Here is a 52287-nt window from a genome sequence, read left to right on the forward strand (position 1 = left end):
TAAACGATAAAAACACTGGCTAACGAAATTCAAAAGGGATAGGGTCATTTACACAAACTTGTTGACGCCCCCGTCACGTTCGTCCACGAGCACGGTGTCACCTTGTTTAAACGTGTAATAAAGTCTATCGTTATTCGTCTTCGCTTTGGCGGTTAATTGCGCTGTTTGGTTTGTCGTTGTCACGTCCATATCCTGGAATGTAACGAGTGATTCCGTTGGCTGCTGATCATCTGTATTGCTGCATGCTGCTAATATGACGGCGACAACTAATAAGATGGCCCATTTTTGCATGAGTAATAACTCCTTTTATCGCGCACTGATTGATGGTTCACGTTATTATGTTTAATCCCGCCGGAAAAACCCGAAGATACCCGTTGTCTGCACAATATTGGTGAAAGCGTTGGGATCCACCTCCCCAATAATCCGTTCCAAGTCATACAGCTCGTACCGTGTGACAACGAGATACATCATGTTTTTATCATCCCGCGTATAAGCTCCTTTTGCAGGAAGGATCGTAATGCCGCGCACCATAGTATCATGGATCGCCTGCTGCAACTCTTCCGCCTTATGGGTAATAATCATGGCCGTTACTTTCTCATGACGTGTATGGATGGCATCAATAACACGAGTCGTGACATACAATGTCAGTAACGTATACAACGCGTTTTCCGGTTCATACAAAATACCAGCCAGTGCAATAATGACGGCATTCAAAATTAAAAAATACGTCCCGATAGGTTTATCCTTCATCCGGGACAAAACCATGGCTACAATATCCATTCCACCGGTTGACGCACCGTGCTTGAGCGTGATACCAACACCGGCTCCGCCCAACACACCGCCAAACACGGCATTTAAAATGATATCTTCTGAAAGTTGCACGACAGGAAGGACTTCCAAGAAGAATGTAGCCACGATAACAGATATCACACTATATATCGTGAACCCTTTTCCTACCTTCATCCAGCCGAGCACGACCACCGGAATGTTCAAAATAAATAATATAATACCAGTGGATAGCCCGATACTCAGAAAATCTTGAAAAATACTGGACAGGAGCTGTGCCGCACCTGTAAAACCACTCGCATAAACATTTGCTGAGATCAGGAAAAAATTCAAGGACAGCGCATTCAGAATGGCGCCGAATATAACAATTACAATCCGTTTGGCCTCAACCAGAAACATTGAATGCCTCCTCTCGCATGGTCACAGGGTGAGTCATCGGTTACTTTTCGTTGACTATTACAACCCGCCGCTTTAAACTGAAAACCAATATACCCATTTTAAAATGGGAATGGCAGGTGAAAATATGAATACGATGATACTTGCTGATTCCGCATGTGATTTAACGGAAGAACATTATAATGCCTACCACATTGACATGGTACCATTAACCGTTCAATTGGATGATCAAACGTTCAAAGACAGTCTGGAAATAAAACCAAAGTCCGTTTATGATGCCATGAGAGAAGGAAAGCATCCAAAAACGTCCCAAGTATCCCCACAAACATTCAAAACTATTTTTACATCATACGCTGAAAAAAAGCAACCATTAGTGTATTTGGCTTTTTCCTCGGAACTGTCAGGCACCTATCAAGCAGCGAAAATAGCAGAACAGGATGTGAAAGAATCATGGCCGGATGCCGAGCTCCGGGTGATCGATACAAAATGCGCCTCCATTGGATACGGACTTGTCATTTTACGTGCAGCCAAACTAGCGAAAGACGGTGCTGCTATTGGAGACATCATCGAAACGGCCCGGTACCACGCGAACCATATGGAACACATTTTCACTGTCGATGATCTTGACTATCTGTACCGTGGCGGACGTGTGAGCAAAACAGCTGCATCCATCGGGTCGTTTCTAAAGATCAAACCCATTCTTCACGTGGACGATGGCCGATTGGTCCCTTTGGAAAAAATACGCGGCTCCAAAAAAGTCTTAAACCGTATGCTGGATCTCTTGGAGGAGCGCGGTGCTGATATTTCACGTCAGACGGTTGGCATCAGTCACGGTGATGATGCAGAAACAGCTGAAATGATGCGATCCAGAATTCAGGAAAGATTCAACCCCGCCGACACCATCGTCGAAATGGTTGGATCGACTATTGGCGCACATTCCGGGCCGGGAACACTCGCCCTGTTCTTTTTGAATAGCTCATATAAATAGGAAAAAGCATGGAGCTGATCCGGACATCACCGATCAGCTCTTTCTTTTCTAAAATACGGTTATTTAAAAACCCAACATGATTCTATCGTCTTCAGCATATATTTCCGGTAAATCCATTTAACCGGAACGGAGGCGAATACCGGAATGAGCATTTTTGAGCTAATAACCATTTTTGAACAAGAACGAAACGAACCACCGGAGTCCATTAACGCTCTATTGGATTTTTACCAACGTCAGTATATCACTGGAAATATCGACGTATGTCATTACCGGAAAATTTACCATTACTTGCATCGACAAGGTGCCATTTCAGCCCATGAATATACATAGGTTATAAACGTTGGAAGGCTGTGCACTATGCATTAGCCTTTCCACTTTTTTGTTTCCGTGACAACCAAATAATACCAGCTATAAAAATAACAAAGATTCCAGCAAACGGTACAATGACCAACCAATTCAATCCTGTATCATTCTCGGTAACATAAACTTCAGCTTTTTCTCTCGCCAATCCAATCCGGTATGTGCCTTCTTCATCAGCACGGACAAGATGATCTTCGAGAAGCCCTTTTAGCTGTTTGTCGTCAGGGATGTTATCTAACGTGACGGAGCGTGAATGGGTATCATTGTTAATCGCAATATAGACCGTCTCTCCTTGAAAAGATCGACTGAAGACACTCATCGCACCATCCGAACCAGCAAGCTCATAATCTCCATATTTTAGTGCTGGGAATTTCGAACGGATTGTCGCTATACGACCGGTGAATGTTTGCAAATCGTCATCGGCACTGTTCCATTGCACCATTCGCTGTTTGTCAGGAAAATTCTTCCCTGCCATCGGAATTTCGGACCCTTGTAAAATCATTGGTGCACCAGGGGCTGTATACAGATAGGTTAATGCCAATTTCCATGTTGTCAGGGGATTCCGCCCGTTGTTAACCAATCGTTTCGTGAATCGCTCAGTATGCTTGTTATCCAAATAATTCAGACTTTTGGGTTTGCCATCCGCTTGCCAAGCGTCATATACATCTTTAACCGGCGCACCGGGGTTAGCAATGGTTTTGGACATAGGGTTGTGCAAACCGGGGGCGTCCACTGCACTCATATGCGTTAGCTCGGCAAGGTCCCCATTGTAATCATCAGGATCAAGGATGTCAGCCAACTGCATAAACGATGCATCCTTCTGATTAATATGGTCTGTTAGCTTCTGCAAAAAGGCTTGATTCGCCTTATCAGCTGCATGGAACCGATAACCGTCAATGTCTGTTTCATCCATCCAAAAGTCGACTGTTTGCTTCAAAAACGATTGAACTTCCGGGTTCGTCTGATCCAGCTTCTTCGTCTTTCCAAGCCAGCGCTGCGACACTTCCGGATTCGTGTCCTGCACCCAATCAGCTTTATTCGGTTCATCAAGCATAGGACTTGTTTCAGCCACATAATTAGTAACAAACTCAAGAACCACTTTCATATCCCTGTTATGAGCTTCTTGCACCAATTTTTTCAGATCTTTCATAGTGCCGTAGTGCGGATCAATTTTACGAAAGTTTTCCACCCAATAGCCGTGATAACCACCAGGGGCATTATCCATAATCGGGGAAAGAATAAGGGTTGTATACCCCATTTCCTTCAAATGACCAAGTTTGTCTATCACTCCCTGCAAATCTCCCCCATGAAATGCACCCGGGTCATTCAAATCAATCGGCACATCTTGAGACTGATTCCCGTTATTGAAGCGATCGACCAGGATATTGTAAAAAATCTCATCATTGACCATCTCTGTTTCATTCTCGGCAGCAGCCGGATCAACCGTCCCGGTAGTCAGCATTACGGCGGTAAGCAGTATCGTTATTGCTAAAAACCTCATATATGTACTCCTTCATGGATAAAATAATAACTCTGCTTCTTTGATTAACCATTAATGCCAATAGTCACCCCGTTGTGGGGTGTTGTTGAAAGTGACTTCTTCTGAAAAAAGCTCTCTCGCCGGGAGAGAGCCTGATTCATTATGGCAAAAAGCCCAGACCAAGTCGACCAAATCCTAAAAGCAATGTAAGTATAACAGCGATGATGAGTTGGATCCACCAACTTTTTGTGGTTTCGTTTCTGCCTGATTTCAGACTGATCATCTCCATCGCGAATATGACCCAAATACCGGCCAATGCTTTGAAAATCGCCTCTCCCATTTGCGGACTGTTTAAGTACGCACCAAGCAAGGAGCCACCGGAATACAGAATCAATAAATAGTCCAAACGAAGAATCATTTGAACAATTTTGGCACCTTTCGACTTGTCCGCTTTATTCAATGCAAGAACAACGATAAAAAGGATGAATGCCAATACCCACGCTGTCACGTGCAAATGTGTATTCATTTATTGCCTGTTCCTCCTTCAACCATAGTTTTTCCTTTTACCATATATACTATATTAACATGTGCCTGCATGAAATTCATTTGAAAATTATTTGAATGGATTAAAAGAAGTAAAAAGACACAAAAACTGTTATAATAGGATGGAATGGAGTTTTAATTCGGAGGGATACTATGCAGGAAACAAGCCAGCAGATTATTGACCAAACACAGGAATATGGTGCGAAAAACTATCATCCACTTCCTGTTGTCATATCCGAAGCTGAAGGTGTCTGGGTTAATGATCCGGAAGGCAATCGCTATATGGATATGCTCAGTTCATACTCTGCGCTGAATCTGGGACACCGCCATCCCAAAGTTATCCAGACGTTAAAAAATCAAGCCGATGCTTTGACCCTTACATCCCGTGCCTTTCATAACGATCAACTCGGTCCCTGGTATGAAAAAATTTGCAAGCTGACCAATAAAGAAATGGCATTGCCGGTAAACACCGGAACGGAAGCGGTTGAAACAGCATTTAAAGCAGCTCGACGCTGGGCGTATGATGTCAAAGGCGTTGCCGACAACCAAGCAGAAGTTATTGTCTGTGAAGGAAATTTCCACGGTCGGACGATGACACCCGTATCATTGTCATCCGAAGCTGCTTATCAACGTGGTTTCGGCCCGTTGCTGTCAGGCATCAAAATCATTCCATACGGTGATGCAGACGCATTGAGAGACGCCATCACCGAGCATACAGCTGCTTTTTTGTTCGAACCTATTCAAGGAGAAGCAGGTATCAACATACCACCGGAAGGATTTTTAAAAGAAGCGTATGACATTTGCGCTGAGAACAACGTATTGTACATGGCTGATGAAATTCAAGCAGGTCTCGGCCGTACTGGAAAAATGTTTGCCTGTGACTGGGAAGATGTCACACCGGACGTTCTGATCCTCGGAAAAGCCCTCGGTGGAGGCGTCATGCCTATCTCCTGCGTTCTGGCCAATAAGGAAATTCTCGGTGTCTTCAATCCTGGATCACATGGGTCGACATTCGGTGGAAATCCGCTTGCTTGTGCCGTATCCACTACCGCATTAGAAGTACTCGAGGAAGAAAAACTGGCTGATCGTTCCCTCGAATTGGGTAATCACATGATGAATGAATTGAAGAAAATCAGCAATTCGAAAATCAAAGAAGTACGTGGCAAAGGGCTTTTTATCGGTATTGAATTAACCGAATCAGCTCGTCCATACTGTGAAGCCCTGAAAGAAAAAGGACTTCTGTGCAAAGAAACCCATGACAAAGTTATCCGCTTTGCGCCGCCGCTTGTCATTGAGAAGGACGATCTCGATTGGGCGATTGGACAGATTAAAGATGTATTAAAAGCCTGACATCGTCAAAGGGGCAGCTCCACCAGAAGGAGCTGCCCCTTTCGTTTTTCCATATAGCTTCAAGGTTTCACAAATACACATGCACGCATAAACTATATACATCAAAGGGGGGAAGTGCAATGCCGGCAAAAGTAGGTGCAGTTAAAATTAACAACATCGGAAACTCCAGCATTTTTAATATCGGCGACGTCTATGCCATGTCTCCAGAAAGCACTGCAAAAACCTATGCTGGCGGCGGCTCTTTCAACACTGGTGACGGAACATACATCAGACTCGGACAGTCACGAACGTATGTAATGGATAACGATCAGTCGGATCAAAATATCATTTTTTGAACAGGAGGTGGTATCCCTATGCATTTCACTATCCATCAATCCATCGCCATCCATTTCATTAAAATTGAGGCGATATCCAATTCCTCTGTCTTTCAAATTGGCAGCACTGGTAGCGTCCAGGCACAATCGGATATTCACAATACAGGTGGATACATCGAACCGGCTGAACCAGCGGAACCGATTGGCGAGCCTGCCATCATTCGATTGAAGCAACCTGAGCATTAACACAGATTGCTTACCCACGCATAGAATGTGATAGGTCTTTGCCCAGATTAAAGGAGGACACTCCATGAATAACTGGAATGATTATATCTATTATCTTCATCAGCGGATTGATGAACAGGATCAGCGCATCCGGTCACTTGAAACGAGAATGCAGGTTGCCGAAAACCATAAAGACGACAACAAACAGCAAACCGTTGAAAAAGTGGAGTACAATTTTGATCAGTTAAAAATTGAAAACTTGGAAGGCACACTGCATATCGGTTTATCCCCGGATGACATGAAAGGCATAGAAGACCTATCTGTTCCCGACACAGAAACGTCTCCGATTCATCAACAATTGAATTCCGAACTGAACACGTATCTGAATAGAAACGGGGAACAACTCGTCCGTGAAATAGCATCGCAGCACCAAATCTCTCCGGAAACCATCGATTCGACTGTTCTTATAGAGGATATTGCCAAACAGCTTCCTGACCGGATCGCCTTCTATGAACAAGAGGCTAAACGTCATCAGCGCAACCTTCACGACGATGAAACAAAATCGTATATTGCGGACCAGATTAAACATGAAATCCGCCACTCCTTAAGCAACTATATGGAAGGGAATGATCATAGATGAATATGGAAGTACACAATTGGGGGCTTCATGTCGATCATGTGAACGTTGGTACCGTAAGTGCATCATCCGTATTCCTGGTGGGTGATAATGAAAGCTTCACTCTCTCGTCGTTCTATGACACCCCGCCTGAAGCAGCCGCCATTGGGTCCATTGTTCCTTTATCAGGGTGACAAACCATGCAGCAGCGTACATCTTCCGTTCATAACATTAAATTAAACGGTTTAACATACAGCAGTATTGTTAATATCGGTGATGCAACCTATGCCCGTACAAACGCCAAGGGAATCGCCGTGCAAAAAGAAGGTGCTGTTTTTTCCGGTGATGATGACGTGCAATTTGAAGACTACTCTCTCTTTGACAGGAATGCGAATGTTCCGGCACAAAAATCGCCCGTCCAAAAACGAACACACCAGCACGAAGAAACCATCCATGTTGGGGACATCAACGTTACCGGTGTCAGTCAGGCTTCCATCTTCCAAGTAGGCAGTATCCACGAAGTGACCGGAGAAGCACGAATCAAACATTTCCGCCAGTATTTGCACGGTAGTATACACACGAACCAAGCGGATTCATAAGCTATCATATCATCATATCTCAAATGAAGAAGGTGTTGTTATGCCATCGATGGTCGGACCCATTAAGATAAACAGTGTTGGAGGTGGCGTGGTCAATTTTGGTGACTCCTTCTATCTTTCACCGAAAAGTTCCTCCAAAACAAGCACCGGCTCCGGCGCACAAAATACAGGTGATTTCATTTGCACGAATAATGGCGTCAGTTCAACCAACCCGCTGGATTCCGATGTTAGTGATCAAAATGTTACAGCCAACGCATAAAGTGAGATATCAAGGGATTGAGACATAACTGAACTGTTCAACCCTTAAGACGGATATTTAAAATCCGAACTGATTCAAAAAATATAAACAACCTTTGAATCATCGTTCGGATTTTTGATTCCATATTTTCATCAAGTTGTTTTTCGCAAAGGTTATGTCATCACAGCAGCATCACAATTTGTCCCCATCCATATGTCACATTTTCAATTCCAGTTGACGGGAGAAGAAATAAAGATGCGTTGCGGTTACTGGTTTTTTCCAAATGCGTTCCAAGGCTTCTTTATAAAGGTTCATTTGTACATTATACCGGTTGCGCAAGTCGTCCTTTACGGTTTCGGTTACATTTTCAGTAATGGTATCCGTCTTGTAATCAAGTATCGCCCAGCCACCGTCCATAGGTATGACACAGTCAATTACACCCTGAACAAGAACGTGCTCGTCTGTATAACTACTCCAGTCAGCATAGACGTTGCTTGCAGGCAGCGACAAGTTGAATGGAACTTCGCGATGGACCTTATCGGCGTTCATGATTGTTTGACCAATCGTTGTCATGAAAAATTGTTCTACCGCGCCCATATCGATCACATTCGCTTCCTGCCGAGTAAGAAATTCCTTTTCCACCAATGATTCCACCCATTCGGCAATCTCAGCCGACGAAATTGGTTTTTCCAATGGAATATGCTGCATGACAGTATGCATGGCCGTTCCTCGTTCGGTAGCAGTTAGTTCTTTTTTTTCCTGCATAAATGCTGGCCGTTTAATAATAGGGGGCTGAAACGGGGCGATAAATTGATCACCACTGTATTCATCCTTCTGCTCATGCTGACGTTTCAGCTCAGTAACGGTCTGTTTGGAACGGGATTTAGCAGCTTGCTGGTATGGATATTGATACGACAGACGGTTGGCGACTGCTTTGGTATAGGCATTCTCCTCCAGTTCCAATGGCTCCCAGTTAATCAGTTTTTCCTGGAGATGTATTTCCGCTGATTCAGAAGCCTCTCCAAGATTGGTATAAGTACTGCCATGTACCACCATTGTCTTCCATTCGGAAGGATCCAGACGTATGGCTTCCATAACGCTATCAGGCAAATCGATCGATCGAAGGGAATCATTCATCTTATGACGGATCAGCGCAGGCCCAACCCAATCCAGATAGGATCTTGATTGCACACGATAATGGGCCGGTAACATCCATTCTTTATGGACCATCATCTGCTCCCAATTCTCCTGTTTTTTGGCAAAAGAGGCAACATTGCCAACCATCAGCAATTTCTCTTTTGCGCGGGTCATGGCAACATACAGAACGCGCATTTCTTCAGCCAACATCTCACGGAGTTTTTCCTGTTTTATCGCATGATAATACAGTGTCGGATATATAATCCGCTTGATCGGGTCGATAAATTTGCTCGCCATACCGAGGTCCTTATGCAACAAATAACGGTTATTTAAATCCTGCAAGTTAAACTGTTTATCCATCGCGCCAAGAATGACAGCCGGAAATTCCAACCCTTTGCTTTTATGGATAGTCATAATTCGAACGACATCTTCCTGTTCACTGAGTGCGCGTGCTGCGCCTAAATCGTCTCCGCGCTCCTCCATTCGTTCAATGAATCGCAAAAATCGGAACAAGCCACGAAATGACGTTGTTTCATAGCTGCGTGCCCGATCATACAGAGCTCGTAAATTCGCTTGCCGCTGGCGTCCGCCCGGCATGCCACCGACAAAATCATAATAACCGGTTTCTCTGTAAACTTGCCAAATCAATTCGGACAGCGCACCTTGGCGTGATGCAAGACGATATCGAGCAAGACTATCCAGAAAGCGGCCAGCTTTGACGGCTGTTTCGTTCGTATGTTGACGCCGGAAAGCTCTTAGCGCGTCATAATACGCCCCGTCCCTATCCGCCAGGCGAATCTGACCAAGATCTTCTTCATTCATTCCGACAATCGGTGATTTCAACACTGAAGCAAGCGGAATATCCTGTCTTGGGTTATCGATGATTTTCAAAACGTTTAACATCACCTTTACCTCGATCGCATCAAAATAACCAGTCGACAAATCAGCATAAACAGGGATGCCTTGTTTTTTCAATTCATCCATAATGGTTGGTGCCCATGTCATCGAACGTAATAAAATAACGGTATCCCGGTATTGCAAGTCGCGTTGTGCATCCATTGTTTTATCATACACTTGCAACGGTGTGTTTCCATTTGTTCCGATCCATCTTTTGATCTTTTCCGCATAAGCTCTCGCTTCCAACTGAGCCTTTTCTAAATCCTGGTAGTCTTCCTGTTCCAGCGATACATCCTCCTGTTCGTCCGGTGCTTCCCGATCAATGATGAGCAGCTCCGGCTCGGGATCAGCAAGCGGAAGGGCATCATACCTGTCATTGCCGTACATTAATTCCGAATCCCGATTGTAGTCGATTTCGCCAACATGCTCATCAAGAATTTGCCGGAACACAAAATTTACCCCGTTAAGCACGTCTTCCCGACTTCGGAAGTTGCTGGACAAATCAATACGTCCAGCTAGGCTGGCTGCATCCGCGAAACGTTTATACTTTTTGATAAACAACGACGGTTCCGCATGACGGAAGCGATAGATACTTTGTTTCACATCACCAACCATAAACATGTTGCCGGAGCCCTGTTGATCACTGATAAGCGACAGAATCGTTTCCTGAACAAGATTGGTATCCTGATATTCATCCACAAGCAGCTCGGTAAATTGCTCATGCAAATTCCACGCTACATTTGACGGTTGGACGTATCCGGGCTGTGAAGTTGGATCCATCAAAAGCTGCATACAATAATGTTCTAGATCAGAAAAGTCAACTACCGCCCGTTCCCGCTTCTGTTCGGTGAAACGTGTTCGGAATTGTTTGACAAGTTCAGCCAAATGGCTGATAACCGGTGCCAGTTCCTGCATATCAGAAATATGATTAGACAGGTTGCGGCTGAACCATTTTTCTTTCATGTCATTCCAGCGTTTTTTATAGCGGTCACGCAATTTTTTCACGTTTTCTTTTTTGGATTCGTTACAGTCTACTTTTTTTCCGGATAGTCGGCTGAACGAGCTGGCAACCATAAACGATTGGAGCGAATCCCACGAATGGAGGCATCTACGTGCTTCCTGTAAATTGGAAAAATCGGATTCCACGGCATCAGCGTAGTGATATGGACCATCGCTTTCTCTCGTTACGTTCATCGCCAGCTGCATTTCGTGTTCCATAGCGTCCAGCTCGTTGCGGACCTCATTTTTAATAATATCCAACCAATCCAAATCATCCTCCTGCCAATCATCCGGTACTTTGTACACATCCGCAAGGCAATCAAGCCAGGATTCCGGCCAAGGATTCTGCATGGCAAATGTATATAATTTTAATATAAGTTCCTCCATATCAGCATCACTGCGGTCACTGGAAAAACGGTCGGCAGCAGCAAAAAACATCGCCTGTTCTTCGCCTTCTTTCCCATACCATTCTTCAAACAAGTCATCAATAACGTCCTGCTTGATCAAATCCGCCTCCATATTATCGGCTATCCGGAAAGCAGGATCCAAATCAAGCAAATAGGCATGTCGCCGTACAATATCAAGGCAAAAGGAATGGAACGTTGATATCGACGCACGCTGCAGCATTGACAATTGCTTTTTCAGGTGGTTAGAGGTCGGGTTTTCTGCCAGGTTCGCTTCAAGTGCCTGTCCAACCCGGCTTTTCATTTCTTGTGCTGCCGCGTTCGTAAAGGTGACAACAAGGAGCGAATCGATATCGACGGGATTCTCCTGGCGAATAAGCTTTTGGATAATCCGCTCCACCAATACGGCGGTTTTTCCCGAACCTGCCGCAGCGGCAACAAGGACATCGCTGCCATCTGTATAAATAGCTTCTTCTTGTTTTTTTGTCCAAGTGCTCAACGTTATTCCTCCCTCTGCTTGTGGCGGATTTGTTCAAAAATATCTTCATCATTCATATCCGTCAGCTTTCGGTAATTGTTCTCCTCGAGCGACGGATCGAATTGGCAGACCGATAAAAACGGGCAATACGTGCACGGAATCCGCCCCTTATGCTGATACGGGTTTAAATCAACGCCGCCTGAAGTAATATCTACACCGGCTTGAATCATAAGCTGGTGAACATGTTGCTGCAGCGCGGAGAACGATTCTTGGTCCGTTATTCTGGAATCGCTGTAAAACCCTCCGTTCTTTTTAACGCCGGCCGGAACAATGTGACTTTTTCCGGATTCGACGGATGTATCCATCAGTTTAACAACCTCTTCATCGGACAACAGCAATCCTTGCATTTTATACTTTTTAAATAATTCCCTTTCAATATCAGCATCGGTCATTTGTTTACTGATGGACAACATCGGATTGTGCACGTGAAAATAAAGCACGCCGGCTGGGTTTGCTTTGGTGCCGAGCCATTGCTCCGACTGGGACAGAACCACATCCAGATACGTCAACATTTGCAGGGCCAGCCCGTAATAGACTTCGAGTAAGTTCAAGCTCTGATCACTTGATTTATAATCAATAATTCGTAAAAATAAGCCATGGTCATTTTCTGCTTTATCAACCCGGTCAATACGCCCGCGCAGCATCAGCTCAAAGCCGTTTGGTAATGCGAGAGTAACCGGTTCAAGTGTCTGCCTGTCCCCAAAGCCAAGTTCAAGACCCACTGGAGTAAACTCACTCTGCCGGGCTTGCTCACTCAACATGTACGTTGCCCGGGTAATGACTTCCTGGAGTTTCTCTTGAATGTATTTATATCGGTTGGAACTATGCAAAATTTGATGTTGCAACGCGGGGGCCAGTTTCTCGACAGCCTGATGAGCATAGCCGGCACTGTCCGTTTTCGTGATTTGGGCAAATTCTTTTCCCTCGTTCTGAATCCATTCGGTAATTTTTTTTAGTGCTTCATGGAAAAGTTGGCCAATATCCGGAGCATCCAATTTATACGTTTTTCTCTCCTGCAGATTCAGGCTATAATTTGCAAAGTGTTGATACGAACAGCGGTAATAAGATTCCAGTCTCGATACACTTGCTCGCACCTGTTTTGGATAAAGATGATGCGCTGTATCCCGCGACAAGTGGACAGGCTGGTTTTGATAATGCAAGCTTTGCAATATGTTGTAAGTGGTGCTGTCTTTCGGTTCATGTTGTATATACCAGTTCAGCACATGCCACCATACATCCTTCATGGGGTACCCTTTACGGTTGCGCGCTAGTTGTGCCGTCAGTGCGGCTCGTGTTTTGATTGGTGTCGTAATGAATCGTTCAGCATCAAGCAATTCATCCGGATCCTGCAGCAGCATATGGTCTGCGCATGCCGGAAATAGTTCTTCCAGTCGATTAATCAGTTGGGATGGCATTTTTGATTTGCCTTCTTCATCACTTAACGGATAACTGACCCATAAGTAATCACTGGCGGACGTAAAAGCCGCATACATATAAAACCAATCATCAAGAAGTTGGCGACTCCCGCTTTCAGCCAGCTCAATGCCATGCTCAGAAAGAAGATGACGTTCCTGTTCATTGATCACGCCATCTTCTTCCGGCTTCATCGGCCATGTGCCGTCATTCACCCCAAGCAGCAAGGAGCACTTGACACCACTAATGCGCGAACGGTCAATGGTTCCGACGATAACATGATCGATGCTGGGTGGGACGTGGGCAAACGTGAGTGATTCGAATCCGGCTTCAACAGCCGAGCGAAACGTTTTGAGCGTCATCGTTTCATCGCCGGCCATTTCAACTATTTCATCAAACAGCTGAGTGACCGCATTCCACACTTGTTCTTGTTCCCGTCCCTTTTCCAGATCACCTTCTGAGTCATACATCTCCCGCATCTGTTCCAGTCGTCCAGGTACGTTCACCCGTTCCAAAAACAGATATATAGCCTCACATCGTTCACGTACGGTTTTTGCTTGACGGATCTCCCGGTCAAACTGCTGCAATGCCTGCACAACCTGGCTGCGATAGGCGTTAATTCGCTTTTGCGTCTCTATTTCCGCATCCGTCTGAGTAGAGCGATCAAAACCGCGGAAACGCTGGAAAATCCATTCATCCTCCCCGAGCCAACGCTCACGTGATCGAATGCCATATTCAAGGACGTAATTTTCCAATTCGTCAATCGCATCATCATTCAATGGGTATGTCGAATGAGCAGGCGGAATGAAGCCGGTTTTCAGCACGCGGAACACCGCATCATAACGCCAGTTACCGTCAACGACCTCCAGAACCGAACGAATCAGCTCAATCATTGAGTGATTCAGCATCGTACGTTTTTCATCAATAAATACCGGGATATCGTGATCACTGAAAATTGTTTCAATTAAGTCATGATAGACCTCGGTCTGACGCATAAATACAGCTATATCCCGGAAACGATAATGTTCCTCTCTGACGAGACGAAGAATCTCCTGAGCAACACCTTCCACTTCAGCTCGCGGATGAACCGCTTCGGCAATCTGAACGGGCGCTTCGCCTTCATAAACTGGTGCCGGCCGCACATCAAAATATCGCTCCAAATGAGCGAAATAGGGCCGGGTGTAAAATCTGTCAACTTCGGTCCCCAGTACGTCCGGCTCATAAGTTGAAATTCCGTTCGCCTGTGCGATTGTTTGAAGCACATGGTATGTTTCCTTCGTCTGATAGAATAAGTCAAGCTCAGAGGGACGTTCTACACCCGGAATATCCGTTGTTAATGCCACTGTCACTGACCGGCATTTTTTCAGTAAAGCTTTCACGACGAGTTGTTCTTTCGGTGACAGCTGGTGAAATCCGTCCATGTAGATGGTTGCGCCTTCCAACATCGGGGCATCTTTTATTTGATCGGCAAGCATCTGCAGTTGGTCCTCGCTGTCGACGTATTGACCTTGCAGAGCCATATTCAATTTTTCATACATATACGCCAAATCATTCAATTTACTGGCCAGTGTCATTTCACCTGGCTTCTTATGGACAAATTGTTTCATTTGTTCAACTTGCATATAAAGCATATCAGGGGTGATTCGATACCGTTTGAACTCAGTAATCATGGCTTCCAGTTGCTCAAGAAAACCTTGTTTTTCGAGCGTTTTCTGAAAAATGGTCCATTCGGTTTCCTTTTCTTCAATAATTTTCCTGAGCATCATTTGTGTACCGACCGAGCTGATAAATTGTCTTGTCCCGCCGCCGGTTTCCTGAAGCACGCGATAGGCCAGTCGTGAAAAGCTAACGACATGGGCACGGGTACTTCCCTCTATTTTCTCATCTTGAAACAGAGCATATTCCTGTTGAAACGTCATTTGATCAGGCACCATATAATAGATAGGCGCCCCTTGTGGATCAGCAGTCAACGCTTCTTTGATTTCATCCAAAATCTTTCCACTTTTGCCGGTTCCGGCTCTTCCCAGTAAGAATCGGAGTCCCATCTCTCCCGCTCCCTTAATGAAAAAATCAAACCTGTTCTCATTTTAGCAGAGAACAGGTTTGATGACACTTATCAATATATGTATGCTCTGGGCCCCTTCAGAGTCTGGTCAGCCGAAACCCAACTGAAGATCGGAAAAAGGCCAATACGTAATGTCCACTTTGCCAACAACGGTGTCAATCGGTATAAAACCGATTTTGCGGCTGTCCAGGCTATCTTTGCGATTGTCGCCCATAACAAACAATTTCCCTTCCGGCACCGTTGTCTTTCCGGTTGCTTCTTTCAATGTGAAATCACCGGTATAAGGCCTGATGGCGCTGGCTTTCTTGAACGATTTTAAAAACGGTTCTTTCATATATTCACCATTAATAAACAATTTATCATTCTTGTAAACAATGTCATCACCCGGCAAACCAATGACCCGTTTAACATAATCGTCCGTGTCATTGGCATGGAATACAATAATATCAAATCGATCCACATCCGTAAGATCGTAAACGACTTTGTTGACCATCAACAGATTGCCGTCATAAAGGGTTGGCTCCATCGATTCACCATTTACAATGTAGCTGGCAAACAGCTGTGACCGGAAAACGAAAGCCAGAACAACAGCCAATAAAATGATGGTAAAATATTTACGTATACTTTTTTTCTTCATAGCATGTTCCTCCAGGGTTTCGTTTTGCAGAAAAAGCAAGTGATTCTGCTTTTAACAGCATACCCCGGTCGTTTACTTTTTAACCTGATGTTTTTCCGAAAATTCTTTTTCTGTGGCTCTCCGATTTAACCGACGTTCCATATATTTCCCAAACACCCAGAACAATAGAATACATATTCCAACGACAATGGTTTTTACCGGATTTTTGGCGAATTCCAATATGCTGGATCCTACATACGCAATGGAAAAAATCATAACTGATTTGCCCATCAGGACCGCAAGAATAAATTGATGTGTGCTTATTCTGGATAACCCTGACACCACATTGATAACTGACGACGGTGAAAACGGAAAACACATCAGCAGAAACAAGGGGCCGAAGCCATGCCGTTCCACCCAGTTGGTCACCCGGTGCACTTGTTTGTTTCGACGAATGGCTTTGAACATGCGCTTATCTCCTAGTCGACGAATGACCAGGAATACGAGAATGGATCCAACACACGCTCCCAACCATGATAATATGAACCCTTTCCAAAGACCGTACGCCGCTGCATTGGCAAACACAAACACTACGAGCGGCAAGAAAGGCAAAAATGCTTCTATAAATGGTAAAAGGATTCCCGGCAGTGGACCAAGGCTTTCATATTCATTCAGTAATTCCAGGATATATTCATCCATCTTTCCCTGCTCCAGCCACAGCCTCCAATCCATCAGGCTGACGTTTAGCAAGTACATAACATCATTGTCCCCTCACCCATTCCATGCATCGATTCACAATTAGTATTTCTATCATCATTTTAAAATAAACGTCTACATCTGCCTAGCAGAATATAATTTTTTTGCCTCTTTCTTTTCATTTTAGTGTATTTTTTTGATTGTTTATCATATAATGAAATGGAACAAATGTTCGTTTACGGAGGAGATTCTATGCGCTATCTGACCGATGACGAATTACACCTTGCTTCACGGTTCTTATTTCTTTCCATGGCAATCACTGTCATACAGCAGGATATCCAGCATATTCAGGCCGGGACATTCAAAATAAAGGAGCCTTATCTTAACCTATTGGAAGCCATGAACACTAAAGCCATCAATGAACGCAATGATTTACGGAAAATGATGCGGGACAGAAACGTACAGGTTGTTGCGTTGAACAAGAGCCATTCTTTCTCATCCTACTTATTCGTTTGCAGCGGACGAGAGGAAAAACGAAATTACTTTAATCCGGTTATTCGCAAGCGAGTAAAATCAATTATGCAGGAACTTATGGATAAGGTTCAGCCACCACATCAACATGATCCCGCTGCGCATACTTAATGCGATTATCCAACATGTACCTGTATTGAGCCGTGCGCTGCACCTGATTAAGGATAGAGCCGAAAGATACGTCCAGCAAAATGGTTTTGCCGTTTTTAAAAATGATTTCTGTTTGCCGGTATGGACCTCTATTCACCTGTTCAATATGGGAATGGGCGATCCATGAACACTTGTGGCTGGATGGTGATGCGGTGGGAAAGAAATACATACCGCATGATGGAGCAATGGAGATCGGGGCCTTATGGGTAATGCCGCAAATACTGCGTGTACCTTCTTGACGACCTTTGAGACTCGAACCAAAAAATTTGCACGCATTTTCCATAATCTTGCTTGGGGTGTTTTCCACTATCCATGTTCCCTCCTCTTCCAACACCATGGCTGATGGCTTTGTATGGTTTTCGGGGGCCGCCACAATGGCCATCGTAAGCGGAGTAACTTCATATGTCGATGAATACATATTATTGATCATTTAATTTTCATCCTTTCATTGGCATGAAAAGAAAGAGGCATGACTATAATTTACCAGATTTTTTGCAAAAATGATAGAGGAAATTCGATTTTCATAAAAAAAGGACCAATACCATTCAGCGTCGGCTGGACAGAGTTGATCCAAATAGATGATGCGTTCGGAAATAGATGTCACATGAACGTCTGTTTCCATTCAATAAAGCAAACCAACGAACTCATCTCTCGAAATTTTACCGAGATAGTAGGAAACATCAACGTCGGCAAGTGCTTCGTCAATAGCCTTACGCTCATGACGGACACCGGTAAGCTTGTCCTCCAGTTCGCTGATTTCACCCAGTCCGAAAAAGTCTCCATAGATTTTACAATTTTCGATGATGCCATTCTTTACATCAAGCCGCACATCAACAAGGCCTCCGTCAAACTTATGTGACGCCTGTACGTTGAACTTCGGTGATCGCCCAAAGTTCCATTCCCATCTCTGATAGCGGTTTTCGGAAATGTTGTGGATCTCCTCCCAATCCGCTTCAGTCAATTCATAACGAGGGACATCGTTCACATCGTCCACATCAAAAACATATTTCAAAATCAATTCTTTAAACGATTCGATCGATATTTTTTCATCGAGATACTCGGAAATGTTGGCAACGCGACTGCGAATGGATTTGATACCTTTTGATTCGATTTTTTCTTTATTAACATTCAAAGATTCCACAACATTTTCAATAGCGGAGTCAAACATCAGTGTTCCATGGCTGAACATACGCCCTTTGGTTGAAAACATCGCATTCCCGGAAATTTTCCGTCCTTCAACAGCAAGGTCGTTACGGCCCTTCATGTCGGCAGGCACACCCAATTTATTCAAGACATCAACGACAGGCTGAGTGAATTTGGCAAAGTCCTGAAAGCTTTCCCCATCATCCTGTGTAATAAAACTAAAGTTAAGATTCTGTTCATCATGGTAAACCGCACCGCCACCGGAAAGACGCCGGACAACCTTAATATCATTTTCCTCCACATAGTCCGTATTAATTTCTTCCACACTGTTCTGGTTCCGCCCAACAATAATCGAAGGCCGGTTAATATAGAACAGCAGATATGTATCCTCTTCCCCGAAATGTTGTAAAATGTATTCCTCGATCGCCAAGTTAACCATTGGGTCGGTGATACCCTGATTATCAATAAATTTCATAGCAACGCCCCCTTGACTTAAATATTCCATATCTATCAGTGTAACCGAAATGGTTATACCATTCAAAAGTTATTATTTTTTTCCCAAGTCAGTCCTTCCCGCGCCAAATAAATGTCTCCGGAAAAATACACGCCGGCCTCATCAATTAGATCATGCGTATTACGATAGTGCGGCAGATGGCTAAGCAGCAATTCACCGACATGCGCCCCTTCTGCAATGGAGGCCCCTTCTTCACTTGTCATATGGCCTGCAACCGATCCGTTTTGATCCGCATAAAAATTACAATCCGTTATAAGAAGATCAGCGTCTTTGGCAAAATTCATCCATGTATCCATAAACGCTGTATCTGCTGTATAAACAATCGTCGTGTCGCCATCCGTAATGCGCATCCCGTAACACGGAACCGGATGAATAGTCTTCAGAAAAGTGATCGAAAACGGTCCGATCACCAATTCAGTATCCGGATCATAAGAAACACCTTCCGTAAATTTATGAGATAATTGACGAAAATGGTCGTTATCGTCCGTGTGTCCATATATCGGCAGCACACCCTTCTGTCCTGTCAAATAAGACTGCACGAGCCAAGCATGCTGCAGAACACCAATATCCGCCGCGTGATCGCTGTGATAATGTGAAAGGATAACCGCATCCAAATCCATCACATGTATCTGTTTTTGCAGTTTGGACAACGAACCACTGCCGGCATCCACCAACAGATTAAAACCATCTTTTTCCAATAAATAAGCAGACGTCGCACTATCCTGAGCCGGGTAAGCCCCCCAGAAACCAATAACGGTCAGCTTCACCTGTAATCACCTCGATTTTTAATTTTTGTTGTAACACAGTATTGACTTTTAGCATACTGTTATATTACAATATAAATAACAAATCAAAGGGGGATGCCATATGTATAACATTGTTGAGTTTTTCCGTAACCTGCCGGAGAAGAAGTGCCATCATTGCGGCCATACCATGCATGAGAAAGCCGACTGCTATGGCAACTTATGCGATGAATGTGATCATCCTGCTCTATGATCACCCATCTATTTCCATTGTACGTTAAACCTATATTTTCTTTCCACTGATACAGCTATGCACACAGCTGTATTTTTTTTTGGCGAAACGGTGGGGGAAATCATATTATTTCCATCTTGTATCGTTTATAATTGGATATGAAAACCAATCATATCAGGGGAGGAGTAAGGTAATGACTGCCAATCGGAACGTCCGCTCGGAAGTACCGGAAGAAGAAACATGGGATTTAACCGACCTATTTGCAACGAGAGAAGCATGGGAAAAAGAATTGAACGCCCTTCAGGCCAACGTCAGTGATGTCACCCAATATAAAGGAAGACTGACAACCAGTGCTCAGCAGTTATTAAACGGACTAAAAGCAAAAGACCATTTCGAAAAACGGCTCATCCGCGTTTCCACCTACGCCAGTCTGAAAGCAAGCGCCGATGGATCGGACCCCCAAAACCAAGCCGATTCGGCCAAAACGGCATCGGTCATGGCTGCTGTCGGGGCAAAGCTGGCATTTGTCGAAAACGAACTGCTGGCGCTTTCCCAGGACGCGATTGATTATTTTCTATCAGAAGAACCGGAATTGGAAACGTACCGAAAAAGCCTTAAGGACATACTGGAGAAAAAACCGTTCACCCTGGCACCAGAAATAGAAGAAACAGTCGCAGCACTTGAGGAGATACATAACGCCCCCTATATGATCTATGAACGCAGCAAAGCCTCGGATATGTCGTTTGAACCGATCACGGACAGTAACGGCGACCAATGGCCCATGTCCGAATCCCTGTTTGAGGACCGTTATGAAGGATCACCGGATACAACGATTCGGCGGCAGGCATATGACACGTTTTTTAAAACATTGAATCACTACAAAAACACCTATGCCGCAACGTATGCCACGGAAGTTACCAAACAGGTGACCATGGCACGTCTACGTTACTTTGATTCGGTCACGGACATGCTGCTGCACCCGCAGCAAGTCACGAAACCTATGTATCACCAACAGCTGGATATCATTCAGGACGAGCTGGCACCGCACATGCGCCGGTTTGCCCGTCTAAAACAAGAACAACTCGGACTCAAAGACATGCATTTTGCCGACCTGAAGGCACCTCTTGACCCGGAATTTAATCCGGAAACAACGTATGATGAAGCAACAGACACCATCCTTGAGGCGCTGCAGGTGATGGGACCAGAATATAGCAGCATCATAGAAAAAGGCATTAACAATCGCTGGGTGGACCGGGCAGACAATATCGGTAAACAGTCCGGAGCGTTCTGTGACCCCCCGTATGACGTCCATCCTTATATCATGATGACATGGACCGACACCATGCGGAGCGCTTTTGTATTGGCACACGAGCTTGGGCATGCCGGTCATTTTTATCTGGCAGGCGAAAACCAGTCCCTTGTCAATACAAGTCCATCCACTTATTTCATCGAGGCACCGTCCACCTTGAATGAATTGCTACTGGCCGATCATCTGCTTGCCAGAACTAACGACAAACGAATGCGACGCTGGGTTATCAGCCAGCTTTTAGAAACGTACTATCACAACTTTGTCACCCATCTGCTTGAGGGCGAATTCCAGCGCCGCGTGTACACACTGGCTGAAGAAGGAACAGCATTGACAGCATCTATTTTGACGGAACAGAAGAAAGAAGCCCTGCAAAACTTCTGGGGCGATGCGGTAACCATCGATGACAAAGCAGGACTAACATGGATGCGTCAGCCACACTATTACATGGGGCTGTACCCGTATACGTACTCAGCCGGACTGACCATCTCTACCGCCATGGCCGGACAAATCCGGAATGAAGGCCAGCCTGCCGTGGATCGCTGGCTTTCTGTTCTAAAAGCCGGCGGCACCTTGAAACCGCTTGAACTCGCCAAAAAGGCCGGCATCGATATGTCCAGTCCAGACGCTATCAAAGAAGCCGTCGCTTATGTTGGACAGCTCGTCGATGAACTGGAAGAAAGCTTTTGAATAAAGAAAGGGACTGGGATAAGATTGAACAAATCCTTTCTAAACACGAACAATATAGTTAAGACGTAGTCACCGCTCCGGAAAAACACTACGCTTTCACCTTGCCAGGCACAAGCGCGACATCTGTTCAAGCTTCCTTTGGTCGCTTTCACAGTGTCTTCTTTGCCGCGGGCGCTGATAAGCCTCCTCGTGCTCGTCGCGTTGCAAGGTTATTCGTCGAAGCCTACGCTCCTCGCAGGTCGCAGCCTACTCATGGAAGCTTTGCTTTGTGCTTATCGCACTGCGGGGTCTTATCTAGGCTTTTCATCCCGCAGGAGTCTCCGTGTTTTTCCTACGCTAAATGAAAATCCGAACTGATTCAGATTTTTCGCGAATCATAGTTCGGATTTTTATTTGACTAAACGTCTTTTGTCCCAGCCCGTTTTTTCTAGTTTTTTAAAAAATCAAGAACGTCTGCGACGGCTTGTTCTCCTTGGCCGATACAGTCCGGGATGCCGACGCCTTCATAGGAGCTTCCGGCCAAAAATACACCGGGAAGTTCTTTGTGCATCGATGCACGGACATGCTCAAGCATATCGTTATGACCGACTGTGTACTGCGGCATTGCATTCTTCCAACGGCTGATAACACTGAACTCAGGCTTTTGTGTTATATTCATGGTTTTGTTTAAATCATTCAGCACAATGTCGATCATGTCATCATCCGACAGATTGATCACATCCTGATCATCCGGTTTACCAACATAACAACGGACAAGCGCTTTGCCTTCGGGTGCCGCATTCGGCCATTTTTTATGAGTCCAGGTGCATGCCGTAATGCGATAATCGCTGTTTCGTGATACAACAAAACCGGTTCCGTCAATATCCTGCTTGATAGCAGATTCATCAAAAGCCATGGCCACATTCGCAACCGAATTAGAGGGAATCTCCTGAAAGCTGTCAAACAGATCAAATTGACTGAAAACTTTAGGCACGGTATAATGCGGTGTGGCCATCACAATCGCATCTGCTTTATGAACATCGCCATTGCTCAGAAGCACGTGATAACCGTGCTCTTTTTTCTCAACATGATCAATTCCGGCATTTTTTTCCACAATATCACCCAGAGACGCTTCAAGTTCCTCGATTAATGTTTCCAATCCGTTTTTGAAAGAAAAAAACACACCTTGTTTTTTTCCGTCGTTTTTGGTTTTTGGTTTTGGGTCGGTTTCCTGAAGCCCTTTAATCAGACTGCGGTACGTCTGTTCCAAATCGTAAAAGTTCGGGAATGTCGCCTTGATGCTCATCTCATCGATATTACCAGCATATATACCGGACAAAAGGGGCTCAATCTGATTTTCCACCAGTTGATTGCCAAAACGGCGTCGGAAAAAGCTCCCTAATGACTGATCCCCCTGTTTCCCCCTTGACATAATCAAATCCATTCCTGTTCGTAACTTTCCTGCTGGTGACAATATGCCTGAGAATAAAAAGGGGCGGATTTGCTTTGGAATGCCCATATAGGATCCTTTTGGCATTTTGTGTAGCTTGTCATTGACGAGAATATAAGACTGCCCTGTCCCATTTCGGACAAGTTGATCGTGAAGGCCGAGTTCATACGCCAGTTTCACAGCAGGTTGTTTGCGGGATAAGAATGAATCGGGCCCCTGTTCAATGACGAACCCGTTACGGCGAATTGTTTTTATCTTACCACCGAGCCGGTTGCCCGCTTCAACTAACGTCACGTCATATGGCAAATCCTTTTCCGCGATTTCTTTTTGCAAGTAGTAGGCAGTTGTCAAACCTGTTATGCCACCGCCTGCTATCAGTATTTTTTTATGTGTGCTCATTGGACTTCACGCTTCACTTTCTTCATCACGACATCAGCAAGAGTTGCGATAAACTGCGGGTGGCTATTCGGCATTTCCGGGCGGTGATAGTTAACACCAAGTTCATCACAAACCACCTTGCATTCATAATCGTTATCATACAATACTTCGAGATGATCAGCAATAAACCCGACCGGTGCATAAACAAATGACTCGTAGCCTTCCTGTTCATAAAGTTCGCGAGTCAGATCCTGCACATCCGGGCCGATCCATGGATCAGGGGTGTTTCCCTCGCTTTGCCAACCGATCGCATAGTTATCGATGCCTGTCGCTTCGGAGATAAGCCGTGCTGTTTCCTTGAGCTGCTCCGGATACGGGTCGCCGTCTTTCAGAATCTTTTCCGGAAGACTGTGCGCGGAAACGACCAGCACGGCTTTATCCCGCTCGTCAGCCGGCATACGGCCATAAACAGAGCCGATTTGATCAGCCCAGTACTTAATAAAGCCCGGCTCGTTATACCAGCTTTCAACTGATCCTATGTCAATCCCATAGTTTTCTGCGATATCATTAGCACGTTTGTTATACGATTTGACACTGAATGTGGAATAATGCGGCGCCAGAACAAGCGACACAGCTTCTGTAATACCGTCATCCGCCATCTGTCGGACGGCATCTTCAATAAACGGATGAATATGTTTCAAACCTATGTACGCCTTGAATTCAACCTCATCCTGCATCGAATTCAATTGGTCTTCAAGAGCTTGCGTCTGTTCTTCGGTGATTCTGGCTAGTGGCGAAATACCTCCAATGGCTTTATAGCGGTCTTTCAAATTCTGAAGTTGTTCCTCTGTCGGTTTTCGCCCACCGCGGATATCCGTATAATACGGTTCAATATCTTCTTCCTTATACGGTGTCCCATAAGCCATAACGAGCAGTCCCAATTTCTTTTTTTTCATTTTTACTGCACCTCTGCTTTCATCTTAGCGCTTGGCGTACGTGTGAATCAATGTTGTCAGTTTTTCAAGTGTTTCCGGTTTAACGTCCGGCGTAACACCATGTCCGAGGTTAAATACATGGTTCCCATCCGCGACACTTTCATCAAGAATCGCTTTTGTTTTCGTCTCAATCGTCTCCCAATCACTGATCAGCACAGCCGGATCGAGATTGCCTTGCAGCACTTTGGTAATCCCCATCTTTCGCGCTTCGGTAATGGATGTACGCCAGTCAAGCCCAATGACATCAACCGGAAGGTCATTCCATTCCAGCAGCAAATGCCGCGCGCCAACACCAAATATAATCAGCGGCACCTGTTTTGTCCGCAGTGCGGAACAAATACGATGCATCACCGGTTTGATGTAATAACGGTAATCATCCACACTCAGTGCACCAACCCACGAATCAAAAATTTGCACCGTTCTCGCTCCGGCATCAATCTGTGCTTTCATATAAGCAATGCTCATCTCCGCCAGTTTATCCATTAATGCAAACCAGACGTCCGGCTGGCTGTACATCAATGCTTTTGTTTTACTGTAATTTTTGGACGGACCGCCTTCAATCATGTAACTGGCAAGTGTGAACGGGGCCCCGCTAAAACCAACGAGCGGCACATTTAGCTGTTCTTCTGTAAGCAAACGAATCGTATCGAGTACATAGGACACATCCCGCTCGGGGTCAAGCATGCCCAGTGCCTCCACATCCTGAAAATTCGTGATCGGATTGTCGATTACCGGGCCGATGCCTTTTTTAATTTCCACTTCCATTCCCATTGCCGGAAGCGGGGACATAATATCCTTGTACAAAACAGCCGCATCCACCCCATAGTGCTCGACCGGTAAACGAGTCACATAAGCACAAAGTTCCGGCTGATGTGTAATTTCAAACAGCGAATATTTTTCTTTCAGTTGCCGATACTCCGGCTGCGAGCGACCCGCCTGACGCATAAACCAAGCGGGTGTATAATCTGTTTTTTCCCCATTATAGGCTTTGATAATGGTATCATTAATGTTTGTAGTCACTTATTTTCACCCTTATTAAAACGTATCTCATCTGTATTCACTATAGCGCTTTCCAGCTGTACTGCATAGCAACCAACGACGATTGTCATCATTTTGTCTTATTCAGAGAGAGTTTGACCGTATTGGACTTCTTGCCTTCCTTATCTGTCAACGGGTTGTACGGGACCACGTAGTATCGGGACGAGTCGAAAAATGGGAAAGGCTTAATCGTATACTCGTTATCTCCTTTTACTTTGCCAATTTGTTCATCCGAGCCGTCTTCCTCCCGATAAATACGATAAACGATTCGATCATCAGCAGACTCCGTCCATTCCAATGTTCCTTTCAGAAATGACAGACCGCCAAATGAATGATTCCCGTGTAATGTTATGTTTGTTGGTAAGTCTATTGGTTCCGGTAAATCTGAAACATTGGCGGGCTTATCAAAGGAAGCTGTCAACGGGGTTTGGTTGTTCATTTCAGACAAAATAGCCTTTGTTAAACGTGTCGGCGCTTCACTGCCAGTTGTCAGATAATGGGTCTTATCGGATGTGTCATATCCTATCCACGTAGCCATGGCATACTTGGGCGTAAATCCTGCAAACCATGCATCCTTGACGGCCCCTTCCACATGCGGATGCTGTGTGGATCCGGTTTTACCGGCCAGCGCTTTTGAATAATGTCCCGCGCTGGCTGTTCCATCCGCAACAGCTGATGAGAGCATACGTGTCATATTCCAGGCCACTTGCGGACGAAATACCGATGTCGTTTCTGGATCTGCTTGATGAATTACCTCGTCATCCCGGTTCATCATTTTTTCAATAGCGAATGCGTCGATGGTTTTGCCGCTATTGGCAAATGCCCGATAACTTTGCGCCATTTTTAGTGGCGTCACCCCTTCAGACAGGCCACCTAGTGCAATCGCCAATCCATCATCCTGAATAGGCATACCGAGCTGATTCAGATAATCTTTAGCATACGGGATGCCAATATCATTCAAAAGCCAGACAGCGGCAGCATTTTTTGATTCTATAAGCGCTTGATAAATGGAGACCGAACCGGCATATTGTCCATCATAATTGGTCGGGGTATACCCATCAATCGCTTGTTTCTTATCCTGAATCAATGAATACGGGTCGTAGTTGCCTGTCATCATGGCAGGACCATAGACTGCAAGCGGCTTTATTGCCGATCCGGGCTGTCTTTTTACCGTCACCCGGTTCAAATTCCCGAATTCATAATTCCGTCCGCTCATAGCCGCAGCAACCTCACCGGACTGTTGGTCCAGCATCACAAACGCCCCTTGCACGCCGTCGGTATTCCCCGGGAAATGGCTATCATTCTGAAATTGTCGGTAAGCAATCTTCTGTGCTTCCGGATGGACGGTGACAACAATTCGATAGCCGCCGCGCTGTAATTCGTCCATAGATAAATGGTATCGGTCCGCTGCTTTCTGAACAGCTAAATCAATGAAACCGGCTGCCCATGGTTTAGGTTCGTATGTCTGTATGTTTAGCCCAAGCGTCCGACCCTGTGCCTGCATACGCTTTTGTGTTGCAATGTTTTCGGTATCTTCCATTGCCTCCAAAACCACATTTCTGCGTGTTTCAGCCTTTTTCGGGTGTCTGATGGGGGAATAGCCATTTGGGGCTTTTACAAGACCTGCCAGAAGTGCCCCTTCGGAAAGAGTGAGATCTTGTGCCGATTTGTTAAAATACATCCTGGATGCTGCCTCAATTCCATATACACCGTGCCCGAAATACACCTCATTCAAATACAGTTCCAGGATCTTATTCTTAGAGAAACGGCGTTCCAAATGAATAGCAGCCATAGCTTCTTTCGTTTTGCGCATCCATGTTTTGTCATTTGTTAAAAATAAGTTTTTCGCAAGTTGCTGCGTAATGGTGCTGGCACCTTCCACTTTGTCCATAGCAATAATGTCACGGTAAACAGCGCGGGCAATCGATTGGAAGTCAATCCCTGCATGATCATAAAAACGCCTGTCCTCCGTCGCTATAAACGCTTCCTGCACATGGTCCGGTATGGATTCAAGCGTGACGGGTATCCGATTTTCATGATATAATTTACCAATGACTTCTCCGTTGCGTGTCTCTAACGTTGTTGTGGCATCAAGGATCAAATCGTCCTCATCCACAACAAATCGGCCGCCGAACAGAATAACAGCATAGCCAATGATTCCGATAACCAAAAGAAACAGGAGCGACAGAAGAAGCCATTTTAATCGTTTCATCGTTTTATCCATTCACCTCTTTCTCAGTATACGACAATTTTTACATTAACGAAAGAAAATAATACGTCTTATTAGTTGATAACTGTTATTGACAGCGGCAGTAATGGCAAAAAGGGTACGTAACCTGTCATTCGGGTATGGTATATTAGTGTAAGGACACTGAAAGGAGCATTGCTATGAATGCGTATATGACAAATGGAACACTCGATTTTTTAAAAAAAATTCCCGCCAAGCACACCGATATCACCTTTTATTTTATGCGGGAAGGTACTAGTACGCTTGTGTATTATGAAGGGGAAGGAAAAAACGTTTTCGCTTCCGGAAGGACTTATGATATCGTCATCGAAAATGGCAGTATGCATCAGAATGGCTTCGTCGTTATGAATAACATTCCTGTCGCTGATGACGGCAAGCCTACCTTTGAAGATGCATTCAAGCAACGTCAGCAGAGCGTAGAATCCATGCCGGGATTTCAAGCATTCCGACTACTCCGGCCAAAACAAGGGAACACGTATGTCGTTATGACACAGTGGACCTCAGAAAGCGACTATGACAACTGGAAGAACTCTGATGCATTTAAACAAGCCCATAAACACGGCTCAGATGCCAAACCTCCTGCCTATTTTTTAGATCAGCCTTTCGTGACGAGTTACCATATGATCGAAGCCGATTAACATATCGTATGAACTGCTCTCCACTTCTAAACAAAGAGTGGAGATTCTCGCTCATTCAGCAAAAATCAAGCAAGCCGAGCCTATCTCCTTAGCTTGCTTGATCATTTTCGTCAGAATCATCAACGGCATATTCATTAAAAAAGTCCCGGAACATATCATTCGGTTGTGCACCATTGACGCGGTTCACTTCATTACCATCTTCATAGTACACAAGCGTCGGCGTGCTTTCAATCCCATATGCGCCCCAAGCATTCTTGAACTCCAAAAGATTCACTTTTTTCATATCGACACTCATCTCCTGTGCCAACGGGACTAACCTCGGTGTCAATTTCTTACAATGCGGGCATTCCGGATGATAAAAATAAACGAACATATCCTTGCCATTTTCCAGTTTTTCGTCCAATTCATTCGGTACAATCTGATTTTGATAGTCCGGATTATCCAGCTGATCAATTGTTGCCTGGTCAAGGTTATCTTTTCCATAAGGGTTTTTCTGATCGTCAGTGTCCTGCTGGCTTTTAAAATCTGTAACAAAATACAGAGCGATAAGCAGTACAACAATCGGGCCTAATATCATCAACAGTTTCTGTTTCACATCAATTCCTCCCACTTTTTCAAAATAACTATATATAAATCATAACGTTTAAAGTATACACAAAGCTCGGTTTTTGAATCAATCAATTAACGTTCATGTTTTTTTTACCCAGCCATTCATAAACGTAAATCAATACCATTAAATATACAAATCCAAAAATGAATCCGGCCAGAACATCGGTTAAATAATGGACGTTAATCACATAGCGGCTAATGCCGATCAAAAAAATAAGCAAGGCAAAACCGGACCGAATGGCAATGGCTTTTTTATCCGAACGCAGCTTCCGGGCTAACAGATATGCAAGAAATCCGTAGCAGACCATTGGAATCATGGCATGACCGGATGGAAAACTGTATCCTTCCGCATTGGCTGCCACGAAAATACTCGGTCGCTCCCGTTCAACAAGCTGTTTAATCAGAACATTCCACCCATTTGCCGTCAGTGTGCCCATGGAAAAAAAGATAATCGGCAGCCAGTCCCGGAATTGTCGCCAGAGTACAACGGACATCACCACAACAAATGGTGTCAAAAATGTGCCCGATCCTAACTCCGTCACCCAGCGGAAAAAGATGTATACAGCACTGCCTGCTAATCCATTGACATAAACACGTGTCAATTGATCCAGATAAAGCGGCTGTCCCAGACTGATACGAACGATCCAAAAGCCGCTTGTCATCAAGATGATGCATAGTAACATGATGGTCACACCGTTTAATTTGTTGAACATAACCCTGCCTCCCGCCTCCTATTTCCAGCTTTTCATGGCTGATAAAACAATCGTCATTTTCTTTATATTTTACCGTTCGCAGATGTTTTAAAAAAATAAAATGTGGAATTATAAGTATGTGGTCACATTATTACGAAAGGTTGGGTTAAATAATGGATAGAGAGGTACAAAAGCTCATTGAAGGTTTGAATGACGATTTGGCGCACGAATATGCAGCTGCTATTCAATACACGTATAGCGCAGCAGTCGTTTCGGGGCTTTATCGCTCGGCATTAAAACCTTTTTTCGAAAGCGAAATTAATGATGAAATGGGACACGCACTATATTTATCTGAAAAAATAAAGGCATTGGGCGGAACACCGACAACGAAAGCCGCTGATATTCCGCAACCAACAGAAGTAAAAGAATTGCTGGAAGCTTCCCTGGAATCAGAAAAAGCGACCATTGACCGATATGAAACACGCAAACAGCAAGCTGAAAAAGTCGGCTACACCGACCTTGTTGTCAAGCTGGAAGATATGATTGCCGACGAAACAGGTCACAAAGAAGAAATCGAACGACTACTGAGTGATTCAAGAGTACATGCCTAATAAGAAAACAAGGACTGCTCGTGACGGGCAGTTCTTTTTACTGCATATAGATCCTGAGTTTTTGCAATTTTTCTGCCCTCTCAAGCTGAATTAATGTTACAATAGATGGAAACAGTTAAAGGGGGCTTTTCATTGCTTCAAGCGATACATAGTAAATTGGATGAGTTATATCCGGAAATGGTTGATATACGCCGTTATCTACACCAGTATCCTGAGGTGTCTTTCCAGGAGACCGAAACAGCCCAATACATCGCCAATTATTATAAAACACTCAGTATCCCCTATGAAACGAATGTTGGCGGCAATGGCGTCATCGCTACGCTAACAGGTGGAAAACCGGGTAAAACTGTTGCGCTCAGAGCTGATTTTGACGCTTTGCCGATTCAAGACGAAAAAAATGTTCCGTATAAATCAAAAGTCGATGGCGTTATGCATGCATGTGGCCATGACGGTCATACGGCATCCCTCCTGACACTTGCGAAAACCATGAAAGAGTTTCAGGACGAATTGCCCGGGACCATCCTGTTCCTCCATCAGCATGCGGAAGAATATGCTCCGGGCGGCGCCAAGCCAATCATCGAATCCGGCGCCTTGGATAATGCGGATGCGGTATTCGGAACCCATCTGTGGACTCCAACACCACTCGGTGTCCTGCAGACGTCCAAAGATGTCTTTATGGCTGGTCCGGACCGTTTTGAAATAATCGTTCAGGGGCAAGGCGGACATGGCGGTTATCCACATGACACGAAAGATGCCATCACGATTGGAGCACAAATGGTAACCCAGCTCCAGCAAATTGTTTCCCGGCGGCTCGATCCATTGAAAACCGCTGTCGTCTCTGTTGGTCAATTCGAAGCGGGCAATGCCTTCAATGTCATTGCTGACAAGGCAAGACTTGTTGGTACCGTCCGCTATCTTGACAACGATGTTCAAGAGCAAGTGATTCAAGAAATGGAAAAAATCATTAAAGGCATTTGCTTAAGCCATAACGTATCGTATTCATTTAACTATGAAAAAGGCTATCCCCCGCTTGTGAATAACGAACAGGACGCAGAATTGGTTTTTCAAGCGGCCAATCATGTCAGTGCTATCCACACAAGCGAAGAAGTAAAGCCGGTTATGGCCGGGGAAGACTTCGCTTATTACACGATGGAAAAGCCAGGAGCCTACTTTTTTACCGGTGCACGCAAAGAAGACAGTCCATATCCGCACCACCACCCTATGTTTGACATTGACGAGCGGGCTATTCCCACCGCAGCCAAGACACTGATCGCTACTTATCTAGAGTACCAGAAGCAGTAATGATTAAAAAAAGCATGCCCATCCAATATCTACTGATGAGCATGCTTTTTTTATGACGATTGAAACGGTCGATAGAAGCATTAAACCATGATCGTCCTTTGAACATAACCTCGTACGAACATGTAAATAAACAATACCCCTGCAGCTATGACACCCAGCGAGCCAACCCAATCCTGCATGAAGACAAACAGAAGGGCGTACAGAACCGTTTGAATCATAGCGAGCTCATACAACAGTTTGGCGAATGATCGCTGCCGCACGTCGAGTCCAACAGGGTACAAATCCAACCACATGATGGTACGATGATGGCGGTACAGAGATACCATTTGAAAACTACTCAAATACATAAACAATAGCGCAAACAGAAGCTTCAACCATATGTTCGGGACAAAATAAATAAACAGACCACCGATAACGAGGAGTCTCGCATACATTCCTAAATAATCAGCACTGCGGACAAAAGAGACACGATACAAATAGTCAAAGGTATAATCCTGGTTCAAGGGCACACGTTTTACAAGTCCAGTCAGCCAATGACGCCGCTTTACCTGATTTTTCAAATGCGGAACATCGGTGAACATGTTAGCAATCCGATAAAACGTCTGCATGCGATTTCGGTCTTTTTCCAACAGTAACTCCCACGCAATCCCCGGTTGTTTAACGGAATTCCGCCAATCATAAATAAAAACAAACGCAAATAGCACTGTTGTGATCGATGCCCACAGCATTTCACCACGCACCGCAAAATAAAACACAGCCATATTCAATAATGTGCGGGCCGTCTGATCCACTTGACGCACGCCCGGTTCCCTAACTTTCATCATCCACCAGGTGGCCATCAAATTCCATCCCTTGAAAATAAGCACGACCAATAACGTCCATAAATAAATACTGCCGTCTCTGTCCGGATACGACGTAACATACAGCGGACCGAATGCTGCACCGGCAAGCAGCACTAAGTAAAGTTGGACAACAAAACTGTATATCAGTGTGTTCCGGAAATAAGGCCCCATCTTATGTTCGGCAGCAATTAAAAAGACAAGGTCAGGCTCTTTCAGCAACGTCCGGGCCGGGCTGTAACTGACGAGCAAACCAAATATGATGCCTATAATCGCCGCAGTTGGAAACTGTTCCGGAAGTTCTGCCAACCATCGCTGATAATAATAAGCTGCAGCAGAAATAAAAAACAGCATCGCAAAAGCGATATGCCCATTGAAAATATACCGCAGATAGCGGCTGGTCTCCTTCATATGTGCGGCAAATCGCTCTTTAAAAAATTTATGCGCATCAAACATGGCTATCTTCCTTTGTCAATGCCACATATAAATCATCCAAAGATGCATCCGGCATGTTAAAATCCCGCCTCAATTCAGCAAGGGTACCATTCGCTTTGATTCTACCATCATTTAGAATAACGAACCTGTCGCAGTTCTTCTCCGCTGTTGCAAGGATATGTGTCGACATTAACACACCTGATCCATTCGCTTTCATGTCATCCATCCATTGCAAATACGATTGAATGCCAAGCGGATCCAACCCGACAAATGGCTCATCCACGATATATAACGGCGGTTGGATCATAAACGCACACATTATCATCACTTTTTGGCGCATTCCTTTGGAAAAATGCGTCGGGAACCATTTTAGTCTTTTTTCCATTCGAAATGCCTTTAGTAACGGATCAAGTCTTTTCTCGAACGTTTCTTCAGGTATATCATAAGCCATGGCTGTCAGCCTTAGATGCTCATAAAGTGTTAATTCGTCGTACAAAATAGGCATTTCTGGAATATAGGCCATTTGTTGTCGGTAGGTATTCGGATTATCCTGAAACGTTTTGCCATTAACGGCAACGGTTCCTTTTCTGGCCTGCATTAAGCCTATAACATGTTTAATGGTAGTGCTTTTTCCTGCACCGTTGAGTCCAATAAGCGCGACAATTTCGCTTGGAAAAACATCAAGAGAGATGCCATGTAATATGTTTTTATGTGTATATCCACCATACAGATCGTCGATATGCAGCAAAGGTTCCACAACTTGTCCCTCCCGTCATCACTCCTATAAATTTTATCATGTTTCGGGAACCAATCCAAAATAAACTCATCGACAAAAAATGTGTATTAAAAAAGATTTTCCGGTCCATACTAATGAATGAAGCCAAGGGGATGAACAAAATCATGTAATTTCGTGATGCACAACAAATGAGGTGTTGGCGAAAAGCAATTAAATGATTTGGCAAAAGCTTAAAGCCATTGCTTCTATTGGAATGCAAAATATCATTAATTTCGTGATAAACACAAATGAGGTGTTGGCGATCGATAATTAAGTGATTGACATTTCTGATTGAGCTAAGCGTCTGCATATAGCACACGTAAGATCAACAGGTACCATCTAACATTAAAACCAATTTGTCAGAACGTCTCAATTTTCTTGGGATACTGACAAAGCGGTTTCTTGTAATGAACGTTAAATACAAATGTTATTTAACCATATTACAAAAGTCCCCAACGTTAGATGTAGTCATCCTCTTGCTTCATTCAAGCAGGCCGGTTCACAACCGTGAATCCGGTCTGCTTTTCTTTTATCAGATTGCTTTACTTCTTCCTTATTCTTTATTTACAATGGATAAAAACAGGTATGGGGTGATGATTAATATGACGCATGACGAGTGTGTTTTCTGTAAAATAATTGACGGTGACATTCCATCCGCGAACGTTTATGAAGATGAAGAAGTGTATGCATTTCTGGACATTTCCCAAGTGACAAAAGGACATACGCTTGTTATTCCAAAGACACATGTAAAAAATATTTATGAAACACCACCAGAGATAGCAAGCCAATTGTTTGAACGCGTTCCGAAAATTGCCGCCGCAATCAAACAGGCTTATCAGCCCATCGGTATGAATCTTTTGAACAACAATGAGAAACCAGCTGATCAATCCGTGTTCCATTTACATATTCATCTGCTTCCGCGCTACGGGGACAATGACGGTTTTTCCTCTAACTGGGCCGCACATGCGGATGACTATACTCAAGCCGATTTGCAGTCAATTGCTCAGAAAATAAATGCATCCATGTAGCCTTTTAGAAAATTACTACTGTTTATTTGCCCGATTTTTTGGTATAATGTTAATACGTTTTCGCAGTTGGCGACGCGCACAGCTGGAAAACCAAACGAGCTTAGATGAGAAGAGGAGAGGTCAGAAATGAATACAAGAGTTTTGGTGCTTTTATCACTGTTGCTGGGAATGGGTGCTGTACTGCATTTTATCGTTCCGCCATTCTTTTACGGAATGAAACCTGACATGCTGCTGTCGATGATGTTTTTGGGAATATTGCTGTTTCCCAGAGCGAAATATGTTGTCGTCTTGTCAGTGGCAGCCGGTGTCATTTCAGCTTTGACAACACAGACACCCGGGGGACAAATTGCCAACATGATTGATAAACCGATCACCGGCATCCTATTTTTCGGACTGCTGCTTCTTATAAAACATCGTATGAACAGCAAAATACATGTGCCAGTACTGACCGCAGCCGGAACAATGATCAGTGGTGCTGTCTTTTTGATGGCTGCCCTATATATCATAGGACTGATGAACGGCGCATTCCCACTGCTGTTTGCAACGATTGTTCTTCCAGCAGCTGCATTGAATACCGTATTCATGATAGTTATTTATCCTATTGTCCAGTCCATTTTGAAACGATCACAGCCACTGATGACAGCTTAATGCACAGCATGCGACAGTAATGGTTGATCCCCTGGCATATCAAAAGTCCAGGGGATTTTTAACCTGATCCCAAACAGGATCTCATTGACTGAAATAATAAGTCAGTAAACCATTGAAGGGAGCATAAACCTATGGCAACCAAACAATCGTTTGTTCTTGGCATCGTTACCGGTGGAGCGGCCGGTGCTGCTGCAGCACTACTGCTGACACCAGAATCTGGCCAGGATATACGTAACCGAGTCAAAGATCAGCAATTGGAATGGGAAGAACGATTGGAAAAACTGAAAAATGAATGTATTCAATTACAAAAACAAATGGTGGAAACATCAAAAGAGAGTGTCGTGCTCGTTAGAAAATGGGCTCAAGAAATGAAGAGTTCTGTTACTGCATGGAAAGCGACGGTAGAACCACACCAAAAAAACATTCAGAAATACCTCGAACAAATCGAAACGAGCCTTAAAGAACTTGAAGACAAAGTTCAAAACGAAACCAACTAATAACAAGCCCTCTATTCCACTTTAACGGAACGGAGGGCTTGTTATTTATTTTTGAGTCTTTGACATAAAAAGTAAACACCATGCCTACAAACGAAAAAAGCTGCCTCATTCTATGAGACAGCTTTTTTTCGATAGTTAGTTGCCGAGACCTTTTGTCCACTCATCAACTTTTTCCTGATTGTTGCTAATGTATTCTTTCGCTGCTTTCTCAGGCTCCATTTCTCTGCCTTTTTTAAGCAGGACGTTCTCAATTTCCTGATTATAATCTTCCGTGAAACGTTCAAGGAATTTATATGCCGCTGGTGAATCATCTTTGAAACTTTTCTTGGCTACGGCGCCGATACGGTCTCCTTCACCACCGTAGATTTCTTTAGGATCGTCAAGCATTTTCAGATCCATTTTGGCAAATGCCCAATGCGGCTTCCAGAGTGGTACAACAATTTTTTCTTCGTTATCAATAGCTTCTTGCAATGCGGAAATCATCGCACCTTCTGATGCTTCTTGCAGCTCCCATTTTTCAAGATTATATTTTTTCAAAGCATCTTGTGTATTCTGCATAATGCCGGCACCAGGATCAATACCATTGATTGTCCAATCAACAGCTTCACCGAGGTCTTTGTTGCCTTTCAAATCTTTAACTGATTCAACATCCATATAGGATGGAACGGTGAGTGCAAGGGGGGCTTTATCAACAAAAATGCCAACCTCCTCTACTTTATCACCATATTTCTCCTGATAGCTCTGGTGTGTTGCAGGAAGCCATGAGGCTGTCATAAATGATGCATCGCCCTCGGCAACACCCGACCACATCGCACCTGCTTCAACTTGCTTGGTTTCAACCGTATAACCGACTTCTTCCAACAGCTGTTTAACCAGTGGTGTCCGAGCAATGGCGCCAGCCCATGCGACATATGGAACTGTCAATTCTTTTTCACCGAGTTCCACACCACTGCTGCTGTCACCACCGTCACCATTACCGCTGTCACCGGAGTTGCCATTATCTCCTTCACTATCGTCTCCACCGCCACAAGCTACCAATGTAACGGCTAAGAGCAGTGCCGCGGCCAAGGCTATAAATCTAAGATTCTTAAGCATAAGAACAGACCCTCCTCTAATAATAATTTATATTTATATTGCTCAAGCCGAGGCATCGTATAGATGCAACAGGCTTGTCAACATACTAGTTTTTACTTGCCCCTTGTGTAATACGATCCAGCAACATTGCTAGTATAACAAGAGATAAACCACCTTCGAAGCCCGGTCCAATGGCAACTTGTGTTACAGCTCTGTACACAACGGTTCCTAAGCCCGGTGCGCCTACCATTGAGGCGATAACAACCATCGATAATGAAAGCATAATCGTCTGGTTAATACCTGCCATAATGGTTGACATAGCAAGCGGTATTTGTACCTTTGTCAGCCTTTGACCAGTCGATGACCCAAATGCATTGGATGCTTCAATAAGTTCCTGATCGACCTGTCGAATACCAAGGTTGGTAAGCCGGACTGTCGGCGGCATCGAGAAGATAATCGTTGCCACAACCCCAGGTACCATACCAAGGCTGAAGAAGACAACGGCCGGAATCAGATAAACAAACGCGGGCATTGTCTGCATGAAGTCAAGAACAGGAGTAATAATAGCTTGTACAGGTGCTTTTTGTGACATCCATATACCAAATGGAATTCCAATAATCATCGAAATCACAACGGATACGACAACTAATGAAATCGTCTCAATCAATTCTGGCCAATAGCCTAAATTATTAATAAGACCAAGTCCTATGAGTGCGAATAAACCCATTTTCCAGTTTACCACCCACCATGCCAACAATGCAATAAGTATCAATAACACCAATGGTGGAAACCATTCCATTATTGTTACAAAGTTTTCGGTTACAAATTCAATGACTGTGGAAATAGCATCAAAAAGTGCCGAAAAATAGGTTTTTAAAAATTCAACTAATGCTTCAATCCATTCCGCAAGCGGCAGTTTTGGTAAAAGAGTACCGGAATTATCCATCGATTACTTCACCCCCATTGTCATTCAATACTTGATTGTCACCAGCAAGTGCACCAATCACAGAACCACGTACCACAATTCCGAGGAGCTTATCAGATTCATCAACAACAGAAAGTGGGGCTTTGTCACCGGTCATTGGTTCAAACATATCTGTGAGCAATGTATCCGATGTAACTTTCGGTATATCGGATGTAAGTATGTCTTCCAAACGTTTATCTTCTTTGGAGGCTTCCGCTGCTTGATCAGCCGTTACATAGCCAAGCAATTTTTGCTTTTTGTCAACCACATAAATTGTGGAGATGCCACTATCTTTCATCAAACGAAGAGCAACATTGACACCTCTGTCAACGGACACGCTTTCTGCCCGTTTCATAACATGGCCAGCTGTCAGAACCTTTGCTAAATCAACGTCTTCCACAAAGCGCTCAACATAATCGTTCGCCGGCTCCATAAGAATTTCCTCAGCTGTGCCGATTTGCACAATGCTTCCGTCTTTCATTAAGGCAATCCGATCACCAATACGAAGAGCCTCATTCAAGTCGTGTGTGATAAAAACAATGGTTTTATGAACGGATTGCTGCAGAGACATCAATTCATCCTGCATATCTTTACGAATGAGCGGATCCAACGCACTGAAGGCTTCGTCCATTAAAAGGATCTCCGGGTCGTTAGCGAGTGCCCTGGCCAAACCGACACGCTGCTGCATTCCGCCGGATAATTCGCTTGGATATTTATCCAGATAACCACCCAGACCAACTAATTCAAGCGCATCCTTTGCCTTTTGAGCCCGATCTTCTTTATCAATCTTTTGGATTTCAAGACCATACTCAGCATTTTTTTGAATCGTTTTATGCGGGAGAAGCGCAAAGTTTTGGAAAACCATGCTCATTTTTTTTCTGCGCAATTGCCGAAGTTGTTCTTTATCCATATCGGTAATGTTTTCATCATCCAACCACACCTCTCCCGATGTTGGTTCAATTAACCGATTCAGCATACGGACGAGTGTTGATTTTCCACTTCCGGAAAGACCCATAATAACAAACACTTCTCCGTCCTGAACTTCAAAGGAAGACTGATTAACCCCTACTGTCATACCAGTCAATTCAAGAATGTCTTCTTTGGATTTGTTTTCTTCCAAGTAGTTAATGGCTTGTCGAGGCCGTCTGCCAAAAATCTTTGTTAATTTGTCTACTTTTATTATACTGGTCATGTCCTCACCTCACTTAACTTTAAAAATGCTTTCGTCTGTTGATTCTTTGCTGTGGAAATAATTTCGGTGTCTGCGGATAACCCGGGCACCTTCCATAAATGAAATGGGAGGTTTGGTTCCGTGGAATTGTCAGTCACACCATTTTCCCCCTTTTGGTATATCATTATCATGACGAGGATAATAGTTTTATAGTAAAGAATCCTCGCTTCGTCATCCACTCTTTATACTATATACCGAATAGCTTATATATTTCAAATAATAAACACCGTTGATTTTGTACGTTTTTTTTGTTCAGTTTGTTCTGTATGAAGATGTGCAGCTTTTTTCGCTTAATTTCTTTGTTTTTCGCGGGATTTCTTGTCCACTCATAATTTTAATTACTGAGCATTTTCATGTAACCTTTATACTACCAGGAATTGTAGGAGGATTTTATGTGCGGGTCCACAATGGAAAATATTACCGAGAAAATTATTATCGAATTCGCCAAAACGATTGAAATGTTCGGTCTTACTCCTGCTGAGGCAAGATTGTTTGTTCATCTGTATCTTCAGGAAGATCCTCAAACACTGGATGAAATGGCTGAAGCACTGGGAAAAAGCAAGACATCGATGAGTACAAGTATCCGGAGTTTATCTGAATCCAACCTTGTCAACCGCGTATGGCAAAAAGGTGTGCGCAAAGATTTATATGAGGCCAATACCCAGCTATATAAAACATTTATGCACTACTATGTGAATAAATGGCTGGAAGCATCCAGCCTTCAAAAAGATGCTCTCGAAGATATACAAAAAGAACTTCAAATTTTTCAAACGGATACATCAACATTAGCCGATCATTTAAATGAGATTATTGACTTTCATAAACAAATTGAATCATCATTTCGCCATTTGAATAATGATTAACGTTCGATTTCTCCCGTGCCGTTTTCAAAGCCATCCTGCCTGTTCACCGTCACTTTCCTAAATTGAGTATATCGTTTTTCATTAAAAAGAAGGATCGGTTCCTTCTTTTTTTATGCCGTCAAAAGATTATAAACCGGCTTTCATCTACCCAACACCCCTATGTTGCCACGATTCTTGACGATTGTTGTGACAGTATTTCCAGCTTCATAAAAAAGAATATAATTTTTTCGATAAACCTATTGCTTTTTAAGTATTTCCGTACTATTATCTTATAGGAAAATCCAAATAGGGGAGGGATTCAAAAATGAATTGTGTAAGAATCGTTAATTTGAATAAACAGTATGGATGGAACCGATTATATTTGCAATCATTTTTGACCGGCCTCTTAGCTTTTGTGATTATGTATGTCCCTGTCTCCATCAAGCATGACATGTCAGCTATGGATGAATTCGGCATTTTCCCACTCTTACTAGCAGTTCTTTTCATGCCGTTTTTACATGTATTCATGCACATGCTTCCCTTGATAATGATGAACAAACAAGCAAAACTGATTTATAAACAAAATATGCTTCTCTTTTCAAATATTAATTATTATACAAAAAAATATGTATCCAAAAACGTATCATTGCTCGCTGCACTTGCACCAACGCTGCTCATTACCATTCCCGGTATGATAGCAGCCTATTCTTTCAGCGACTACTATGTATACTTTTTGATTTTCACATCCATTCACATCGGGATGACCTTTACCGACTTCCTATATATTTTGTATATAGCTAAAGCACCAAAGGAAGCATATATCGAAAACAGCAATAATGAAATTGCCATTTTAATCAAATCATTCTAACGTCACCGGGCATAACCCCACTTCCAAAAGGGGTAGATGCCCGGATTTTTCTCTTCACACATTTTACTCTGTTCATCCCAGTTAACTTTTGATACAGTATATAGAGAAACGTTATACTTTAGAGTTTGACGCACAGGACAAAGAAAGCTTCGATACCACATCACTCACTGAAAATGACTTTTCTTTGTCAAAAATGTGTCGTCATGATGGTAGTCTGTTATCTGCCATCTTCCTTAGTCTTTTATATTTGGGGAAAGGATAATAATGGACAATTATTAAGTTATAGATGTCTTGTAAGGGGGTTTTTGCATGACGATGATCTTACCATTTTTATTTTATGCGGTATTTATTTTTCTTATTTTTAATTCATTGACGTATCGTTTTTGTATAAAAATGGAAATGAAAGATAAAAAGCAATCGACCATGTTCCGTGTTATCAATATCATGATTTTAATATTATTGGTGTCCTCTTATATGAAAGTATTGAATGTGACAACATAGCATTGGATTACACATTTATACCACAATTTCTAACGCATTTTATGTTACATTGAAATAGCGATTAATCAAGCAACCAATAGTATAGGAGTGTTCATGGATGAAAAAAATTGCAATTGCTGCAACGCTGACAGCAGGCATTTTCACCTTAACGGCATGCGATTCCGGCAGTGGCGATTCGGAAGTGGTCGCGGAAACAAATGCAGGCAACATTACGAAAGATGAATTTTACCAGGAACTAAAGGATCGCCACGGGAAAAAAGTTCTCCGGGAATTGGTGACTGTCGAAGTTCTGAATAGTAAATACGACGTGACCGATGACCAAATTGATAAAGAAGTGAAAAAAGCGAAAGACAAGCTGGGAGGTCAATTCAAGGCCGCTCTGCGACAACAAGGACTCAAAAATGAGGAAGCGTTCCGCCGTATGCTCAAATTAAGCCTTCTGCAGGAAGAGGCTGTAGCTGAGGATATGGATATTTCAGAAAAGGAACTGAAAGAAAAATATGACCGCATGAAAACCGAGGTGAAGGCTCGTCACATTTTAGTTGATAAGGAAGAGAAAGCAAAAGAAATAAAGAAAAAATTGGATAACGGTGCCGACTTCGCCAAATTGGCCAAAGAGTACTCCAAAGACAAAAAATCGGCTGAGCAAGGCGGTAAACTTGATTCTGTTCCTACCGGAAAAATGCTTCCCCCTTTTGAAGATAAAGTCTACAGCATGGAAAAAGGGGAGGTCAGTGACCCTGTTAAAACCAAAAAAGGCTATCACATTATTAAAGTGACGGATAGGAAAAAGAAAGAAAAAGATATCGGCTCGTTTGAGGAAAATAAGAGTAGTATCCGTCGTGACATCATTAACCAACGGATGAATGTTCAAAAAGCACGTGAAAAAGTTAACGGACTGATGAAAGACGCAGATATTGACGTAAAACCAGAAGAACTGAAAGGTATTTTTGCAAAACAGACGTCTGAAGATAAATCTGACAACAAGGATAAGAATAAAGATAAGGAAAAAGACAAATAAGCATAAAACAAACGACGAACTCATAACTGCAAATGGGTTCGTCGTTTTATGGTTCTGCTTCCCTTTATTGAGAGAGTTGACGCTGTCTCTTATTTTCACGGTGCTGACGCTCTTGTCTTATCCGATCAATATAAACCTTTCCTTCTTGTTCAATATAATGATGTTCCAGTTTCTGCTCTGCACGCATTGCACGGAAGGCCATTGTTCCGCTCAAAAATATAAATAGAATCATCATAAACACCCACCAAGGCACTCCAAAAATCATAATCAGCCCCCTTGTCCATCAATCTGTTTGATGTATATGAACAAACGGGCCGATATATGCGAATGAAATAATTTTAATTCTGTTCAAACGATGGTTTATAGAAAGATCGATTGTCCAAGGCAAATAACCGTTCTGTGAATTCTCCGGGATTCACTTTGGCAAGTGCCCGATTTAGCATGTGCATCCGCGCATCAGCCAAATCAATCAAGTGGAGCAATTCAGCTTCTCGGATAAGCGGGGGTTTGGGACTTCCCCATTCAGCCTTACCGTGATGGGACAAAATTAAATGCTGAAGAGCCAAAACTTCTTCCCCTTCAATCTGTAACTCTTTCGCTATATCTCCAATTTCTTCCACCATCAAAGGAATATGGCCGACCAATTTTCCTTCCAGCGTATAAGAGGTTGTAACAACGCCGGACAACTCTTTTAATTTGCCCAGGTCATGAAGAATCACACCGGCATACAGCATGTCTTTGTTGATTTCCGGGTACAGGGCATGCATGCTCCTTGCCAGTTCCAGCATACTGACAATATGATGGGCCAGTCCAGACACGTAGTCATGATGGTTTTTAGATGCAGCGGGATATGTCAACAACTTCTCTTGATGTTTTTTAACCAATGCCCGCACAATTCGTTGCAGGGATGAGTTTTCCATTTCAAAAATGGCCTCTGTTAATTTTTCCAAAAGGACTTCCTTTTCCACCGGCGCCTTGGCAATAAAATCGGATACTTGGACACCATCAGCCTCACCGGCGGCCCGGATGGAAAAAATTTTTAATTGTGGCTTACCGCGGAACTGATTGACCTCTCCGGAAAGCCGGACAATCTGTTCTGCAACAAATACATCCTCATCCTCTTTCGTCGTATCCCAAAGTTTTGCTTCAATCTCACCCGAGGCATCTCTCAGAATTAATGTCAGAAACGGTTTACCATTGCTCGCGACTCCTCTGGAAGACATTTTTATCAATATAAAATCGTCAAATGCATCCCCGATACTGTAGTTTCCTATCCCTTTTTTCAATGCATCTCCTCCCCCAATTAAAAGCAATGAATGAAAATTAAAATTCGTCAATCCATTGCATCATGGTCACTGTTTTCATCCTCATCATGTCTTGGCAAGTATTCAAATATCTTTCCTGAATCAACAAGTTGAATAAAATCCATCAGCCACTTGTAATAGTTTCTAGCGTATTCCAGTCGGTCGATATCGCGTGCAATCTTGCTCTTCAGCTGTTCATCATCCGTTCGCCTGGCAATTTTCCGAAGTTCCCGTATCGTTTCATCCGTTTCCTCTATATTTGTTTCCGTATAGTGGCGCCAACGATTGGCAAACAAGGACGTGAACGATTTATACCAGTCCTCTTCCGATTCATATAAATCTTTGCGAATGCCTTTTCGGAACGTTGATTCAACCATTCGCATATCCGACAGGGTACGGACGCCAGTCGACATACTCGTTTTGCTCATTTCAAGGGCATTGCGCATATCATCCAACGTCATCGGTTCATCCGAAAAATACAGAACGCCATACAACCGTCCCACAGAGGAAGTAATACCGTATAAGTTCATATTTTTGGCCATCACTTGGATGAATTTTTCAATCGTCTCTTCATATTTCAAATTTTCCATGGAATTATTTTCATCGTTCTGCACTGGAATTCCCTCCATATGCTTCTACAATATTATAAATGCTGCGGGACAACCTTGTCTTTATCTGAAATCAGTTTATCATTTATACCAAAGGAATGCGACCATGAATGGTTGTCACATTCGCTGTAGCTTCTGTGACATTCGGTTTACATGTGAACAGAATAACTTGTTGTTTATTGGAGACAGAAGACAACAATTCGGCAATCCGTTTCGTACGGACCGGATCAAAATGGACAAATGCGTCATCAATAATAAATGGAAGCCTATGTTCCCGGCTCATGACGTCACTTATACCTAATCTTAAGGATACATACAATTGATCAATTGTCCCTTGTGATAGTTCATGAACATCATATCTGATACCATCACAGGACTCAACACGGAATGACTTATTTTCTTCAGGCGGATAAATTCTACAATAAGACGTCTCTGTTAGCAAGTGGAAAAAGTGTGTTGTTTTTTCCATAACCTGCTGTAAATACGTTTGACGATAATGACGTTTGGTGTCAGCCAACATCGCTTTGGCCGATTTTAGAACGGCCCATTCCTCCGCCATATTTTCGAATTTTTCCTGTTCCGCAGTGTAACGATGCAATGTGTCTGAGTACGATTCGGATGATTCCAAGCTGGCCAAATATGCCTTCACATCTGCACGTTCCTGTCGTTTTTGTTCCATAAAATGCTCGATGTCGCTGATCCGGTCCGTTTCTCTTTCATAGGCCGATTCGAGTGCACGTTCATCCGGGGGCTCGTTGACAATTAATGTTTCATAATCATCTCCGGACAGAAGTTGAACCAATCGATCATCTAGCTCAGCTATTTTCATCGCACATTCTTGCTTTTCCTGGAGTTGCTTTCCCTTGGCTAAAAAGGTTTCCTTTGTATCAGTCCCTGCAATGGACAGAAGATGCGCTAACTCATCCTCATAGAGACGCATGTGTTCCTGTATGTTATTCTTTTTGGCTTCTGTATCAGCAATCCATTCATTATATTGATCAATCAGGGACAATGATTTTCGGTATTCGTGTAGGATGTTCTCCATCTCCGTCAATTGATCCATGGTCGACCGATTAGTTGTGATCCATTCACTGTCATGAAAAAATTGGTCGATCATTTCCTCATAACGACGGTTTTCCTGAAGCAATTCTTCACACTGTTGTTCTTGCCACTTTTTATGACGTTGCTCGTCCAGTACATGTTTAACCGAATGAAAAAGAGCTGGCCAGTGTGACAGATCTATTTGTTTGAGAAATGGATATTGTCTGATTTGTTCAGCCACTTGTTTCTGCAAACGGTTATTTCGATGATTCCATTCGGATTGTTTCTCCTCCCATTTCCAAAAAGCCATGTCATTGGAGCGCCATTTGTCTTGCAAAATGGACCATTCCTGTTTGTTGTCATCATTTGATTTCAAAAGCTGTTCGGCTTCTTGTTTCTCCTCTTCTGTTACAGAAATAGAATCGGTATTCGTTGATGCAATCATTTCGTCCAACTCCAGAACAGATCGTTTTCCGAGCACCCATTGTCCGACAGATGCAACCAGAATAACTCCCGCTGCACTCAATAGCAGCATCCGGTCTATTGCAAGAGCGACAATACTAATCAGAGCGGATGCGACAATACCACCGATAACCCATATATTCGTTTGTGATTTTTGTCTATTTTTCAGTTGATACCAATTTTTTGCTTGCTCCGTCACATCGTCCTGTATTTGTTTCTGACGGTAGTACTGACGAACGGTTTCCTGCAAGTCATATTCTTGTTCGGTGGTCATCAGCGATGCCTGCAATGTTTCTTTTTGCACATGCAAGTATTCCTGTTCTTTCAACAGCTGTCTATGCTCCTCATTCAACGTTGCTTTGGTCAATTCGACTTGATCCCACTCATTTTTAAGCTGATTCCACGTCTTTTCTGCGGAAAAAGGCAGCTGAAGCCATGACAGGTCGTCCATTGTTATACCGGCATCAAGCTGCTTTAGTTCCTCATTTATTTGCCATGTTGATTTTTGAATGGTTTTTGCATACTCGTCGATCTGTTTTTGTCTGTCCAGCCAGGTTTGTTTTTCTTCTAAAAAGGCGGCCAGTTGTTCATATACTGTCTCATCATAAAGGTCATTTTGGAGGTCATTCCGCTTGGTAACATACGCGTCTTTATTATTCTGAAGCACGGAACATTCGCTTTTTAACGGAAGCAGTTTTTCATCAACCTGTTCCATCCGTTTTATACCGTCTTCCGGAAACGAGAATCCATCGGGGAATGTCTGATGTTGATTCTTCAGCCGGTGGTAGTCTTTCAGAATGGGAAGAGCCTGCCGTTGTTGATTCAGTCGAAACACGGCATCTCGCGTCTCATCTAGTCGTCTTTGTTGCAAAATTAATTCATTGTCCAGCTGATGAAGCGATTCCTTGCTAGTCCGGTAATCCTGTTCATTCTTTTGATAGTGTTTCAGAGCATGATCCAGTGTATCCAAAGATGCAAGTTGCTGATTTATTTCCGGTTTTTTGCCAAAGGGTTTGAACAGTTTATTTAATTGATCATCAAGCTTTTTTTCTAAGGTGTGTATTTGATTGGACCCGGTCATGCCAATGCCAAGCAACACCTCTCCCAGTTCTTCTTCGTGCATATTTCGAATATCGAGCAAATCAAGTGCCGAAAATGAAAAAATGGACTGATAGATCTCTTTCGTCATCCCTTTCAGTTGCTTCTGAAGCCACGATTCATCATGTTCTTTGCCATCCGATGTATAACAAATGGCTTTCCCATTAGACACATCGTGCAACCGCTCAATGACAAATGCACCGATATCCGCATCGTGAACCGTCAGTCTCCCCCCCATTTTTCCACTTGTTTTCGGTTTGTATCCGGCCCGCTTTTGGGGAGGCATCCCAAACAACATAAATAACAAAAATTGTTGAACGGTTGTTTTTCCTGATTCATTGTTGCCATACATACAAACGAACGACTCATCTGTAAAATCTATGGTATGATCCACCCATTTACCAAAGCCATAAATGACGGCTTTTTTTATGTGCACGTCAGTCTCCCTCCTGATACAATAACTCATCGATCAACAGCTGTTTGGCTTTGTCCTTCACCCGCTTTTCCTGCTCCGATGACATGGCCTGTACATATTTTTTAGCCTGCCTATGCCGGTACAATTCATCCAAATACGGCTGTATGGAAGCTTTATCAACATATTTAAGTAATTCGCCGGCAAAATGGCCACTTTGCTTCAACGAATGGAATGATTCCTTCTCTACCGCTGTCAGCTGACAACGGTAAATATATGTCCAGTTCGTGCGATGCATAAGCACTTCGTTCACAAGCTGAACTACTTCCTCGGCAGTCTCTTCCCATTTGCGGAGATGTGTCCGGACTCCGTTCAGTGTTAGATGGACCAATTCCGGGCAAGTCTTGTCCGTTCGATCAATAGCTTCTAACAAAATGCGCTCCAGCTGATGAGGCTCATCACAGCTGGATATGTCCACAGATTGTTTTTTGAATTCCATCGACTGTAATGGGAGAAAAGTCAATATTGCACCCTTCTCCGATAATTCCACATGATAACAGCCTTTTTGTCCTGATTCCTTGCTGTTTCGACCTTGTATGTTGCCGGGATAAACAATGGCCGGATTTTCTTTGAGTATTTCCTTCTGATGAATATGCCCAAGTGCCCAATAGTCCATATCTTTGTCCGTTAAATCTGATATATGGAAAGGGGCGTAGACATCATGTTCCTTGTTGCCGTCCACGCTTCCATGCAACATGGCAATGTGATACGGGACCCCTCCAGAAACCGGAACAAATTCTTTAGCCTTGTTGGATGTAACGGCACGATTTTTATAACTGAAACCATATATCGCGGCCAACGTTTCATCGTTTTTTTTATAAGTAACGTGGGTCACCGTCTCATCCGGAAAAACAACGACATTATCCGGATAGGTGATCGGATTGCTATTACCAGCAGTGAAATCATGATTGCCATGGGACATATATACCTTAATATGATAATGCTGCAGTTGTTCAAACGCATTCCGCAATCGGACTTGCGCCTTTAGACTCTGTTTTTCATTATCGAATACATCCCCGGCAAGCAAAACAAAATCGACCTGTTTTGCGATAGCAGCCTGTACAAGACGGTCAAGTGCTTCAAACGTACTTTCCTTGACTTGATGAAAGATGGATTCCGGGATAGTTGAAAGCCCCTTGAATGGACTGTCCAAATGCAAATCAGCCGCATGAATGAATGATAAGTGCCCCATTGTTCTCCGCTCCCTGTGATGGTTCGTCTTTCCTCCATGTTACCAAAAACGAAAAGCGAATGCACGTTCGAATTGTTGAGATCGAAAAATAAACGACATCGAATCTCTGTCGGTTATCTTATTTATTCTTTTTTGGACAATTCTATTGCTTTTTTAAAATCCTTAAAAGTTGCTGAGGGGCCATACATCAAAACACCACCTTTGTAGATACGAGCGCCTATCACAGCAAATAAAGCAATCGTTGCAACTAGAATACCGATGGAAATAGCTATTTCCCACACTGGTATATCAAGCATGCCAACACGCAAAAACATCAGCATCGGTGAAAAGAAAGGTATATAGGAAGATACCTTGACGATCATTGATTCCGGCATACCCAGTCCAAATATGGCAATAAAAAATGCAATCATAACCAGAAATGTCATCGGCAACATCATCTGTTGCACATCTTCCAGCCTGCTGACGAGCGACCCCAGCATGGCAGCCAATGTCGCATACAATAAGTATCCAAGTACGAAAAATACAATGGCATAAATGAAAACGGAGGCAGATGCATTCTGCAAACCAAAATAGTCAAAAATACCACCTGTCAGCTCATCTCGTTTGACAACCAGCATGACATAGCCTAATCCTGCAATTGCAGCAATCTGAGTCAATCCAAGCAAAGCTGTTCCTATGATTTTGGCAAACATATGAGTAACTGGCGATGCACTGGATATTAAAATTTCCATGACACGGGATGATTTTTCGGTAGCGATGTCGGTAGCAATCATATTTCCATAAATAAGCACCGACAAATACAGCAAAAATAACATCACATAAACAATCCCTCTTGCCTGATTTAATTCCTCCGATGTTTTGGCATCTTCATCCAAGGACATCGTATTAAATGTGACAGGTTCATATATTTCGGAAATCGTCGCCTGATCGATACCGGCCTGCTCAGTGGCTACCGCTATTTTCATCTGCTGCAATTGCTGTTTAATAACCGATTGTTGGCCGGTTTCAGTTATGTTATTTGCATAGTAAGCTGCTTGGGGCAACTGTTTACTATTCCTTGATAACGTAACAAATGCGCTATAACCCTCATCCTTAACAGCTTTTTTGCCTGCTTCCTCCGTACCGTCAAATGCAACTAAATCCATATCGTCGCTGGTGCCTTCCACCTTTTCCTCCAATGACTGAAATAATTCTCCACTTTGATCCAGAACAGCAATTTCTTCTGCTTCATCACTGGTGAACACATCAATTATCGTTTGTACGTTTGCGACGGCATAGACAAACAGCAATGAAAGAATGGTACTGATTAAAAACGATTTCGTTTTAAAGCGAGTCATATATGTATAGGCCATAATCGTTCCAAACTTATTCATACGAAGCACCCGCCTTCTCTATAAATATATCATTCAGCGAAGGCTCTTCCAGCTCAAATTTGCGGACAAACCCTTTTCCGTTGAGGTCCGTGAAAATATCTTCAGCAACAGCTTCATTTTCAATTTGCAGTTCACAGCCTTCCATGACTGATTTATATTGACGAACACCTGCATACTGTTTCAGAAATTCCAATGGGAAATCAGCATGGACAATGACTTTCTTTTTTCCAAATGATCGTTTGATGTCTTTTAATTTCCCATGCACCACCGGCTTCCCTTCATGCAAAATGCACAGATGGTTGCATAGCTCCTCCACATGATCCATCCGATGAGACGAGAATACGATGGACGTTCCTTCGTTTTTCAAATCTACGACAGCCTGTTTCATCAACTCTACATTTATCGGATCCAAACCGGAGAATGGCTCATCCAATATAAGCAGATTTGGTTTATGTATAACAGCGGAAATAAATTGAATTTTTTGCTGGTTCCCTTTTGATAACTCTTCCACCTTTTTGTTCTTATACTCAGGTACGTCAAAACGTTGGAGCCATCCTTCCAATTCGGTTAAAGCTGTCCTTTTGTTCATCCCTCGCAATTTGGCAAGATAGACCAGTTGTTCCCATACCTTTTGTTTAGGATACAACCCCCGTTCTTCCGGGAGATACCCAATTAAATCGCTTCTGTCATAACCGATAGGTGCATCATTCCATGTAATAGCACCCTCTGTCATATCTAACAAGCCCAATATCATACGGAATGTTGTTGTTTTGCCAGCACCGTTCCCGCCCAAAAAACCAACCATTTCTTTTTCCGGAATTTCAATGGAAAGATGGTCAATCGCAATCGTGCTTCCAAACCGTTTTGACACATTTTCCAATTTCAGAGTCATTTCACTTCTCTCCTTTCGTCTTTTATGATACATTTCATTATATCATAACCTTATGTTTCGGAACCTTCTGAAAGGAAATGGCTACCACATATACCAATCAAATTCCAAGGAGGAAGACCCTATGAAAACATATGTATTGACGGCGTTTGACAAATCCGGGGAAAAACTGCTTGATGAGTCGTTTGAAGCAGCCAATAACGATGAAGCCAAAAAAATCGGCCAAGAACAGCTGGCCGAAAAAGGATACAGCGAATACACGCACCGCTGCGTATCACCGGATGCGACACTTGTGTTATTTCATCGGTAAACAAGCGGTTTCATTTGTCATTGGAAAGTATTACTATTTATAACTTATCAGCAGGCCAGGGGAAGAACAACAGGCACATTATCATAAAAAAGCCCGCAGCTTTTGTTCCACTACGGGCAGAATGTCGTTTATTCGTTTGTTTCTTCCTCCGGACTACCATATAATTCTTCCAGCGGTTTTGTAATAATCCGGCTAACATCGTTAATAACAACGTTTAAGCGCTGTTCTTCTTCCATTAATTTGGAAATATCCTCATGCTGCTGCACTAAATCAACAACTTTTCGCGCTTCTTCCACTTCCTCTTCAGAAATTTCCTGGCCCTGCATTTGCTTATCTTGCAACTCCATCTGTGTATTTCTGAAATTTTCGAACATCTCTTTAGCTTGTGGATCTGCCATGACATTGTCGTAGGCTTGTTTCAAGTTCGTGAATTCCTCGCTATTGCGAATGGCTTTTTCCAAATCGTATGCAGTATCGTAAATATTGGACACACTGGATCCTCCTTCATGTTAACTAAATTAACTATAACAAACGTTGTGCTTCATGTATACCTTTCAAGAAAACGCTAAAAAATCCGTCATTCATGATTTTATTAATCGCAATACTACGATAAAGCAACAAACAGTGAAGAAAACAGAATTTCTTCATGCTTCTTTGGATCACAAAAATGATTTTTCTCTCTTCTAATGCCGGTTTCAGGATGTTGTGATCCTGCATGGAAAGTTTAAAAAAATCTGGCGGTCACAAACTGCTTATCACCTGCTTATTTGATCCATGTTAAAGCTTGTGAGAGCAATTAGCCTGTTTAAGACAATATTGTCATTAAAAAAACCATCTCAACTTTCGCATCTAAAAAACGCTAATAATTCCTTGATATGACTGAGCTAATCCGGAAAACAATATTAA

The 52287-nt window shown here is 43.4% G+C and carries 53 protein-coding genes; 23 read left to right on the top strand and 30 right to left on the bottom strand.

Going from position 1 to position 52287, the window contains the following annotated elements:
* Positions 1-48: 48 nt before the first annotated feature.
* Both ABDZ72_RS06900 and ABDZ72_RS06905 read right to left on the bottom strand, forming a co-directional pair.
* Positions 49-291: a hypothetical protein gene (locus ABDZ72_RS06900; protein ID WP_343752002.1), complete on the bottom strand. Its 243-nt coding sequence runs from the start codon at positions 289-291 to the stop codon at positions 49-51.
* 51 nt (positions 292-342) lie between these two features.
* Positions 343-1185 carry a YitT family protein gene (locus ABDZ72_RS06905; protein ID WP_343752004.1) on the bottom strand — a complete coding sequence of 281 codons (843 nt, stop codon included), beginning with the start codon at positions 1183-1185 and terminating at the stop codon, positions 343-345.
* Between the two features lie 124 nt (positions 1186-1309).
* On the opposite strand from ABDZ72_RS06905, the gene ABDZ72_RS06910 reads away from it, so the two are divergent.
* Both ABDZ72_RS06910 and yppF read left to right on the top strand, forming a co-directional pair.
* On the top strand, positions 1310-2170 hold the full coding sequence (locus ABDZ72_RS06910; RefSeq protein ID WP_343752005.1) for a DegV family protein: 861 nt from the start codon (positions 1310-1312) through the stop codon (positions 2168-2170).
* A 144-nt stretch (positions 2171-2314) separates the two neighbouring features.
* Positions 2315-2500: a YppF family protein gene (yppF, locus tag ABDZ72_RS06915; protein WP_343752006.1), complete on the top strand. Its 186-nt coding sequence runs from the start codon at positions 2315-2317 to the stop codon at positions 2498-2500.
* A 25-nt stretch (positions 2501-2525) separates the two neighbouring features.
* Here the strand turns inward: yppF and ABDZ72_RS06920 are convergent, their stop codons facing one another.
* Entirely contained in the window at positions 2526-4031 is a 1506-nt protein-coding gene (locus ABDZ72_RS06920; protein ID WP_343752007.1) for an alpha-amylase family glycosyl hydrolase, read from the bottom strand.
* Positions 4032-4170: 139 nt separating this feature from the next.
* Complete coding sequence (locus ABDZ72_RS06925) at positions 4171-4536, bottom strand: YisL family protein (protein WP_343752008.1); 366 nt, start codon at positions 4534-4536, stop codon at positions 4171-4173.
* Positions 4537-4706: 170 nt separating this feature from the next.
* Here ABDZ72_RS06925 and ABDZ72_RS06930 point away from each other — a divergent pair, with 170 nt between their 5' ends.
* From ABDZ72_RS06930 to ABDZ72_RS06960, 7 genes are all read left to right on the top strand, one after another.
* Entirely contained in the window at positions 4707-5903 is a 1197-nt protein-coding gene (locus ABDZ72_RS06930; RefSeq protein WP_343752010.1) for an ornithine--oxo-acid transaminase, read from the top strand.
* 119 nt (positions 5904-6022) lie between these two features.
* Positions 6023-6238 carry a spore germination protein gene (locus ABDZ72_RS06935; RefSeq protein WP_343752011.1) on the top strand — a complete coding sequence of 72 codons (216 nt, stop codon included), beginning with the start codon at positions 6023-6025 and terminating at the stop codon, positions 6236-6238.
* 18 nt (positions 6239-6256) lie between these two features.
* The gene (locus ABDZ72_RS06940) at positions 6257-6463 is read left to right on the top strand and encodes a spore germination protein GerPE (protein ID WP_343752013.1); all 207 of its coding nucleotides are present in this window, start codon (positions 6257-6259) and stop codon (positions 6461-6463) included.
* Between the two features lie 64 nt (positions 6464-6527).
* The gene (gerPC, locus tag ABDZ72_RS06945; protein ID WP_343752014.1) at positions 6528-7082 is read left to right on the top strand and encodes a spore germination protein GerPC; all 555 of its coding nucleotides are present in this window, start codon (positions 6528-6530) and stop codon (positions 7080-7082) included.
* A complete protein-coding gene (locus ABDZ72_RS06950) occupies positions 7079-7252 on the top strand; it encodes a spore gernimation protein GerPD (RefSeq protein WP_343752015.1) in 174 nt (57 codons plus the stop codon). Before gerPC ends, ABDZ72_RS06950 begins: the two co-directional genes overlap by 4 nt.
* A 6-nt stretch (positions 7253-7258) precedes the next feature.
* Positions 7259-7657, top strand: coding sequence for a spore germination protein GerPE (locus ABDZ72_RS06955; protein ID WP_343752017.1), 399 nt, complete (start codon positions 7259-7261; stop codon positions 7655-7657).
* 40 nt (positions 7658-7697) lie between these two features.
* Positions 7698-7916 (top strand): spore germination protein, encoded by a 219-nt coding sequence (locus tag ABDZ72_RS06960; RefSeq protein ID WP_343752018.1) that lies wholly within the window; start codon positions 7698-7700, stop codon positions 7914-7916.
* Positions 7917-8111: 195 nt separating this feature from the next.
* On the opposite strand, the gene addA is transcribed toward ABDZ72_RS06960, so the two are convergent.
* From addA to ABDZ72_RS06980, 4 genes are all read right to left on the bottom strand, one after another.
* Complete coding sequence (gene addA / locus ABDZ72_RS06965; RefSeq protein ID WP_343752019.1) at positions 8112-11831, bottom strand: helicase-exonuclease AddAB subunit AddA; 3720 nt, start codon at positions 11829-11831, stop codon at positions 8112-8114.
* Between the two features lie 2 nt (positions 11832-11833).
* Positions 11834-15328, bottom strand: coding sequence for a helicase-exonuclease AddAB subunit AddB (gene addB / locus ABDZ72_RS06970; RefSeq protein ID WP_343752020.1), 3495 nt, complete (start codon positions 15326-15328; stop codon positions 11834-11836).
* A gap of 108 nt (positions 15329-15436) precedes the next feature.
* The gene (gene lepB, locus ABDZ72_RS06975; RefSeq protein ID WP_343752021.1) at positions 15437-15985 is read right to left on the bottom strand and encodes a signal peptidase I; all 549 of its coding nucleotides are present in this window, start codon (positions 15983-15985) and stop codon (positions 15437-15439) included.
* Positions 15986-16057: 72 nt separating this feature from the next.
* The gene (locus ABDZ72_RS06980) at positions 16058-16720 is read right to left on the bottom strand and encodes a TVP38/TMEM64 family protein (protein ID WP_343752022.1); all 663 of its coding nucleotides are present in this window, start codon (positions 16718-16720) and stop codon (positions 16058-16060) included.
* Positions 16721-16912: 192 nt separating this feature from the next.
* Here ABDZ72_RS06980 and ABDZ72_RS06985 point away from each other — a divergent pair, with 192 nt between their 5' ends.
* Positions 16913-17302 (top strand): YhjD family protein, encoded by a 390-nt coding sequence (locus tag ABDZ72_RS06985; protein WP_343752023.1) that lies wholly within the window; start codon positions 16913-16915, stop codon positions 17300-17302.
* Here the strand turns inward: ABDZ72_RS06985 and ABDZ72_RS06990 are convergent.
* From ABDZ72_RS06990 to ABDZ72_RS07000, 3 genes are all read right to left on the bottom strand, one after another.
* Positions 17250-17771 (bottom strand): competence protein ComK, encoded by a 522-nt coding sequence (locus tag ABDZ72_RS06990; RefSeq protein WP_343752024.1) that lies wholly within the window; start codon positions 17769-17771, stop codon positions 17250-17252. The two genes, ABDZ72_RS06985 and ABDZ72_RS06990, sit on opposite strands and share 53 nt — an antisense overlap.
* A gap of 192 nt (positions 17772-17963) precedes the next feature.
* Entirely contained in the window at positions 17964-18959 is a 996-nt protein-coding gene (gene lplA, locus ABDZ72_RS06995) for a lipoate--protein ligase (RefSeq protein WP_343752025.1), read from the bottom strand.
* Between the two features lie 62 nt (positions 18960-19021).
* Entirely contained in the window at positions 19022-19765 is a 744-nt protein-coding gene (locus ABDZ72_RS07000) for an MBL fold metallo-hydrolase (RefSeq protein WP_343752026.1), read from the bottom strand.
* A gap of 100 nt (positions 19766-19865) precedes the next feature.
* Between ABDZ72_RS07000 and yhfH the strand changes: the two genes are divergently transcribed.
* On the top strand, positions 19866-19994 hold the full coding sequence (gene yhfH / locus ABDZ72_RS07005; RefSeq protein WP_343752027.1) for a protein YhfH: 129 nt from the start codon (positions 19866-19868) through the stop codon (positions 19992-19994).
* A 172-nt stretch (positions 19995-20166) separates the two neighbouring features.
* Positions 20167-21969, top strand: coding sequence for an oligoendopeptidase F (gene pepF / locus ABDZ72_RS07010; protein ID WP_343752028.1), 1803 nt, complete (start codon positions 20167-20169; stop codon positions 21967-21969).
* 427 nt (positions 21970-22396) lie between these two features.
* Here pepF and hemY read toward each other — a convergent pair whose 3' ends face one another.
* From hemY to ABDZ72_RS07030, 4 genes are all read right to left on the bottom strand, one after another.
* A complete protein-coding gene (gene hemY, locus ABDZ72_RS07015) occupies positions 22397-23797 on the bottom strand; it encodes a protoporphyrinogen oxidase (RefSeq protein WP_343752029.1) in 1401 nt (466 codons plus the stop codon).
* A complete protein-coding gene (gene hemH, locus ABDZ72_RS07020) occupies positions 23794-24732 on the bottom strand; it encodes a ferrochelatase (RefSeq protein WP_343752030.1) in 939 nt (312 codons plus the stop codon). The genes hemY and hemH overlap by 4 nt, the downstream gene beginning before the upstream one ends.
* 24 nt (positions 24733-24756) lie before the next feature.
* Positions 24757-25791: a uroporphyrinogen decarboxylase gene (hemE, locus tag ABDZ72_RS07025; RefSeq protein WP_343752031.1), complete on the bottom strand. Its 1035-nt coding sequence runs from the start codon at positions 25789-25791 to the stop codon at positions 24757-24759.
* 88 nt (positions 25792-25879) lie between these two features.
* On the bottom strand, positions 25880-28033 hold the full coding sequence (locus ABDZ72_RS07030) for a transglycosylase domain-containing protein (protein ID WP_343752033.1): 2154 nt from the start codon (positions 28031-28033) through the stop codon (positions 25880-25882).
* A gap of 164 nt (positions 28034-28197) precedes the next feature.
* On the opposite strand from ABDZ72_RS07030, the gene ABDZ72_RS07035 reads away from it, so the two are divergent.
* The gene (locus ABDZ72_RS07035) at positions 28198-28695 is read left to right on the top strand and encodes an antibiotic biosynthesis monooxygenase family protein (protein WP_343752035.1); all 498 of its coding nucleotides are present in this window, start codon (positions 28198-28200) and stop codon (positions 28693-28695) included.
* A gap of 88 nt (positions 28696-28783) precedes the next feature.
* On the opposite strand, the gene ABDZ72_RS07040 is transcribed toward ABDZ72_RS07035, so the two are convergent.
* The gene (locus ABDZ72_RS07040) at positions 28784-29290 is read right to left on the bottom strand and encodes a thioredoxin family protein (RefSeq protein ID WP_343752036.1); all 507 of its coding nucleotides are present in this window, start codon (positions 29288-29290) and stop codon (positions 28784-28786) included.
* Positions 29291-29372: 82 nt separating this feature from the next.
* Positions 29373-30017, bottom strand: a complete 645-nt coding sequence (locus tag ABDZ72_RS07045; RefSeq protein WP_343752037.1) for a phosphatase PAP2 family protein — start codon at positions 30015-30017, stop codon at positions 29373-29375.
* A 152-nt stretch (positions 30018-30169) separates the two neighbouring features.
* On the opposite strand from ABDZ72_RS07045, the gene ABDZ72_RS07050 reads away from it, so the two are divergent.
* Entirely contained in the window at positions 30170-30607 is a 438-nt protein-coding gene (locus tag ABDZ72_RS07050; RefSeq protein ID WP_343752039.1) for a ferritin-like domain-containing protein, read from the top strand.
* Positions 30608-30739: 132 nt separating this feature from the next.
* Positions 30740-31909 carry a M20 family metallopeptidase gene (locus ABDZ72_RS07055; RefSeq protein ID WP_343752040.1) on the top strand — a complete coding sequence of 390 codons (1170 nt, stop codon included), beginning with the start codon at positions 30740-30742 and terminating at the stop codon, positions 31907-31909.
* A gap of 80 nt (positions 31910-31989) precedes the next feature.
* Here the strand turns inward: ABDZ72_RS07055 and ABDZ72_RS07060 are convergent, their stop codons facing one another.
* Together ABDZ72_RS07060 and ABDZ72_RS07065 are read right to left on the bottom strand one after the other, a co-directional pair.
* Positions 31990-33204, bottom strand: coding sequence for an ABC transporter permease (locus ABDZ72_RS07060; RefSeq protein ID WP_343752041.1), 1215 nt, complete (start codon positions 33202-33204; stop codon positions 31990-31992).
* Entirely contained in the window at positions 33197-33940 is a 744-nt protein-coding gene (locus ABDZ72_RS07065) for an ABC transporter ATP-binding protein (RefSeq protein ID WP_343752043.1), read from the bottom strand. The genes ABDZ72_RS07060 and ABDZ72_RS07065 overlap by 8 nt, the downstream gene beginning before the upstream one ends.
* A gap of 620 nt (positions 33941-34560) precedes the next feature.
* Here ABDZ72_RS07065 and ABDZ72_RS07070 point away from each other — a divergent pair.
* The 3 genes from ABDZ72_RS07070 (at position 34561) to ABDZ72_RS07080 (ending at position 36131) form a co-directional block, all read left to right on the top strand.
* The gene (locus ABDZ72_RS07070) at positions 34561-34986 is read left to right on the top strand and encodes an HIT family protein (protein ID WP_343752067.1); all 426 of its coding nucleotides are present in this window, start codon (positions 34561-34563) and stop codon (positions 34984-34986) included.
* A 126-nt stretch (positions 34987-35112) separates the two neighbouring features.
* Positions 35113-35634, top strand: coding sequence for a tryptophan transporter (locus ABDZ72_RS07075; RefSeq protein ID WP_343752044.1), 522 nt, complete (start codon positions 35113-35115; stop codon positions 35632-35634).
* Between the two features lie 131 nt (positions 35635-35765).
* Complete coding sequence (locus tag ABDZ72_RS07080) at positions 35766-36131, top strand: YtxH domain-containing protein (protein ID WP_343752045.1); 366 nt, start codon at positions 35766-35768, stop codon at positions 36129-36131.
* Positions 36132-36266: 135 nt separating this feature from the next.
* Here the strand turns inward: ABDZ72_RS07080 and ABDZ72_RS07085 are convergent, their stop codons facing one another.
* The 3 genes from ABDZ72_RS07085 to ABDZ72_RS07095 all read right to left on the bottom strand — a co-directional run bounded on the left by ABDZ72_RS07085 (position 36267) and on the right by ABDZ72_RS07095 (position 39361).
* A complete protein-coding gene (locus ABDZ72_RS07085) occupies positions 36267-37226 on the bottom strand; it encodes a glycine betaine ABC transporter substrate-binding protein (protein ID WP_343752046.1) in 960 nt (319 codons plus the stop codon).
* An 85-nt stretch (positions 37227-37311) separates the two neighbouring features.
* Positions 37312-38151: an ABC transporter permease gene (locus tag ABDZ72_RS07090; RefSeq protein ID WP_343752047.1), complete on the bottom strand. Its 840-nt coding sequence runs from the start codon at positions 38149-38151 to the stop codon at positions 37312-37314.
* Positions 38144-39361, bottom strand: coding sequence for a quaternary amine ABC transporter ATP-binding protein (locus ABDZ72_RS07095; RefSeq protein WP_343752049.1), 1218 nt, complete (start codon positions 39359-39361; stop codon positions 38144-38146). Before ABDZ72_RS07095 ends, ABDZ72_RS07090 begins: the two co-directional genes overlap by 8 nt.
* A 431-nt stretch (positions 39362-39792) precedes the next feature.
* On the opposite strand from ABDZ72_RS07095, the gene ABDZ72_RS07100 reads away from it, so the two are divergent.
* The 4 genes from ABDZ72_RS07100 to ABDZ72_RS07115 all read left to right on the top strand — a co-directional run bounded on the left by ABDZ72_RS07100 (position 39793) and on the right by ABDZ72_RS07115 (position 42632).
* Positions 39793-40263 carry a GbsR/MarR family transcriptional regulator gene (locus ABDZ72_RS07100; protein WP_343752050.1) on the top strand — a complete coding sequence of 157 codons (471 nt, stop codon included), beginning with the start codon at positions 39793-39795 and terminating at the stop codon, positions 40261-40263.
* A gap of 304 nt (positions 40264-40567) precedes the next feature.
* On the top strand, positions 40568-41110 hold the full coding sequence (locus tag ABDZ72_RS07105) for a DUF3267 domain-containing protein (RefSeq protein ID WP_343752051.1): 543 nt from the start codon (positions 40568-40570) through the stop codon (positions 41108-41110).
* A 309-nt stretch (positions 41111-41419) separates the two neighbouring features.
* Positions 41420-41611, top strand: coding sequence for a hypothetical protein (locus ABDZ72_RS07110; protein ID WP_343752052.1), 192 nt, complete (start codon positions 41420-41422; stop codon positions 41609-41611).
* 97 nt (positions 41612-41708) lie between these two features.
* Complete coding sequence (locus ABDZ72_RS07115; RefSeq protein WP_343752054.1) at positions 41709-42632, top strand: peptidylprolyl isomerase; 924 nt, start codon at positions 41709-41711, stop codon at positions 42630-42632.
* Between the two features lie 64 nt (positions 42633-42696).
* Here ABDZ72_RS07115 and ABDZ72_RS07120 read toward each other — a convergent pair whose 3' ends face one another.
* The 7 genes from ABDZ72_RS07120 to ABDZ72_RS07150 all read right to left on the bottom strand — a co-directional run bounded on the left by ABDZ72_RS07120 (position 42697) and on the right by ABDZ72_RS07150 (position 51074).
* Complete coding sequence (locus ABDZ72_RS07120) at positions 42697-42897, bottom strand: sporulation YhaL family protein (protein WP_343752056.1); 201 nt, start codon at positions 42895-42897, stop codon at positions 42697-42699.
* Positions 42898-42970: 73 nt separating this feature from the next.
* Positions 42971-43918 carry a 3'-5' exoribonuclease YhaM gene (yhaM, locus tag ABDZ72_RS07125; RefSeq protein ID WP_343752058.1) on the bottom strand — a complete coding sequence of 316 codons (948 nt, stop codon included), beginning with the start codon at positions 43916-43918 and terminating at the stop codon, positions 42971-42973.
* A gap of 47 nt (positions 43919-43965) precedes the next feature.
* Positions 43966-44526 (bottom strand): GbsR/MarR family transcriptional regulator, encoded by a 561-nt coding sequence (locus tag ABDZ72_RS07130; RefSeq protein WP_343752068.1) that lies wholly within the window; start codon positions 44524-44526, stop codon positions 43966-43968.
* Between the two features lie 103 nt (positions 44527-44629).
* Positions 44630-47581, bottom strand: a complete 2952-nt coding sequence (locus ABDZ72_RS07135) for an ATP-binding protein (RefSeq protein ID WP_343752059.1) — start codon at positions 47579-47581, stop codon at positions 44630-44632.
* A 1-nt stretch (position 47582) separates the two neighbouring features.
* Positions 47583-48809 (bottom strand): metallophosphoesterase family protein, encoded by a 1227-nt coding sequence (locus ABDZ72_RS07140; protein WP_343752060.1) that lies wholly within the window; start codon positions 48807-48809, stop codon positions 47583-47585.
* 122 nt (positions 48810-48931) lie between these two features.
* On the bottom strand, positions 48932-50182 hold the full coding sequence (locus tag ABDZ72_RS07145) for an ABC transporter permease (RefSeq protein ID WP_343752062.1): 1251 nt from the start codon (positions 50180-50182) through the stop codon (positions 48932-48934).
* Positions 50175-51074: an ABC transporter ATP-binding protein gene (locus ABDZ72_RS07150; RefSeq protein WP_343752063.1), complete on the bottom strand. Its 900-nt coding sequence runs from the start codon at positions 51072-51074 to the stop codon at positions 50175-50177. Before ABDZ72_RS07150 ends, ABDZ72_RS07145 begins: the two co-directional genes overlap by 8 nt.
* Positions 51075-51195: 121 nt before the next feature.
* On the opposite strand from ABDZ72_RS07150, the gene ABDZ72_RS07155 reads away from it, so the two are divergent.
* On the top strand, positions 51196-51381 hold the full coding sequence (locus ABDZ72_RS07155; protein WP_343752064.1) for a YhzD family protein: 186 nt from the start codon (positions 51196-51198) through the stop codon (positions 51379-51381).
* A gap of 128 nt (positions 51382-51509) precedes the next feature.
* Here the strand turns inward: ABDZ72_RS07155 and ABDZ72_RS07160 are convergent, their stop codons facing one another.
* Positions 51510-51872 (bottom strand): YlbF/YmcA family competence regulator, encoded by a 363-nt coding sequence (locus ABDZ72_RS07160; RefSeq protein ID WP_343752066.1) that lies wholly within the window; start codon positions 51870-51872, stop codon positions 51510-51512.
* Between the last annotated feature and the right edge of the window lie 415 nt (positions 51873-52287).

The organism is Lentibacillus halophilus (genome assembly GCF_039522485.1).
Taxonomy (GTDB): Bacteria; Bacillota; Bacilli; order Bacillales; family Amphibacillaceae; genus Lentibacillus; species Lentibacillus halophilus.

Excerpts from the sequence above, each read along its gene's own strand:
- ABDZ72_RS06940 (WP_343752013.1), top strand. The coding sequence starts at position 6,257 with ATGCATTTCACTATCCATCAATCCATCGCCATCCATTTCATTAAAATT.
- ABDZ72_RS07100 (WP_343752050.1), top strand. The coding sequence starts at position 39,793 with ATGTGCGGGTCCACAATGGAAAATATTACCGAGAAAATTATTATCGAA.
- ABDZ72_RS07070 (WP_343752067.1), top strand. The coding sequence starts at position 34,561 with ATGACGCATGACGAGTGTGTTTTCTGTAAAATAATTGACGGTGACATT.
- ABDZ72_RS06980 (WP_343752022.1), bottom strand. The coding sequence starts at position 16,720 with ATGTACTTGCTAAACGTCAGCCTGATGGATTGGAGGCTGTGGCTGGAG.
- yhfH (WP_343752027.1), top strand. The coding sequence starts at position 19,866 with ATGTATAACATTGTTGAGTTTTTCCGTAACCTGCCGGAGAAGAAGTGC.
- ABDZ72_RS07080 (WP_343752045.1), top strand. The coding sequence starts at position 35,766 with ATGGCAACCAAACAATCGTTTGTTCTTGGCATCGTTACCGGTGGAGCG.
- ABDZ72_RS06900 (WP_343752002.1), bottom strand. The coding sequence starts at position 291 with ATGCAAAAATGGGCCATCTTATTAGTTGTCGCCGTCATATTAGCAGCA.
- ABDZ72_RS06990 (WP_343752024.1), bottom strand. The coding sequence starts at position 17,771 with ATGATCAATAATATGTATTCATCGACATATGAAGTTACTCCGCTTACG.
- ABDZ72_RS07090 (WP_343752047.1), bottom strand. The coding sequence starts at position 38,151 with ATGGATAATTCCGGTACTCTTTTACCAAAACTGCCGCTTGCGGAATGG.
- ABDZ72_RS07130 (WP_343752068.1), bottom strand. The coding sequence starts at position 44,526 with ATGGAAAATTTGAAATATGAAGAGACGATTGAAAAATTCATCCAAGTG.
- lplA (WP_343752025.1), bottom strand. The coding sequence starts at position 18,959 with ATGAAATTTATTGATAATCAGGGTATCACCGACCCAATGGTTAACTTG.
- ABDZ72_RS07120 (WP_343752056.1), bottom strand. The coding sequence starts at position 42,897 with ATGATTTTTGGAGTGCCTTGGTGGGTGTTTATGATGATTCTATTTATA.
- ABDZ72_RS07095 (WP_343752049.1), bottom strand. The coding sequence starts at position 39,361 with ATGACCAGTATAATAAAAGTAGACAAATTAACAAAGATTTTTGGCAGA.
- gerPC (WP_343752014.1), top strand. The coding sequence starts at position 6,528 with ATGAATAACTGGAATGATTATATCTATTATCTTCATCAGCGGATTGAT.
- ABDZ72_RS07050 (WP_343752039.1), top strand. The coding sequence starts at position 30,170 with ATGGATAGAGAGGTACAAAAGCTCATTGAAGGTTTGAATGACGATTTG.
- pepF (WP_343752028.1), top strand. The coding sequence starts at position 20,167 with ATGACTGCCAATCGGAACGTCCGCTCGGAAGTACCGGAAGAAGAAACA.
- ABDZ72_RS06910 (WP_343752005.1), top strand. The coding sequence starts at position 1,310 with ATGAATACGATGATACTTGCTGATTCCGCATGTGATTTAACGGAAGAA.
- ABDZ72_RS06935 (WP_343752011.1), top strand. The coding sequence starts at position 6,023 with ATGCCGGCAAAAGTAGGTGCAGTTAAAATTAACAACATCGGAAACTCC.
- ABDZ72_RS07060 (WP_343752041.1), bottom strand. The coding sequence starts at position 33,204 with ATGTTTGATGCGCATAAATTTTTTAAAGAGCGATTTGCCGCACATATG.
- ABDZ72_RS07155 (WP_343752064.1), top strand. The coding sequence starts at position 51,196 with ATGAAAACATATGTATTGACGGCGTTTGACAAATCCGGGGAAAAACTG.
- ABDZ72_RS06950 (WP_343752015.1), top strand. The coding sequence starts at position 7,079 with ATGAATATGGAAGTACACAATTGGGGGCTTCATGTCGATCATGTGAAC.
- ABDZ72_RS07075 (WP_343752044.1), top strand. The coding sequence starts at position 35,113 with ATGAATACAAGAGTTTTGGTGCTTTTATCACTGTTGCTGGGAATGGGT.
- hemH (WP_343752030.1), bottom strand. The coding sequence starts at position 24,732 with ATGAAAAAAAAGAAATTGGGACTGCTCGTTATGGCTTATGGGACACCG.
- ABDZ72_RS07110 (WP_343752052.1), top strand. The coding sequence starts at position 41,420 with ATGACGATGATCTTACCATTTTTATTTTATGCGGTATTTATTTTTCTT.
- ABDZ72_RS06930 (WP_343752010.1), top strand. The coding sequence starts at position 4,707 with ATGCAGGAAACAAGCCAGCAGATTATTGACCAAACACAGGAATATGGT.
- ABDZ72_RS06905 (WP_343752004.1), bottom strand. The coding sequence starts at position 1,185 with ATGTTTCTGGTTGAGGCCAAACGGATTGTAATTGTTATATTCGGCGCC.
- ABDZ72_RS07035 (WP_343752035.1), top strand. The coding sequence starts at position 28,198 with ATGAATGCGTATATGACAAATGGAACACTCGATTTTTTAAAAAAAATT.
- ABDZ72_RS07150 (WP_343752063.1), bottom strand. The coding sequence starts at position 51,074 with ATGACTCTGAAATTGGAAAATGTGTCAAAACGGTTTGGAAGCACGATT.
- ABDZ72_RS06960 (WP_343752018.1), top strand. The coding sequence starts at position 7,698 with ATGCCATCGATGGTCGGACCCATTAAGATAAACAGTGTTGGAGGTGGC.
- ABDZ72_RS07145 (WP_343752062.1), bottom strand. The coding sequence starts at position 50,182 with ATGAATAAGTTTGGAACGATTATGGCCTATACATATATGACTCGCTTT.
- yppF (WP_343752006.1), top strand. The coding sequence starts at position 2,315 with ATGAGCATTTTTGAGCTAATAACCATTTTTGAACAAGAACGAAACGAA.
- ABDZ72_RS06955 (WP_343752017.1), top strand. The coding sequence starts at position 7,259 with ATGCAGCAGCGTACATCTTCCGTTCATAACATTAAATTAAACGGTTTA.
- hemY (WP_343752029.1), bottom strand. The coding sequence starts at position 23,797 with ATGAGCACACATAAAAAAATACTGATAGCAGGCGGTGGCATAACAGGT.
- ABDZ72_RS06985 (WP_343752023.1), top strand. The coding sequence starts at position 16,913 with ATGCGCTATCTGACCGATGACGAATTACACCTTGCTTCACGGTTCTTA.
- addB (WP_343752020.1), bottom strand. The coding sequence starts at position 15,328 with ATGGGACTCCGATTCTTACTGGGAAGAGCCGGAACCGGCAAAAGTGGA.
- ABDZ72_RS07030 (WP_343752033.1), bottom strand. The coding sequence starts at position 28,033 with ATGGATAAAACGATGAAACGATTAAAATGGCTTCTTCTGTCGCTCCTG.
- lepB (WP_343752021.1), bottom strand. The coding sequence starts at position 15,985 with ATGAAGAAAAAAAGTATACGTAAATATTTTACCATCATTTTATTGGCT.
- ABDZ72_RS07140 (WP_343752060.1), bottom strand. The coding sequence starts at position 48,809 with ATGGGGCACTTATCATTCATTCATGCGGCTGATTTGCATTTGGACAGT.
- ABDZ72_RS07105 (WP_343752051.1), top strand. The coding sequence starts at position 40,568 with ATGAATTGTGTAAGAATCGTTAATTTGAATAAACAGTATGGATGGAAC.
- ABDZ72_RS07045 (WP_343752037.1), bottom strand. The coding sequence starts at position 30,017 with ATGTTCAACAAATTAAACGGTGTGACCATCATGTTACTATGCATCATC.
- ABDZ72_RS06925 (WP_343752008.1), bottom strand. The coding sequence starts at position 4,536 with ATGAATACACATTTGCACGTGACAGCGTGGGTATTGGCATTCATCCTT.
- ABDZ72_RS07115 (WP_343752054.1), top strand. The coding sequence starts at position 41,709 with ATGAAAAAAATTGCAATTGCTGCAACGCTGACAGCAGGCATTTTCACC.
- ABDZ72_RS07085 (WP_343752046.1), bottom strand. The coding sequence starts at position 37,226 with ATGCTTAAGAATCTTAGATTTATAGCCTTGGCCGCGGCACTGCTCTTA.
- ABDZ72_RS06920 (WP_343752007.1), bottom strand. The coding sequence starts at position 4,031 with ATGAGGTTTTTAGCAATAACGATACTGCTTACCGCCGTAATGCTGACT.